This is a genomic window from Meridianimarinicoccus sp. MJW13 (assembly GCF_014901205.1).
In the GTDB taxonomy this organism is placed as follows: Bacteria; Pseudomonadota; Alphaproteobacteria; order Rhodobacterales; family Rhodobacteraceae; genus Meridianimarinicoccus.
The window spans coordinates 229,821-286,119 of sequence record NZ_JACNMU010000003.1 but is presented as its reverse complement, the minus strand read 5'-3'; the positions used below and the strand labels follow the sequence as shown (position 1 = coordinate 286,119).

55 protein-coding genes and 1 pseudogene (2 of these 56 only partly in view) are annotated in these 56,299 nt (G+C 64.9%); 45 read left to right on the top strand and 11 right to left on the bottom strand.

All coding sequences use genetic code 11. From position 1 onward, the window contains the following. The 7 genes from H8B03_RS07010 to H8B03_RS06980 form a co-directional block, all read left to right on the top strand. Positions 1-415: the 3' end of a phage terminase large subunit family protein gene (locus tag H8B03_RS07010; protein ID WP_193141011.1), read on the top strand. It extends 1,589 nt beyond the left edge of the window; the window shows 415 of its 2,004 coding nt (coding positions 1,590-2,004); its start codon lies off the left edge, out of view; it ends in the stop codon at positions 413-415. Between the two features lie 2 nt (positions 416-417). Beyond that, positions 418-627, top strand: coding sequence for a phage head-tail joining protein (locus tag H8B03_RS07005; RefSeq protein WP_193141010.1), 210 nt, complete (start codon positions 418-420; stop codon positions 625-627). Then, on the top strand, positions 627-2,183 hold the full coding sequence (locus H8B03_RS07000) for a phage portal protein (protein WP_193141009.1): 1,557 nt from the start codon (positions 627-629) through the stop codon (positions 2,181-2,183). Before H8B03_RS07005 ends, H8B03_RS07000 begins: the two co-directional genes overlap by 1 nt. 4 nt (positions 2,184-2,187) lie before the next feature. Continuing rightward, positions 2,188-4,245: a prohead protease/major capsid protein fusion protein gene (locus H8B03_RS06995; RefSeq protein WP_193141008.1), complete on the top strand. Its 2,058-nt coding sequence runs from the start codon at positions 2,188-2,190 to the stop codon at positions 4,243-4,245. A gap of 77 nt (positions 4,246-4,322) precedes the next feature. Beyond that, on the top strand, positions 4,323-4,658 hold the full coding sequence (locus H8B03_RS06990; RefSeq protein WP_193141007.1) for a DUF2190 family protein: 336 nt from the start codon (positions 4,323-4,325) through the stop codon (positions 4,656-4,658). Beyond that, positions 4,658-4,969 (top strand): hypothetical protein, encoded by a 312-nt coding sequence (locus tag H8B03_RS06985; RefSeq protein ID WP_193141006.1) that lies wholly within the window; start codon positions 4,658-4,660, stop codon positions 4,967-4,969. Before H8B03_RS06990 ends, H8B03_RS06985 begins: the two co-directional genes overlap by 1 nt. Positions 4,970-4,974: 5 nt before the next feature. Beyond that, on the top strand, positions 4,975-5,607 hold the full coding sequence (locus H8B03_RS06980) for a DUF6441 family protein (protein ID WP_193141005.1): 633 nt from the start codon (positions 4,975-4,977) through the stop codon (positions 5,605-5,607). Between the two features lie 19 nt (positions 5,608-5,626). Here the strand turns inward: H8B03_RS06980 and H8B03_RS06975 are convergent, their stop codons facing one another. Together H8B03_RS06975 and H8B03_RS06970 are read right to left on the bottom strand one after the other, a co-directional pair. Continuing rightward, positions 5,627-6,562: a carbon-nitrogen hydrolase family protein gene (locus tag H8B03_RS06975; RefSeq protein ID WP_193141004.1), complete on the bottom strand. Its 936-nt coding sequence runs from the start codon at positions 6,560-6,562 to the stop codon at positions 5,627-5,629. A 161-nt stretch (positions 6,563-6,723) separates the two neighbouring features. Further along, positions 6,724-7,536: a class I SAM-dependent methyltransferase gene (locus H8B03_RS06970; protein ID WP_193141003.1), complete on the bottom strand. Its 813-nt coding sequence runs from the start codon at positions 7,534-7,536 to the stop codon at positions 6,724-6,726. A gap of 401 nt (positions 7,537-7,937) precedes the next feature. Between H8B03_RS06970 and H8B03_RS06965 the strand changes: the two genes are divergently transcribed. From H8B03_RS06965 to H8B03_RS06900, 14 genes are all read left to right on the top strand, one after another. Continuing rightward, the gene (locus H8B03_RS06965; RefSeq protein ID WP_193141002.1) at positions 7,938-8,357 is read left to right on the top strand and encodes an acyl-CoA transferase; all 420 of its coding nucleotides are present in this window, start codon (positions 7,938-7,940) and stop codon (positions 8,355-8,357) included. Positions 8,358-8,381: 24 nt separating this feature from the next. Further along, positions 8,382-9,323, top strand: coding sequence for a phage tail tube protein (locus H8B03_RS06960; RefSeq protein WP_193141001.1), 942 nt, complete (start codon positions 8,382-8,384; stop codon positions 9,321-9,323). A 2-nt stretch (positions 9,324-9,325) separates the two neighbouring features. After that, on the top strand, positions 9,326-9,781 hold the full coding sequence (locus tag H8B03_RS06955; protein ID WP_193141000.1) for a hypothetical protein: 456 nt from the start codon (positions 9,326-9,328) through the stop codon (positions 9,779-9,781). Between the two features lie 68 nt (positions 9,782-9,849). After that, the gene (locus tag H8B03_RS06950; RefSeq protein ID WP_226925800.1) at positions 9,850-10,020 is read left to right on the top strand and encodes a hypothetical protein; all 171 of its coding nucleotides are present in this window, start codon (positions 9,850-9,852) and stop codon (positions 10,018-10,020) included. Further along, the gene (locus H8B03_RS06945; RefSeq protein ID WP_193140999.1) at positions 10,001-12,418 is read left to right on the top strand and encodes a phage tail tape measure C-terminal domain-containing protein; all 2,418 of its coding nucleotides are present in this window, start codon (positions 10,001-10,003) and stop codon (positions 12,416-12,418) included. The genes H8B03_RS06950 and H8B03_RS06945 overlap by 20 nt, the downstream gene beginning before the upstream one ends. Before the next feature lie 61 nt (positions 12,419-12,479). After that, entirely contained in the window at positions 12,480-13,106 is a 627-nt protein-coding gene (locus tag H8B03_RS06940) for a DUF2460 domain-containing protein (RefSeq protein ID WP_193140998.1), read from the top strand. Next, positions 13,103-13,453: a hypothetical protein gene (locus tag H8B03_RS06935; protein ID WP_193140997.1), complete on the top strand. Its 351-nt coding sequence runs from the start codon at positions 13,103-13,105 to the stop codon at positions 13,451-13,453. The genes H8B03_RS06940 and H8B03_RS06935 overlap by 4 nt, the downstream gene beginning before the upstream one ends. Positions 13,454-13,583: 130 nt before the next feature. After that, positions 13,584-14,240 (top strand): lysozyme, encoded by a 657-nt coding sequence (locus H8B03_RS06930; RefSeq protein ID WP_193140996.1) that lies wholly within the window; start codon positions 13,584-13,586, stop codon positions 14,238-14,240. 3 nt (positions 14,241-14,243) lie between these two features. Further along, positions 14,244-14,474 carry a hypothetical protein gene (locus H8B03_RS06925; protein ID WP_193140995.1) on the top strand — a complete coding sequence of 77 codons (231 nt, stop codon included), beginning with the start codon at positions 14,244-14,246 and terminating at the stop codon, positions 14,472-14,474. Between the two features lie 86 nt (positions 14,475-14,560). Continuing rightward, on the top strand, positions 14,561-14,791 hold the full coding sequence (locus tag H8B03_RS06920) for a hypothetical protein (protein WP_193140994.1): 231 nt from the start codon (positions 14,561-14,563) through the stop codon (positions 14,789-14,791). Positions 14,792-14,917: 126 nt separating this feature from the next. Continuing rightward, complete coding sequence (locus H8B03_RS06915; protein ID WP_193140993.1) at positions 14,918-15,802, top strand: DUF2163 domain-containing protein; 885 nt, start codon at positions 14,918-14,920, stop codon at positions 15,800-15,802. After that, positions 15,799-16,230: an NlpC/P60 family protein gene (locus tag H8B03_RS06910; RefSeq protein WP_193140992.1), complete on the top strand. Its 432-nt coding sequence runs from the start codon at positions 15,799-15,801 to the stop codon at positions 16,228-16,230. Before H8B03_RS06915 ends, H8B03_RS06910 begins: the two co-directional genes overlap by 4 nt. A gap of 9 nt (positions 16,231-16,239) precedes the next feature. Continuing rightward, positions 16,240-20,205 (top strand): glycoside hydrolase TIM-barrel-like domain-containing protein, encoded by a 3,966-nt coding sequence (locus H8B03_RS06905; RefSeq protein WP_193140991.1) that lies wholly within the window; start codon positions 16,240-16,242, stop codon positions 20,203-20,205. Positions 20,206-20,215: 10 nt separating this feature from the next. Further along, positions 20,216-21,292 (top strand): DUF2793 domain-containing protein, encoded by a 1,077-nt coding sequence (locus tag H8B03_RS06900; protein WP_193140990.1) that lies wholly within the window; start codon positions 20,216-20,218, stop codon positions 21,290-21,292. A gap of 127 nt (positions 21,293-21,419) precedes the next feature. On the opposite strand, the gene H8B03_RS06895 is transcribed toward H8B03_RS06900, so the two are convergent. Further along, complete coding sequence (locus H8B03_RS06895) at positions 21,420-22,445, bottom strand: AraC family transcriptional regulator (protein WP_226925759.1); 1,026 nt, start codon at positions 22,443-22,445, stop codon at positions 21,420-21,422. Positions 22,446-22,620: 175 nt separating this feature from the next. Between H8B03_RS06895 and H8B03_RS06890 the strand changes: the two genes are divergently transcribed. The 8 genes from H8B03_RS06890 to H8B03_RS06860 all read left to right on the top strand — a co-directional run bounded on the left by H8B03_RS06890 (position 22,621) and on the right by H8B03_RS06860 (position 31,301). Further along, entirely contained in the window at positions 22,621-24,177 is a 1,557-nt protein-coding gene (locus H8B03_RS06890; RefSeq protein ID WP_193140989.1) for an amidohydrolase family protein, read from the top strand. A 47-nt stretch (positions 24,178-24,224) separates the two neighbouring features. After that, positions 24,225-25,856 (top strand): hydrolase, encoded by a 1,632-nt coding sequence (locus H8B03_RS06885; RefSeq protein WP_193140988.1) that lies wholly within the window; start codon positions 24,225-24,227, stop codon positions 25,854-25,856. 31 nt (positions 25,857-25,887) lie between these two features. After that, complete coding sequence (locus H8B03_RS19110; protein WP_264299180.1) at positions 25,888-26,022, top strand: hypothetical protein; 135 nt, start codon at positions 25,888-25,890, stop codon at positions 26,020-26,022. After that, positions 26,019-27,014 (top strand): class A beta-lactamase, encoded by a 996-nt coding sequence (gene bla / locus H8B03_RS06880; RefSeq protein ID WP_193140987.1) that lies wholly within the window; start codon positions 26,019-26,021, stop codon positions 27,012-27,014. The genes H8B03_RS19110 and bla overlap by 4 nt, the downstream gene beginning before the upstream one ends. 164 nt (positions 27,015-27,178) lie before the next feature. Further along, the gene (locus H8B03_RS06875) at positions 27,179-28,531 is read left to right on the top strand and encodes an amidohydrolase family protein (RefSeq protein ID WP_193140986.1); all 1,353 of its coding nucleotides are present in this window, start codon (positions 27,179-27,181) and stop codon (positions 28,529-28,531) included. 57 nt (positions 28,532-28,588) lie between these two features. After that, positions 28,589-29,275 (top strand): ABC transporter ATP-binding protein, encoded by a 687-nt coding sequence (locus tag H8B03_RS06870; protein WP_226925758.1) that lies wholly within the window; start codon positions 28,589-28,591, stop codon positions 29,273-29,275. Beyond that, positions 29,275-30,624 carry an FtsX-like permease family protein gene (locus H8B03_RS06865; protein WP_226925757.1) on the top strand — a complete coding sequence of 450 codons (1,350 nt, stop codon included), beginning with the start codon at positions 29,275-29,277 and terminating at the stop codon, positions 30,622-30,624. The genes H8B03_RS06870 and H8B03_RS06865 overlap by 1 nt, the downstream gene beginning before the upstream one ends. 20 nt (positions 30,625-30,644) lie before the next feature. Beyond that, positions 30,645-31,301, top strand: a complete 657-nt coding sequence (locus H8B03_RS06860) for a DUF3299 domain-containing protein (protein WP_193140985.1) — start codon at positions 30,645-30,647, stop codon at positions 31,299-31,301. A 538-nt stretch (positions 31,302-31,839) separates the two neighbouring features. Here H8B03_RS06860 and H8B03_RS06855 read toward each other — a convergent pair. The 5 genes from H8B03_RS06855 to H8B03_RS06835 all read right to left on the bottom strand — a co-directional run bounded on the left by H8B03_RS06855 (position 31,840) and on the right by H8B03_RS06835 (position 39,138). Next, positions 31,840-33,312 carry a class I SAM-dependent DNA methyltransferase gene (locus H8B03_RS06855; protein ID WP_193140984.1) on the bottom strand — a complete coding sequence of 491 codons (1,473 nt, stop codon included), beginning with the start codon at positions 33,310-33,312 and terminating at the stop codon, positions 31,840-31,842. Next, positions 33,312-34,316 carry a DUF932 domain-containing protein gene (locus H8B03_RS06850; protein ID WP_193140983.1) on the bottom strand — a complete coding sequence of 335 codons (1,005 nt, stop codon included), beginning with the start codon at positions 34,314-34,316 and terminating at the stop codon, positions 33,312-33,314. Before H8B03_RS06850 ends, H8B03_RS06855 begins: the two co-directional genes overlap by 1 nt. Further along, positions 34,306-35,910 carry a restriction endonuclease subunit S gene (locus tag H8B03_RS06845; RefSeq protein WP_193140982.1) on the bottom strand — a complete coding sequence of 535 codons (1,605 nt, stop codon included), beginning with the start codon at positions 35,908-35,910 and terminating at the stop codon, positions 34,306-34,308. The genes H8B03_RS06850 and H8B03_RS06845 overlap by 11 nt, the downstream gene beginning before the upstream one ends. Beyond that, complete coding sequence (locus H8B03_RS06840; RefSeq protein ID WP_193140981.1) at positions 35,907-38,657, bottom strand: DEAD/DEAH box helicase family protein; 2,751 nt, start codon at positions 38,655-38,657, stop codon at positions 35,907-35,909. Before H8B03_RS06840 ends, H8B03_RS06845 begins: the two co-directional genes overlap by 4 nt. A gap of 106 nt (positions 38,658-38,763) precedes the next feature. Then, positions 38,764-39,138: a hypothetical protein gene (locus tag H8B03_RS06835; protein WP_193140980.1), complete on the bottom strand. Its 375-nt coding sequence runs from the start codon at positions 39,136-39,138 to the stop codon at positions 38,764-38,766. Between the two features lie 224 nt (positions 39,139-39,362). Between H8B03_RS06835 and H8B03_RS06830 the strand changes: the two genes are divergently transcribed. Beyond that, positions 39,363-40,541, top strand: a complete 1,179-nt coding sequence (locus tag H8B03_RS06830) for an IS110 family transposase (RefSeq protein WP_193140979.1) — start codon at positions 39,363-39,365, stop codon at positions 40,539-40,541. A gap of 8 nt (positions 40,542-40,549) precedes the next feature. Here H8B03_RS06830 and H8B03_RS06825 read toward each other — a convergent pair whose 3' ends face one another. Continuing rightward, positions 40,550-41,860, bottom strand: a complete 1,311-nt coding sequence (locus tag H8B03_RS06825; RefSeq protein WP_193140978.1) for a recombinase family protein — start codon at positions 41,858-41,860, stop codon at positions 40,550-40,552. A gap of 101 nt (positions 41,861-41,961) precedes the next feature. Beyond that, positions 41,962-42,393: pseudogene (locus H8B03_RS06820) on the bottom strand (DUF2924 domain-containing protein); the annotation flags it as partial. Positions 42,394-42,722: 329 nt separating this feature from the next. On the opposite strand from H8B03_RS06820, the gene H8B03_RS06815 reads away from it, so the two are divergent. From H8B03_RS06815 to H8B03_RS06770, 10 genes are all read left to right on the top strand, one after another. Next, complete coding sequence (locus H8B03_RS06815) at positions 42,723-44,873, top strand: hypothetical protein (RefSeq protein ID WP_193140977.1); 2,151 nt, start codon at positions 42,723-42,725, stop codon at positions 44,871-44,873. 78 nt (positions 44,874-44,951) lie between these two features. Then, complete coding sequence (locus H8B03_RS06810) at positions 44,952-45,191, top strand: hypothetical protein (RefSeq protein WP_193140976.1); 240 nt, start codon at positions 44,952-44,954, stop codon at positions 45,189-45,191. Between the two features lie 181 nt (positions 45,192-45,372). Then, entirely contained in the window at positions 45,373-45,993 is a 621-nt protein-coding gene (locus H8B03_RS06805; protein WP_193140975.1) for a sigma-70 family RNA polymerase sigma factor, read from the top strand. 77 nt (positions 45,994-46,070) lie between these two features. Continuing rightward, positions 46,071-46,265 (top strand): hypothetical protein, encoded by a 195-nt coding sequence (locus tag H8B03_RS06800; protein WP_193140974.1) that lies wholly within the window; start codon positions 46,071-46,073, stop codon positions 46,263-46,265. Next, complete coding sequence (locus tag H8B03_RS06795) at positions 46,258-46,488, top strand: AlpA family transcriptional regulator (protein ID WP_193140973.1); 231 nt, start codon at positions 46,258-46,260, stop codon at positions 46,486-46,488. Before H8B03_RS06800 ends, H8B03_RS06795 begins: the two co-directional genes overlap by 8 nt. Beyond that, a complete protein-coding gene (locus H8B03_RS06790; protein ID WP_193140972.1) occupies positions 46,485-48,797 on the top strand; it encodes a phage/plasmid primase, P4 family in 2,313 nt (770 codons plus the stop codon). Before H8B03_RS06795 ends, H8B03_RS06790 begins: the two co-directional genes overlap by 4 nt. Positions 48,798-49,094: 297 nt before the next feature. Continuing rightward, positions 49,095-50,348, top strand: coding sequence for a site-specific DNA-methyltransferase (locus tag H8B03_RS06785; protein ID WP_226925756.1), 1,254 nt, complete (start codon positions 49,095-49,097; stop codon positions 50,346-50,348). Between the two features lie 147 nt (positions 50,349-50,495). Next, the gene (locus H8B03_RS06780; RefSeq protein WP_193140971.1) at positions 50,496-50,996 is read left to right on the top strand and encodes a phage terminase small subunit P27 family; all 501 of its coding nucleotides are present in this window, start codon (positions 50,496-50,498) and stop codon (positions 50,994-50,996) included. Further along, the gene (locus tag H8B03_RS06775) at positions 50,993-51,526 is read left to right on the top strand and encodes a phage terminase small subunit P27 family (protein WP_193140970.1); all 534 of its coding nucleotides are present in this window, start codon (positions 50,993-50,995) and stop codon (positions 51,524-51,526) included. The genes H8B03_RS06780 and H8B03_RS06775 overlap by 4 nt, the downstream gene beginning before the upstream one ends. An 82-nt stretch (positions 51,527-51,608) precedes the next feature. Next, a complete protein-coding gene (locus tag H8B03_RS06770) occupies positions 51,609-52,292 on the top strand; it encodes a recombinase family protein (RefSeq protein ID WP_226925755.1) in 684 nt (227 codons plus the stop codon). Between the two features lie 25 nt (positions 52,293-52,317). Here H8B03_RS06770 and H8B03_RS06765 read toward each other — a convergent pair whose 3' ends face one another. Then, positions 52,318-52,779 (bottom strand): thiol-disulfide oxidoreductase DCC family protein, encoded by a 462-nt coding sequence (locus H8B03_RS06765; protein WP_193140968.1) that lies wholly within the window; start codon positions 52,777-52,779, stop codon positions 52,318-52,320. A gap of 355 nt (positions 52,780-53,134) precedes the next feature. Here H8B03_RS06765 and H8B03_RS06760 point away from each other — a divergent pair, with 355 nt between their 5' ends. The 5 genes from H8B03_RS06760 to H8B03_RS06740 all read left to right on the top strand — a co-directional run. Next, the gene (locus H8B03_RS06760) at positions 53,135-53,335 is read left to right on the top strand and encodes a hypothetical protein (RefSeq protein ID WP_226925754.1); all 201 of its coding nucleotides are present in this window, start codon (positions 53,135-53,137) and stop codon (positions 53,333-53,335) included. 19 nt (positions 53,336-53,354) lie between these two features. After that, positions 53,355-53,642 (top strand): DUF6127 family protein, encoded by a 288-nt coding sequence (locus H8B03_RS06755; RefSeq protein ID WP_193140967.1) that lies wholly within the window; start codon positions 53,355-53,357, stop codon positions 53,640-53,642. Positions 53,643-53,716: 74 nt separating this feature from the next. Beyond that, the gene (locus H8B03_RS06750) at positions 53,717-54,391 is read left to right on the top strand and encodes a D-Ala-D-Ala carboxypeptidase family metallohydrolase (protein ID WP_193140966.1); all 675 of its coding nucleotides are present in this window, start codon (positions 53,717-53,719) and stop codon (positions 54,389-54,391) included. Next, entirely contained in the window at positions 54,388-54,645 is a 258-nt protein-coding gene (locus H8B03_RS06745; protein ID WP_193140965.1) for a hypothetical protein, read from the top strand. The genes H8B03_RS06750 and H8B03_RS06745 overlap by 4 nt, the downstream gene beginning before the upstream one ends. A gap of 284 nt (positions 54,646-54,929) precedes the next feature. After that, positions 54,930-56,299, top strand: partial view of a B12-binding domain-containing radical SAM protein gene (locus H8B03_RS06740; protein ID WP_193140964.1) — the 5' portion only. It continues 220 nt past the right edge of the window; 1,370 of the gene's 1,590 nt are visible here — the first part of the coding sequence; it begins with the start codon at positions 54,930-54,932; its stop codon lies off the right edge, out of view.

Genomic DNA, 56,299 nt, shown 5'->3' with positions numbered 1-56,299 from the left:
AGCCGAGACCTACCGCTTCCTGCGGCTGGGGCGGCCGACCGATGAGGAGATGGCCGACGGTGCCGCATTCCCGCCCGGCTCGGTGCACCTGCCGCACTGGGTCGAGAACGAATGGCTGAAGCAGTTCGTGGCCGAGCAGCTGGTGACGGTGCGCACGAAACGCGGCTTCGCCCGGCTGGAATGGCAGAAGCTCCGCGAGCGCAACGAGGCGCTGGATTGCCGGGTCTATGCCCGCGCCGCCGCCTGGATCGCGGGCGCGGATCGCTGGCCCGATGAGAAATGGCGCGACCTCGAGGATCAGCTCGGGGCCGCGCCCACCGACACCGATCCCGCCGGGCAGATCAACCGGCCGGGACAGGCCCCGCAGGGCAAGCGCCGCTCCGACTGGCTCGGGCGGCGCGGAGGATGGTTCTGAACATGACGGACTGGACGGAAACCGAACTCTCGGCGCTGCGCAGGGCCTATGCCAGCGGCACGACCCGGGTGAGCTATGACGGCAAGTCCGTCGACTACGGTTCGGCTGACGACTTGCTGGCGCGCATCCGCACCATCGAGCGCGCCATCGCAGGCACCACCCGGCCGCTGCCCGTGGCCGGGCTCGCGGGCTTCAGCCGCGGGGATCGCTGATGTCGGCGACCTGGTTCGATCACGCCATCGCCATTGTGGCGCCGCGCATGGCTGCGCGCCGCGTGATGGCGCGTCAGGCCTTCGAGACCCTGACGCGGGGCTATGACGGGGCCGCGCGCGGGCGACGGACCGAGGGCTGGCGCGCGCCGGGATCCTCCGCCGACACCGAGATCGGCGTGGCCGGGGCGCTCCTGCGCGACCGGATGCGGGATCTGGTGCGCAACAACCCGCATGCGGCCAAGGCCGTGGCGGTGCTGGTGAACAACATCATCGGCGCGGGCATCATGCCGCGCGCCGCCAGTGGGGACGACACGCTCGACCGCAAGGTCGACGCACTCTTCGAACGCTGGACGGCGGACTGCGACGCCGATGGCCAGCTCGACTTCTACGGCCTGCAGACGCTGATCTGCCGCGAGATGGTCGAGGCGGGCGAGGTACTGGTGCGGCGCCGCCTGCGGCGGGCGAGCGACGGCCTGCCGGTGCCGCTGCAACTGCAGGTGCTGGAGGCAGACTTCCTCGACGGCACCAAATCCGGCGCGCTCGGCGCGGGACGCCTTGTGCAGGGGATCGAGTTCGATCCGGTCGGCAAGCGTCGCGCCTATTGGCTGCACGCCGAGCACCCGGGCGACGCCTACGGGGCCTTGCAGAACGGTCTGCAGAGCCGCCCGGTCCCGGCGACCGAGATCGCCCATGTCTACGAGAAGCAGCGCACGCAGGCCCGCGGCGTTCCCTGGGGTGCGCCGGTGATCCGCAGCTTGCGCGATCTCGACGACTACGAGGTCGCCGAGCTGGTCCGCAAGAAGACCGAGGCCTGCGTCACCGCCATCGTGTTCGGCGACGACGAGGCGCAGCAGGGTATCGCGCCCTCGGTAGTCGACGCCGATGGCAACCGGGTCGAGCAGTTCGAACCGGGGCTGATCGCCTATGCGCGCGGCGGCAAGGACATCCGGTTCAACCAGCCCTCGGCCACAGGCGGCTACGGCGAATACAAGCGGGCGAGCCTGCACACGATCTCGGCCGGGTTCCGCGTGCCTTACGAGCTGCTGACCGGCGATCTCAGCCAGGTCAACTATTCCTCGATCCGGGCGGGGCTCGTGGAGTTCCGCCGCCAGATCGACGCGGTGCAGTGGCAGCTGTTCATCCCGATGTTCTGCGCACCGGTCTGGCGCTGGTTCACGGAAGCCGCATGGGCGGCGGGCCAGATCCCGTCGCCGACCGTGCCGGTCGAATGGTCGCCGCCGAAGTTCGAGGCGGTCGATCCGCAGAAGGACGCGATGGCGAACCTGCTGTCGATCCGGTCCGGCACCATGACGCTGGCCGAGGTGATCGCCCGGCAGGGCCGGAACCCCGACGCCGTGCTGGCCGAGATCGCGGCCACGAACGCCAAGCTCGACGCGCTGGGGCTGGTCCTCGACAGCGACCCGCGGCGCGTCACGAAAACCGGCAGCGCGCAGACCGGCGATCCGGCGACCGATCCCGCCGCCGACGCACCGGATACCGACGACTCCTCCGCCGACGCGGAAACCGACCCGGCGCAGGCCGACCAACAGGACTGACCCAATGGACACGATGATCGAACTGCCGGCCATGCGCCGGTCGGCGGAGCTTGCGCCGAACACGGCCGATGCCGACAGCCGCACCGTAGAGGTGGTCTGGTCGGCCGGGGCCCGCGTCCGCCGCGCCACCTTCTTCGGCGAGCCCTATGACGAGGAACTGAGCCTCGACCCCGCCCATGTCCGGCTCGACCGGCTGAACGCGGGCGCGCCGTTCCTGAAGGTGCACGAGCTCGACACGCTCGATGCTGTGATCGGCTCGGTCGTTCCGGGCTCGGCCCGGATCGAGAACGGCCGGGGCATCGCCTTGGTGCGGATCAGCGAGCGTGCCGATGTCGAGCCGATCTGGCGTGACATCCAGGCCGGACACATCCGGGCGGTCTCCATCGGCTACCAGGTCCACCGCTTCGAGGTCTCGAAACCCGAGGCCGCCCGCGAACTCTGGCGCGCGGTCGACTGGACCCCCTTCGAGGTCTCCGCCGTCGCGGTCGGCGCCGATCCCGCTGCGGGCTTCCGCGCCCAGCATCCCCTTCACGACTGCGTCCTCCACCGCCGGGACGCCCCTTCCACCACGAAAGGACCGATCCCGATGACGGACAAGACCGAAACCCCGGCGCTCGACGCCGCGACCCCCGCCACCACCCAGCTGACCGAGCCGGTCGAAACCGAGGACACCACCATGACCGAGCCCAAACCGGCTGCGCCCGACCCGAAGGTCGCGGCCAGCGAGACGCGCAGCCAGCCGAAGCCGCAGGCAACTCCCGCGCCCGACACCGAGGCGGTCGCCACCCGCGCCCGCGAAGCCGAGCGCGATCGCGTCTCCACCATCTACGATCTGGCCGGGCGGCTGAACCTGGAACGCGGCTTCGCCGAGGACCTGGTGAAGCGCGGCGTCAGCGTCGACGAGTCCCGCCGCCTGATCCTCGACCAGGTCGCCGCGAAGTCGGACGAGACCCGGACTTTCCCGCATGTCTCCGTCCCCCTCGGCGGCCGGGACGAGCGGATCACCCGCCGCGATGCTGTGGCGAACGCGCTCCTGCACCGCTACAGCCCGACGCTGTTCCAGCTGGAGGACGCCGCGCGCCAGTATCGCGGCATGACCCTTCTGGAGCTTGCCCGCGAAAGCCTCGGCAATGCCGGCGTCAACACGCGCGGCCTCTCGCGCGACGAGGTGGCGACGCGGGCCCTGCATTCGACTTCGGACTTCCCCGAGATCCTCTCGGCGGTCACCAACAAGACCCTGCGCCAGGCCTATGAGGCCTATCCCCGCACCTTCATGCTGTTCTGCCGCCAGGTGCTCGCCACCGACTTCAAGGCGATGCATCGGGTGCAGCTCGGCGAAGCGCCGCAACTGCTGGAGGTGGGCGAGAGCGGCGAGTTCAAGCGCGGGACGCTCGGCGAGAGCAAGGAGAGCTACAAGGTCAAGACCTATGGCCGGGTGGTTGCGATCACCCGCCAGACACTGATCAACGACGATCTCGACGCCTTCACCCGGATCCCGGCGATGTACGGCAATTCCATCGCCCAGCTGGAGTCGGACGTGGTCTGGGGCATCATCACCGCCAACCCGGCCATGGCCGACGGCAACGCGCTGTTCCACACCACGCACAAGAACCTCGCGGGCACCGGCGCGGCGCTCGACGTGAGCAGCGTGGGTGCGGCCCGCGCGGCGATGGCCAAGCAGACGGGGCTCGACAAGAAGACGGTGTTGAACGTCCGCCCCGCTTTCCTGATCGTGCCCGCATCGCTGGAACTGAAGGCCGAGCAGCTGGTTGCCCAGAACCTCGTGCCCGCCGCGACCTCCAGCGTGGTGCCGCAGTCGATCCGCACGCTCGCGCCGATCAGCGAGCCGCGGCTCGACGCCGCCAGCGAGACCGCCTGGTACCTGGCGGCCAGCCCGAACCAGATCGACACCATCGAGTACGCCTATCTCGAGGGCCAGCAGGGCGCCTACATCGAGACGCGCAACGGCTTCGACGTCGATGGCGTCGAGATCAAGTGCCGCCTCGACTTCGGCGCCAAGGCGATCGACTGGCGCGGTCTCTACAAGAACCCGGGCGCGTAACCCGCACCCCATGCTGAACCCTGACATGCGGGCGGTCCAATCGGGCCGCCCTTCGTCTTTCCACGAGGATCCCGATCATGAAAAACTACGTCCAGCCCGGCAACACCATCACCCTGACCGCGCCCTATGCCGTCGCCTCCGGCGATGGCCTGCTCGTCGGCTCCATCTTCGGCATCGCGGCCGGGGACGCCGCCCTCGGCGAGAGCGTCGAGACCGCGCTCGTCGGCGTCTTCGACATCACCAAGGTCGGCTCGCAGGCGTGGACCGTCGGCGCCAAGGTCTATTGGGATGACACCAACAAGCGCTGCACGACGGTTGCCACCGACAACACCCTCATCGGCGCGGCCGTCGCGGCCGTGGCCAGCGGCGCGGGCGACACCATCGGCCGGGTGCGCCTGAACGCGACGTTCTGATGAGCGCCTTCGCCGCCGCCGTGGGCGCGCTCTTCGCCGATCCGAGCATTGGCCGGGACGCGATCTACATCGCCGACGGCGGCGCGCCCGTTCTGGTGCGTGCCGTCGCCCGGCGTGCCGATGCCGTCACCGACTTCGGCGATGCGCGGCTCTGGTCCGAAACCACCCTGATCGACCTGCGCGTGGCCGAGGTGGCGAACCCACGCCCCGGCGACCGCATCGAGATCGACGGCGAGGCCTTCCTCATCCAGGGCGAGCCTGTCCGCGACCGCGAGCGGCTGGTCTGGACCGTCGATCTGCGCCCGGCGTGACCGCGATGGAACTGAAGCTCGACATCGATCCCGACATCGTCGCGATGATGCAAGCGGAGGTGGCGGCGGGCGAACGCGCGGTGACGGCCGCCATGCGTGAGGCCGGGACCGGGCTGAAGGCCGCGTGGCGCTTGCAGGTCACCGGCGCAGGGCTTGGCACACGCCTCGCCAACACGATCCGCAGCCAGACGTTTCCGAAGTCTGGCGAGAGCCTCGACGCTGCCGCGCTGGTCTGGTCGCAAGCGCCGGTCATCGTCGGTGCCCACGACACCGGCCCGCTGATCCGCTCCAAGAACGGGTTCTGGCTGGCCATCCCGCTACCCGCCGCAGGGAAATCCCTGCGCGGCGGCCGGATCACCCCAGGCGAATGGGAACGGCGACGCGGGCTGCGCCTGCGCTTCGTCTATCGCCGCACCGGCCCGAGCCTGCTGGTGGCGGAGGGGCGACTGAACACGAAGGGTCAGGCGGTGGTGTCGCGCTCGAAGACCGGGCGCGGCAAGGTCACCGCGCCGATCTTCCTGCTTGTGCCGCAGGTGAAACTGCCGAAGCGGCTGGACCTCGCGCGGGATGCAGACCGGGCGCTGGAAAGCGTGCCGGGGCTGATCGTGGCGAGTTGGGTCGACGCGAAGCTGTCGTAAGCGGTGTCTTGGATTACCGTCAGGTGAAGAGTGCGGGAACCTGTACTTCGCGGTTCACATGCAGCGAGAAGACATCCGGTCGAGCATAGTGACCGCTCGCATCGAACTTGCGGCGGGATGCCCTCGCATTGGCGATGTCGATCTCGGCAAAGAGGATGCCTTTCTCCTTGCGCATCGGCCCCGCGACTATGCCGCCAAACGGGGCGTAGACAACGGCGTCGCCCTGGTTCACCCATTCGTCCTTGTTCGGGAACAACTCGTCGCGATACGGGATGTCATCGGGAATGTCCGCCGCTTCCAGCGCCGTGGCACACCCGATCACCCAGCATCCGCCTTCGCGCGCGATGTGCTGCATCGTTGCCAGCCACGTGTCCCCGCTGTCCCAAGTCGGCGCCACGTAGATTTCGATGTTCTGGGCATAGAGGGCATAGCGTGCGAGCGGCATGTAGTTTTCCCAGCAGATAAGGGTTCCCACACGTCCGACCGCTGTTTCGACAACGTTCAAGCCTGACCCATCTCCGAAGCCCCAGATCATGCGTTCGGGGTTGGTGGGCATCAGCTTTCGGTGATTGTTCACGATGCGGCCGTCTGCGTCGATGATCGCACAGCTGTTGAACAGGGTGCTGCCGCTGACCGCGCCGTCAATTTCCTGATAACCGACGACGACGACGACCCCATGCTCCCTTGCTGCCTCTTGCAGGGGAGCGAGCCCATTTCTGCTGCGATCCACTGAATTGGACTGCGAGAGGGCGTAAAGCGCATCCGTCTTGGCCATGCCCGCGCCGGGCGCAAGTCGCCAGACGAACGTCGGATATCCGGGAAGCCAGGTCTCGGGAAAGACGACAAGGCGCGCGCCTTTGGGCGCGGCTTGCGCGATCAGGTCGACCGCGCGTTCCATCGACGCATTCAGGTTCAGATAGACGGGTGGTTCCTGGACGACGGCAACTTTCATCATTTGCTTGGGCTTTCGAGGAAGGCCTTCCGACCTTGTGAGACGTGAGAGCATCAGGAATGGGCAGCAGGGCCACGAACATTCGCAGTCGGGAGACGCGCCGACGTTATGCGCGACAAGTCTACACGCCGACGATCCTTCACATTGTCAGGCGCGCGAACCGCTCAGTGGATGGCCGTCACGACGTGAGCCCGAATGCGCCCGGACGCGGCGCCAGAGCCGAACTTTCTTGCGACAGCTTCGGCTGCGCTATCGACCACAGCATCGAGGCGCCCTGCGTCGCGGGCTTCGATTTCGCCGCGCAACGGCGTGCCCTTGCAGATGCCGATTGCGGGGCCTTGCGGGGACAGGGCGTCGCTTCGTTTGTCGAGGGTCTCGATTGTGACATCGTCAAAGCCAGCCTTGAGGAGGTCTTCGCGGATGACGGCGATGTCGTGGTAACCATGAGGTGTCCGCGAGAAGAACTTGGGCGGATCTTCCGGGAATGCCTCCGCCACCGCCTGAACCACGGTGGCTGCGATCTCGTTCGCTTCCAGCACATCCCACACGCTGAAGATCAGCGCACCGCCCGGACGAAGCACGCGATGCGCCTCTGCAAAGCCGGCGACACGATCCGGAAAGAACATGACGCCGAACTGGCAGAGGACGACATCGACGCTGGCATCGCCCACCGGAAGCGCAAGCGCATCGGCTTGCGCCCATCGGATGCGCCCGTCATTTGGCTGGCGCGTCTGCGCATAGTCGATCATCGCCTGATTGAGGTCTGTCGCGATGTAGCGGGCAGTCGTGGCGAGCAGCGGCGCAAGCGTCCGCGTGACAACCCCAGTCCCGGCCGCAGTTTCCAGAATATCCTCGGGAGCGCGGGCCGCGACACGCCCGGCAAGATCGTCGGCGTATGGCTGGAAGATCAGGGGGACGAGGAAAGTATCGTATGTTTCCGGGATGGCACCCGAAAACAGGACGTCGGTCGTTGACATGATGATATCCAAAGGCGCGGACAAGATGCGCCAAGAATTGTATTCTAGCATGTCTACCCGGCTTGCGGTGGAAATAAGCGAGTGGGTGAATACGACGGCCTCCAGTACCACCTGAACGCCCTCGCGACCGCCCGTTCCGAGCAAGGCGCCGCTACCAGCCACCTGTGACCGGCCGCATCGGCACCGCGAATCGCGGCGGCTTCATCCAGATGCGGCTGCACTTCGCCAGGCCACCGCAGGCGATCCACTGGCGCGGGACTCGTCGTACGGGAAAACCAACAGCGCTAACGAGTGCATCTGTGCAAGGCCAGGTTCTACAGATCCCGCCGATAGAATGCACAGCTGTGCGCCGCGTTCATGTCGCGGTGGTCTGATGTCCGTTGCCGGTATTGAAACAACAGATGCCAACGCCCCGAGAAACCATCCTCGCCGCGCTTCATGCGCGGCTCTCGGCGCTGCCCGCCACCGCCCTGCGCGGAGAGGTGCTGCCCGAGCGTGTCCCGGCCGAAGGACTGCTGATCCTGCGCGACGGCGAGCCGGGCGAGCCGGAGGTGACTCTGTCACCGCTCACGTACCACTACCAGCACCGCGCCGAGATCGAGGCGGTCGTGCAGGGCGCCGACCGTGATGCGGCCTTCGACACGCTGTGCGCCAGCATCGCTACGGCAATCGCGGCCAACCGCACGCTGGGCGGGCTCTGCGACTGGGTCGAGGCGGAGGCGCCGCGCCCGGTCGATCTGCCGGTCGAGGGCGCGGCGAGCCTGAAGGCCGCCGTGATCCCGGTCGTGCTGCACTATTCCACGGCCGACCAACTGGCCTGACCCCGACAACCCGAGGAGAACACCATGGCACGAGCCCAGGGGGCGCGGGCGCTGATGGCGCTTGCGTTCGAGACGACCTACGGAACGCCGCCCGCCAGCGGCTTCACCCGCATGCCCTTCGCCAGCACCTCGCTCGGTGCGGAGCAGCCGCTGCTGAACTCTGAACTCCTTGGCTACGGCCGCGATCCGCTGGCGCCGATCAAGGACGCGGTGACGGCGGACGGCGATGTCGTGGTGCCGCTCGACGCCGAAGCCTTCGGTTTCTGGCTGAAGGCGGCCTTCGGCACGCCCACGACCACGGGAGCAGAAGCGCCCTACACCCACGAGTTCCAGTCGGGGTCCTGGACGCTGCCCAGCATGTCGATCGAGACCGGCATGCCGGAGGTGCCCCGCTATGCGATGTATTCCGGCTGCGTCCTCGACCAGATCACCTGGCAGATGCAGCGCTCGGGGCTCCTGACCGCCACAGCTCGGCTGGTGGCGCAGGGCGAGACCGTGGGGACGACGACCAGCGCGGGGACGCCTGTCGCGCTGGAGCTGAAGCGCTTCGGGCACTTTAACGGGGCGATCAGCCGAAATGGCACGGCGCTCGGCAACGTCGTCTCGGCCGAGATCACCTACGCCAACAACCTCGACCGGATCGAGACCATCCGCTCGGACGGCCGCATCGACGGGGCCGACCCGTCCATCGCGGCGCTGACCGGTCGGATCGAGGTCCGCTTCGCCGACCAGACGCTGGTAAGCCAAGCGATCAATGGCGAGGCTTGCGAGATGGAATTCGCCTATGTCCTGCCCTCGGGCGAGAGCTTCACCTTCACGGTGCACGCCGTCTACCTGCCGCGCCCGCGCATCGAGATTTCCGGGCCGCAGGGCGTTCAGGCCACTTTCGACTGGCAGGCCGCGCGGGACAGCGTCGTCGGCCGGATGTGCACCGCAACCCTGATCAACGACATAGAGGTTTATTGAGGATGCTGACGCTCGACCTGACGAATGAACCGCGCTGGCTCGACCTGGCACCCGGCGTGCGGGTGCAGCTCCGCCCGCTGACCACGGCGCTGATGGTGTCAACGCGCAGCGACCCGGCCGTGGAGGCCGTGCCCGAGGACGCCTCCGACGAGGAACGCGCGGTGGCCTTCGCCAAGGCGCTGGCCCGCCGCGCCGTGCTCGCCTGGGACGGCATCGGCGACGCCGACGGCAACCCCATCGATCCGAGCCCCGAGGCCATCGACGCGCTGCTCGATGTCTGGCCGATCTTCGAGGCCTTCCAGCTGACCTTCGTCTCGAAGGGCCTGCTGCTGGAACAGGAAAAAAACGCCTCCGCGCTCTCGCCGAATGGTCCTTCGGCGGGGGCGAACGCTACTGCCAAGCCTGCGCACCCTACGAGGGCCGCGAGCAAGCCTGCCCGGATTGCCCGGCGCGGCTGAACCGTCCGGATACACCGGAGGGTTGGCAGGTCTGGGACCTGGTCGGCCGCCTCGGAGGCCAGCTGCGTGTGCTGCCCGGCACGGTGATCGGCTGGGACATGTCGGCGGCACTGGCGCTCGGTGACGCCCTCGGCGTGCCGCCGCTCGCCATGGCCGAACTGCTGCCTGTTATCGAAGCGGTGATGGTCACCAAACTCAACGAACAGATGGATCACTCCCATGGCGGAAAAACGGGTTAGCGTCCGCCTCGCAGCCGTGGGCGGACGGCAGGTGCGCGCCGAACTGGAAGGCGTGGGCGAAGCCGGATCGCGCGGCTTCGGACGGCTCAGCCGCGAGATGGAGGCGGCGAACGCGCGCCTTGCGGCCTTCTCGCGGCGGGTCCGGGTCGCGGCGGCCGCCGCCGTGGCAGCCGCAGCAGCCGCTGGCGTGGCGATGGTCCGCTCCGGCCTGCAGACGGTCGATGCGCAGGCCAAGCTCGCGCAATCCCTCGGGACCACCGTCGCCTCGATCCAGACGCTGGAGCGTGCGGGCGAGCTGGCGGGCGTGTCCATGTCCGGCATCGAGCAGGCCACGAAGGATCTGACGCGCCGTCTGAGCCAGGCAGCCGCAGGGACCGGCCCCGCCGCCGACGCGCTCGACAGGCTGGGGCTGTCCGCCACTGACCTGATCGCCTTGCCGCTGGACCAGCGCGTCGGCGCAATCAACGCGGCGATCGAGAGCTTCGTGCCTGCCGCCGAACGCGCGGCGGTCGCGGGCCAGCTCTTCGGCGAGGAAGGCTCCATCGCGATGTCGCGGATCGACACCGCGACGCTGCGCCAGGCGACCGAGGACGTGCTCGCTTTCGGTGTCGTCGTATCCGAGCAGGATGCCGACCAGATCGAGCGCACGAACGATGCCATCTCCCGGCTCGGGCTAATCTGGCGCGGGCTGTCGAACCAGCTCGCGGTCGCGGCGGCTCCGGCGCTGGAGACCGTCGCCGACGCCATGGCGGCGGTCGCCAGCCGCACCGGCCCGCTGGGCATCGCGATCCGCGGTCTCTTCGACAACATCGGCCGCCTGACCACCTATGCCGCCACCTTCGCGGCCTTCCTTGCGGGACGCTGGGTCGCCGGCATGGTGGCTGCAGCGCTCTCCGTCCGTGGTCTCGCCACAGCGCTTGTTGTGCTGCGCGGCGCGCTGATCCGTACCGGCATTGGGGCGCTGATCGTCGGCGCGGGCGAGCTCGTCTATCAGTTCACCCGCTTGGTCTCCGGCGCGGGTGGGTTCGGCGAGGCGATGTCGCTGCTGAAGGACCTCGCGGTCGAGGTCTGGGAGCGGATCAGGATGGGCGCCGCTGCAGCGGGTGCGGCCGCCACGGCGATGTTCTTCGACCTCAAGGCCGACGCCGCATCGGGCATGCAGAGCGCCATAGCGAGCGTGGTGGGCTTCGGCAACACCGCCGCGAACACCTTCGAGGGCGCCTACGAGGCGATCAAGGCGATCTGGGGCCTGCTGCCCGCCGCCATCGGCGATCTCGCGTTCCAGGCGGCCAACAGCCTGGTCGACGGCGTCGAGGCGATGTTGAACGGCGTGGTTTCGCGCATCAACGGTTTCATCGGCGGCATCAACCAGGGGCTGGAAGCCCTCGGGTCGGAGCGGCGCATCTCGCTGGTGCCCGACCTCGACCTCGGCGAGATTGAGAACCGCTTCGAGGGCGCGGCGACGGCGGCGACCACCGCAGCTCAGACGGCCTTCGACCGGGCCTTCGAGGACAATCCGCTCACCGCGCCCGATCTCGGCCTGACCGAGGCGGCGAACCGCGCGCTTGAGTCCGCGAACATCTATCGCGGGGCCGCGCGCGATCTGGCCGAGGGCGCCCGCGCTCCACTGGAAAGCTGGCAGGCGCTGCGCGATGCGGTGCGCGGCACCGACGAGGCCAGTGCCGATGCGCTGACCGAGGCCACTGGTGCTGCCGAGCGGCTGGAGACGGCGCTTGGCGATGCCGACCGCGCCGCGACCGGTGCAGGCGCGGCGGCCGGAGCTGCTGCTGCCGCAGCAGAACCCGCGACCGAGGCTGCCGTCACCGGCTGGCAGGCGGTCACGGCGGCGCTTTCGGACTACGCCAGCAAGGCGCGCGAGATCGGCGGCGACATCGGCCAGAGTCTCGTCGGCGCCTTCCAGTCGGCCGAGAACGCGGTCGGCGATTTCGTTCGGACCGGCAAGCTGAACTTCCGCGATCTCGTCACCTCGCTGCTGGCCGATCTCGCCCAGCTCGCGGCGCGGCGATTTATCCTCGGGCCGATCGCCAATGCTCTTTCGGGCGTGTTCGCCGGTGCGGGCGGGATCATCGCCAACGTCCTGCATGCGGGCGGGATGGTCGGATCGGCCGGCCCCTCGCGCTTGGTTCCGGCCATGGCCTTCGCCGCCGCGCCCCGGATGCATGGCGGCGGCATGGCGGGCCTCCGCCACGACGAGGTGCCCGCGATCCTGCAACGCGGGGAACGCGTGCTGTCGCGGAAAGAGGCGCAGAGCTACGGCGCGGGCGGCGGCGTCAACGTCACCATTATGGCGCGTGACGCCGAGAGCTTCCGGCAGTCCCGCACACAGGTCGCCGCCGACATCGCTCGGGCGGTCTCGCTCGGGCGGAGGGGCATGTGAGTGCGACCCCGCAAGTGGGAACCGGTTGCGGGGGCCAGAGCACGAACCAAGGAGAAACTTCATGGCGTTCCACGAGGTCCGGTTTCCCGACAACATCAGCCGCGGGGCGCGGGGCGGGCCGGAGCGGCGCACGCAGATCGTCGAACTCGCCTCGGGCGACGAGGAACGCAACGCCAGCTGGGCGAACTCGCGCCGTCGCTACGATGTCGCCTACGGCATCCGCCGCGCCGACGATCTGGCGGCGGTGGTCGCCTTCTTCGAGGCCCGGAACGGTCGCCTCCATGGCTTCCGCTTCAAGGACTGGGGCGACCACAAGTCCTGCCTGCCTTCGGGCACGCCGTCGCCCACCGACCAGGCGATCGGCACCGGCGATGGCGCGACGACCGCCTTCCAGCTGGTGAAGCGCTACGCCTCGGGCGCGCAATCCTGGACGCGCGCCATCGCGAAGCCGGTGGCGGGCAGCGTGCGCATCGCGCTGTCGGGCGTCGAGCAGCCCTCCGGCTGGTCGGTCGACACCACGACCGGCGTCGTCACCTTCAGCGCCGCGCCGGGCGCTGGCGTCGCGATCACCGCCGGGTTCGAGTTCGACGTGCCGGTCCGCTTCGACGCCGACGCGCTCGACGTGACGCTCGACCTCGAGCGGCTCGGCTCGATCACTTCCATTCCACTTCTGGAGATCCGGCGATGAACGACGAGACCGGCTTCATCGCATCCGTCCTGCGGGATCTGGCAACGTCCACGGTGGTTATCCTCGCTGCCTGGGGCGCGCTGGGCGGCGCCACAAACGCGCTGACCACGAGGATGCGCCTGCGCGACGCGATCCGGCACATCCTGCTCGGCGGGCTGATCGCGGCCGGGATGGGCAGCCTCTCAATGGCCGTGATCACCGCCTGGCTCAGCCTTCCGCCCGAGGCGATCCCTGCGGGCGGGGCGGCGGGCTCGGCGGCCTATCTCGTGGGCGTCTTCGGGCCGGCCTTCATCGAGATGCTGCTCGCCCGCCTGCGCCGCGCCAACGAAGGCGGCGACGATGAATGAGCTTCTCCGCCTCGCGCGCTCTCTTCGCTGCGACCCTGCCGATCCCCGGCAGGCCTTCCGCCACCGCTTGGCGGTAGGCCTTGTCGTCGCGGCGCTGATCCTGATCCTCTCGCTTCTTCGGTAATATCCCATGCGCATGACCGACCGGGGCCTGCTGGCCCTCGTCCGGCACGAGGGAATCGTGCCCGGACCCTATCTCGATGTGAAACAGGTCTGGACCTTCGGCATCGGCCACACGGCCGCGGCCGGGCCGCCCGATCCGGCCAGCATGCTGCGAGGCATGCCCGCTGATCTGGACGCCGGGATCCGAGAAGCGTTCCGGATCTTCCGCGCCGATCTTGCGCGCTACGAGGCTGCCGTCCTGCGCGCCGTGAAGGTTCCGCTGGCGGCGCATGAGTTCGATGCACTGGTCAGCTTCCACTACAACACCGGCGGCATCGCCAAGGCTGCACTGACCCGGCACCTCAATGCCGGCAATCGCGTTGCAGCCGCCGACGCGTTTCAGAACTGGCGGCGACCGGCCTCGATCATCCCGCGCCGGGAAGCCGAGCGCGACCTGTTCCGACATGGCCGCTATCCCGGCGGCACGATCCCGGTCTGGTCCGTGGACCGCACGGGGCGCGTGGACTTCTCGCGGCCGATCCGTCGCCTGACCGAGGATGAGGCTCTGGCCTTGGCTCGCGGGCCGTCGCCGACGCTGCCGGTCCTCGATCCTGCGCCCGACGCGCCGACCGGCTGGCTCGTTCGGCTGGCCGCTTTCTTCTCCACTCTGATCCGGAGGGCCTGACCCATGCGCTACGTCCGACCCAACTCGCTCACCTGGTGGGCGGGGTTGCTCGCCATGCTCACCGGCATCGCGTCGCTCGCGCTGCCCGCCACCGGGCCGTTCGGGGAACTGTCCCGCCTCGTCGCGATGCTTGCCGGCTCGGGCGACGCCTCGCCGGCGGGGCTCATGTTCCTCGGTCTGGGCCTGATCGGCCTGCGCGACCGGATCGAGCGCGGGTTCCGCGGCGATGCTTGAGTTCCTCGCAGGTCTGGTCGTTGGCGGCTGCCTTGGCGTGCTGATCGTCGCCCTCTGCGTCGCCGCCGCGCACGGGGAGCGGGACGATGGCTGAGTTCCTGATCTGGCTGGTCGTGGCTCTGGGCGCGGTCGGAGGTGTCGTCCTCGGCCGGGTCTGGGGGCGTGTGGAAGGCGAACGCGCTGGCAAACGGGAGGCGGAACGCGATGCCATGGAAGACAAGAACAACCGTGTCGAGCGCGGGCGCGACGCGGTTCGCGATGGCCGCGGCGCTGGCGATCCTGCTGACCGGCTGCGCCGCAACGATGGGAACTGGTGACGCCGGCTGTGCCTCCTATGCCGAGGCGAGGCTCGCCCGGCCGGCTGCCGATACCGTCGCGGAGGCTCCGCCGGTCTGGGCGGACTGGATCGCCGATCTCGATGACCGAATGACGGGAACCTGCCGATGAAATCCCTCTTGCCCGCCCTGCAAGCCCATCTCGACGACGGCACGACCACGCTCGCCTGGTGCTGGCGGATCACCCGCGCCGACGGTGCGAGTTTCGGCTTCACCGACCACGACCGGACGCTCGCCTTCGACGGGACGGACTTCGAGCCCGAGAGCGGGCTGACGGCCTCCGAGGTGCGCTCCGGGTCGGACCTGTCCGTCGATGCGCAAGATGCCGAGGGCGTGCTGACCTCGGACCGCATAACCGAGACCGACATCCTCGACGGCCGCTGGGACAACGCGGAGGTCGAGGTCTGGCGGGTGAACTGGGCCGACCCGGGCCAGCGCGTCCTGATGCGGCGCGGCGCCATCGGTCAGATCCGGCGCGGGCGGCTCGCCTTCGTCGCCGAGGTCCGCTCGCTCGCGCATGTGCTCGGCCAGACGGTCGGGCGGACCTTCCAGGCAACCTGTGACGCCGCGCTCGGCGATGCGCGCTGCGGCGTCGATCTCGAGAACCCGGCGTTCAAAGGCGCGGGCGCCGTGATCGATCTTCTGCGCGACCGGGCCTTCACCGCGTCCGGGCTCGGCGGCTTCGCCTCTGGCTGGTTCACCTTCGGCACGTTGGACTGGACGAGTGGCGCGAACGCGGGACGGCGCACCGAGGTGCTGGGCCATGACCTCACGGATGGCATCGCCGTGCTGACGCTGCTCGAGGCGCCGGTGCGCGCGATCGCCGAGGGTGACGGCTTCACCATTCGCGCGGGCTGCGACAAGCGGATGGAGACCTGCGGGGCGAAGTTCACGAACACCGCCAACTTCCGCGGGTTCCCGCACATCCCCGGCCAGGACGCCGTGCTCCGCTACGCCACGAAGGACGGCGGCCACGAAGGGTCCGTGCTGTGAACGCCGATCCGAAGCGCGTCATCGCCATCGCACGCTCCTGGCTCGGCACGCCGTATCACGACCAGGCGAGCCTGCGCGGTGTCGGCTGCGACTGCCTCGGGCTGGCCCGGGGCGTCTGGCGCGAGGTGGTGGGGCCGGAACCGTTCCCGATCCCGCCTTACAGCCGCGACTGGGGCGAGACCGGGCCGCGCGAGGTTCTGGCCGAGGGCGCGCGGCGCATGATGATCGAGGCGCCTCCCGTAGAGTCCGGCCCGGGCGCGCTGGTCCTCTTCCGCATGAAGCCCCGGGCCATCGCCAAGCATGTCGGGATATTGACGAGCCCCGACTCCTTCCTCCACGCCTACGAGCGGCTCGGCGTGATCGAGGAACCGCTCACCTCATCCTGGCGGCGGCGCATCGCCTTCGCCTTCCTGTTCCCGCAACGCTGAGACCCCGACATGGCAACGCTTGTTCTCGGCGCGGCCGGCGCCGCCATTGGCGGGTCGATCGGCGGCGCGATCCTCGGCGTGAGCGCCGCGACCATCGGCGGCTTCGTGGGCTCCACCATCGGCTCGGTGGTCGACAGCTGGATCGTGTCCTCGCTCGCGCCGACCCAGCGGATCGAGGGGCCGCGGCTCGACAGCCTTCGGATCACGTCCTCCACCGAGGGCGCCGTCATCCCACGAGTCTACGGGCGCATGCGCATGGGCGGCAACATCATCTGGGCAACCGATTTCCGCGAAGAGACGAAGACCACCACGCAGGGCGGCGGCAAGGGCGGCGGGGGCGGAAAGGTGAAGACGACCGAGTATCTGTACTATGCGAGCTTCGCCGTCGCCTTGTGCGAGGGCCCGATCACCGGCATCGGCCGCATCTGGGCCGACGGCAAGCCGATGGACCTCTCCGGCGTCACCTGGCGCTGGTATCCCGGCGACGAGGCGCAGACGGCGGACCCATTCATCGCGGCGAATATGGGCGCGGCCAGCACGCCCGCCCATCGCGGCACGGCCTATGTGGTCTTCGAGGAGCTGGCGCTCTCGACCTATGGCAACCGGCTGCCGCAGCTCTCGTTCGAGGTATTCCGCCCGCTCGCCGATCCCGACACCGCCGAGGGGCTGACCCGCGCCGTCACCATGATCCCGGCCTCCGGCGAGTTCACTTATGCGACGCAGGCCATCCGCAAGACCGATGGCGGCGCGACGGTGCCCGAGAACCTGAACGCTCTGGCCGACTCCACGGACATGGTGGAGGCGCTGGACCGGCTGCAGGCGATGGCGCCTGCGATCGAGAGCGTAAGCCTCGTGGTGGCGTGGTTCGGCGACGATCTGCGCGCGGGATCGTGCAAGGTGCGACCGGGCGTCGAGGTGTCGGCCAAATCGACCACGCCCGCCAGCTGGTCGGTGAACGGCGTCAGCCGCGCCAATGCCTTCCTCGTCAGCCGCGACGACCTGGACCGCCCCGTCTATGGCGGCACGCCGTCCGACTTCGCCGTCGTGCAGGCGATCCAGGAGATGAAGGCGCGCGGGCTCCGGGTCACCTTCTACCCGTTCATCCTGATGGACGTGCCGCCCGGTAACAGCCTGCCGAACCCGTATTCCGACAACGCCGCGGAGACCGGTCAGCCCGCATTCCCCTGGCGGGGCCGGATCACCTGTTCGCCTGCGGCGGGGTTCGCAGGGACCGTGGACAAGACCGCCACGGCGGGCGCGCAGGTCGCGGCGCTGTTCGGCGCGGCCACGCCTGCCAGCTTCAGCGTTTCGGGTCAGTCGGTTTCGTGGACCGGCGCGCCCGGCGACTGGGGTCTTCGGCGCATGGTGCTGCACTACGCCCATCTCTGTGCGGCGGCGGGCGGCGTGGACGCCTTCCTGATCGGCACCGAGATGCCGGGGCTGACCACGATCCGCTCGGGCGCCAGCACCTATCCCACCGTGCAGGCGTATCGGGATCTGCTCGCGGATGTGCGCTCGATTCTCGGGTCGGGGACCAAGATCGGCTATGCGGCCGACTGGTCGGAGTATTTCGGGCACCAGCCGGGCGACGGCAGCGGTGATGTGTTCTTCCACCTCGACCCGCTCTGGGCCGATGCGAACACCGACTTCATCGGCATCGACAATTACATGCCGCTCTCGGACTGGCGGGACGGCTTCGAGCATGCGGACGCGGCCGAGGGCTGGCCCGCGATCCATGACCGGACCTACCTGCAGGGGAACATCGCGGGCGGCGAAGGCTTCGACTGGTTCTACGCCAGCGCGGCCGACCGCTCCGCGCAGGTCCGTACCCCGATCGCCGATGGCGCCGCCAGCAAGCCGTGGGTGTTCCGCTACAAGGATCTGCGCGCCTGGTGGTCGAACGCGCATTACGACCGCCCGGGTGGGGTGGAGAGCGCGACCCCGACAGCATGGGCGCCGCAGTCGAAGCCGATCTGGTTCACCGAGCTCGGCTGTCCGGCCATCGACCGGGGCACCAACCAGCCCAACGTCTTCTTCGACCCGAAGTCGTCGGAGAGCTTCACGCCGCACTTCTCGCGCGGTTGGCGCGATGACGCGATCCAGCGCGCCTATCTCGAGGCGACATATCTCTGGTGGGGCGAGGCCGCGAACAACCCGGTCTCGTCAGTATACGGCGGCCGCATGGTGCACGTCCCCGAATGCGCTGCCTGGACATGGGACGCGCGGCCGTATCCGTTCTTTCCGGCGCTGACCGACGTCTGGACCGACGGCGCGAACTGGCGGCTCGGCCACTGGCTGACCGGGCGGCTCGGGGCGGTGTCGCTCGCGGCTCTGGTCCGGCACCTCTGTCTGCGCGCTGGTCTGCCCGAAGCCCGCATCGACGTCACCGGTCTCTGGGGCGCTGTCGAGGGCTACGCCATCACGGCGCTGGAAAGCCCGCGCGCCTCGATCACCACGCTGTCGCGCCACTTCGGCTTCGACGCGGTGGAGACCGAGGGCGTGATCCGCTTCGTGATGCGCGGGCGGGCGTCGGTCGCCACCCTCGCGCCCGACGATCTGGTTGCGGCCCGCGAGGGCGACGTGCTGGAGCTGACGCGCGGCCAGGAGACGGAACTGCCGCAGGCGCTGAAATGGCAGGTCGCCCGCGCCGACGAGGATTACGACGCGGCCCTCGTCGAGGCGCGGCGCATCACCGTGGACACGACCCGGATCGCCTCCGAGTCCTTTCCGATGGCCGTGCCGCCCGAGGAGGCCGAGCGGCGCTGCCGCCGCGCCCTGATGGAGGCGTGGGTGGGGCGCGAGACGGCGGCGTTCCGTCTGCCGCCCTCGCGGCTCGCGCTCGATCCTGCCGACGCGATCCGGCTCCAGCACGATGGGCGGCTGGTCGATCTGCGGCTGATCTCCATCGCCGATGCCGAGGCGCGCGGCATCGAGGCGGTGCGCCAGAACCGCGCGACCTATGATCTGCCGCCTGGCGATCCCCGCGCGGCGTCACTGACGCGGGCGGTTGTGTTCGGCGCGCCGGATGCGGTGCTGATGGACCTGCCGCAGCTGACCGAGGACCAGCCCGCGCATCGGCCGATGGTCGCCGCGCATGCGGTTCCCTGGCCGGGCGAGATGGCGGTGTTCCGCAGCCCCTCGACCGATGGCTTCGAGCTGCTGACGATATTTGGCGGCCGGGCCCGGATCGGGACACTGGTCTCGGACTTCTTCGCGGGGCCCACCTCGCGCTTTGACCTCGGCAATGCGCTTGTGGTCGATCTGCTGACCGGCACGCTGGAGAGCGTCACTGACCTGACCCTCTTCGGCGGGGCGAACGCGCTGGCCATCGAGAGCGCGCCCGGCGTCTGGGAGATCGTGCAGGCGGGCGCGGCCGAGTTGCTCGCGCCCGGCCGGTATCGGCTGACCCGGCTCTTACGCGGCCAGCGCGGGACCGAGGGCGCCATGGGCAACCCCGTGCCGGCGGGCGCGCGAGTCGTCATGCTGGACACTGCGCTGGCGTCACTGCCCATCGCGGAGGCCGATCTCGGCATCCCGTGGAACTGGCGCATCGGCCCCGCAAGCCGCCTGGTCAGCCACGAGACCTATGTCGCGCAGGCCTTCACGCCCGAGGGCGTCGGACTGCGGCCGTTCTCCGTCGCCCATGTCGAACAGCCGTGGCGCACGCCCCGCACGCCCGGCGATCTGACCATCAGCTGGACGCGGAGGTCGCGTGCACTCTCGGCAGACAGTTGGGGCGGGCTTGAGGTGCCGCTGGCCGAGGAGCTCGAGGCCTACGAGGTCGAGATCCTCGACGGCCCTGCTGTGAAGCGGGTGCTGAGCACAGCCACCACCAGCGCGGTCTACACCGCCGCCCAGCAGACCGCCGACTGGGGTGCGCCGCACGGCCCCGGCGACACGCTCACCATCCGCATTCACCAGCTCTCCGCCCTCGTGGGGCGGGGCGCGTCCAAGACCGCCACGCTGATACTCTGAAGGCCATACCATGTCCGATGCCACGACCCATCTGCTGCTGCCCTACATCCTGGCGGCGCAGGCTCAGAAGCACGTCACCCACAACGAGGCGCTGCGGATCCTCGACGGGCTCGTCCAGCTCTCGGTGCTCGACAGGGATCTGACCGCGCCGCCCGCCAGCCCCACCGATGGCGACCGCTACATCGTCGGCTCGGGCGCGACGGGCGACTGGGCGGGGTGGGATCTGAACATCGCGCTTTGGACCGATGGCGCTTGGCTGCGCCTGCCGCCACGAACGGGCTGGCGGGCTTGGGTCGAGGACGAGGGTCTGCTGCTGGTCTACGACGGGTCTGGCTGGGTCGGGACAACCCCGGCATCGCTGAAGAACCTCGCGCTGCTCGGGCTGGGCACGACGGCCGACGCAGCAAACCCGTTCTCGGCCAAGCTCAACGCCGCGCTCTGGACGGCGAAGACCGTTGCCGAGGGCGGCACGGGCGATCTGTTCTACACCATGAACAAGGAGGTGGCGGGCGACGACCTCGGGCTGACGTTACAGACCGGCTTCGTGACAAAGGCGCTGGTCGGGCTCTTCGGCTCCGACCGCTTCCGCCTCGCGGTGTCCGCCGACGGCAGCACCTTCTTCGACGGGCTCAGCGTCGACAACGCGAACGGCATCGTCGATCAGCCCCGGCTGCCGCGTTTCAAGGCATACACGAACTACGACAACTATGTCGGCGTCGGCACCTGGACGAAGATCGGCCTCAACAACACCGACACCAACGATCAGGGGGCGTTCGACGCCGCGAACAACCACTTCGTGGCGCCAGTCGACGGCACCTACCTGTTCGGCGCGACGCTTATGTACAAAGTCAACGCCAGCACTACCGCGCGCATGCGCGGCCGCCTCGTTGTGAACGGCACGACGGAAATCCGCGGCTCCCTTGGCGAAATCTCCGCCACCCATGTCACGCTCGCCACCGCCATCTGGCTGCAGACGATGGTACCGCTCACCGCGGGCGATACCGTCGAACTGCAGGGGTATTTCCGGGTCGCGGACGGCTATTTCGCCGCCGACCACACGTCCTTATGGGGCGCGAAGATCGGGTGAGCGGCAGAGGGAGGATCCAATGACACCACCCCGATCCAAGGGCTACGTCCGCATGTCCGCCGCCGAGTTCGAGGCCACCCGGGATAACACCGTCGAAGGCGCAGAAATTACACCACGTGCTCGGATACTAACTACGGGCTGCCGCAGACTCGGCTCGAAAACCTGTCGGCGTCTTGCCCGTCCATCGCCTGAATGCCCTGTCGAGGGCAGCCGGGCCGGAATGGCCTACCAGAAGGGCGATTTGCGAGACGGGTAGCGTTGTGTTCGACAGGAGGTCTTCGCTGACGCTCTGGCGCACGTCGTCTTTCATCTGGCTGAAGGAAGTGCCCTTTGCCTGTATGATGCGCTGTACACGACGTGGATGCAGGCCACAGATTGCGGCAAATGACTCAAGAGCCAGATTCTGGTGAGCGATGTTATCCGCAAGCACGCTGCGAAAATAGGAAAGGGTTGATTCGCTGGCGCTGGCGTTGTCCGTGCCGAATTCCCCTCGTGTAGCTTCCACCAGGTCCCAATCCAGCGAGAATGGCGCCCATAGCCATTGCGACGGAAATGAAATCCGCAAACCGTTGATCCCGGATGTGATAAGCGCCTGTTTCGGCAGAAACTCCGGCGGAAGACCTGCGGTGGTCGGCACAGTGACAAGGATGTCATTGGGGTCAAAAGTGTCACCGATACCCTGTCTGATCACGGTCACGTAAAAGGCGACGCCGACTGCATCCAACTGTCTTGATGGCTTCGACACATTGATCGTGCGCTGGATCTCCAAGCTTGCAACGTCGGGTGAAACGAATACGCAATATCGTACATTATCAACTTGCTTCGACACTTCCACCACCACCCGGGAGAGGAAATCTCCCAAGGTGAGCGCACCGCTCGCCGCCTCCCGGAGCCCGGGCGTCCCCTTCCTGGCGGTTTCGATCGCCACCGTTGCGCCGAAATACGGGTCGCCGAGAGTTTCGGCCATGTCCTCCATGGCAGCATAACAGGCGCTCGCCTCAACCAGCATGGCGGGGTCGCTCAGCGCGCCGAGAGGAATCTTGTTCCGAGCAAGGACAGCTTCGATATCGCCGCCCCGCAAGGTGAATGCCTTGGCGAGCGGGAACAGAACCAACATCGCTCGCGTGAATTTCGGGGCAGATGGCTTACTCATCCGGAATCTTCCCTCAGCTTTCAGGGGTTAACCCCAGACGACCGAATTGTGCCACCGCTGGCATGAGAAGCAAACACCTGACCTCACGGGCATGGTAGTTTTCAGGCCAAACATGAAGCGATTCTGGCGACCTACGCGCGGAGCTCATGACCTTTGCAAGCGCAGGAGCCTGAAAATGCTACGAACTAGGATCTTGGGCGCCACCACGATGGTGGCTCTGCTGTTGTCGTCCACGGCCGTGCTGGCGAATGACATCGTCATCACTGGCGGGCGGGTGATCGACCCCGAAACTGGTCTCGATGCAATCCGCAACGTCGCCATCGAGGGCGACAAGATCGTGGCGATCAGCGAGTTCCCCCTGGAAGGCGACGTGGTGATCGACGCGACGGGCCATGTCGTGTCGCCGGGCTTCATCGACCTGCATTCTCATGGCAACAACATCGGCGACTACCGGATGCAGGTCATCCAGGGCGTCACCACGGCGCTGGAGCTTGAATCCGGCCTTGTGCCGATCGGCGACTGGTATGACGGGCAGGCGAAGAAGAACCTGCCGATGAACTACGGCGCCTCCGCAGGCTGGATCCACAGCCGGATCGCGACCTTCAGCGAAACCGATCCATTGGCCACGGTGGAGTTTTTTACGGATGCGCAGGGCCGCACCGACTGGAAACTGGACATCGCCAGCGCGGAGCAGTCCGAACGCATCCTGTCGCTGGTCGAAGAGGGCCTGAAGGACGGTGCGCTCGGCATCGGCGTCAATGCCGGCTATGCGCCGGGGTATGGCCATAAAGAGTATTACGCGCTCGCCGAACTGGCCAAGAAATACAACGTCCCGACCTTTACCCATGTGCGTTATGCCAGCAACACCGAGCCGCAGAGCTCGTTCGAGGCGATCCAGGAGCTGATCAGCCTCGCCGCCATCACGGGCGCGCACATGCACCTATGCCATATCAATTCGACCTCGCTATCGGACATCAAGGCCACGATGGCGCTGGTGGAAAAGGCGCAGGCCCAGGGAATCAACGTCACGACCGAAGCCTATCCCTTTGGCGCGGCCAGCACGGTGGTCGGCGCGGCCATGTTCAGCGGCTCGGATTGGCGTGACCGGATGGACTCGACGGCCAACAATTTCCAGCTTGGCGCGGATCGGATGACCGAGGACGAGTTGGCCGACTATCAGGCCAACAAGCCGGGAACTTTCATCGTCTGGCATTTCCTGGACGAGGCCAATCCTGAAGCTCTTTCGCTGCTGGATATTTCGGTGACCAATCCCGCGACAGCGATCGCCTCGGATTCCGTGTTCTGGTCCTATTTCGACGAGAACGGCAAAATTCTGAACTACGACGGTGACGCGTGGCCGCTGCCCGAGGGTGTCTTCAGTCACCCGCGGTCAACCGCGTCCTATACCAAGATCCTGCGCTCCTATGTGCGCGAACGCGGGCTGCTGTCGCTGAACGAAGCGATCCGCAAGATGTCACTGCTGCCGGCGCAGACGCTGGAAGAGAGCGTGCCGCAGATGCGCACCAAGGGCCGACTTCAGGTGGGCATGGACGCGGATATCGTTGTCTTCGATCCCGCCACGGTCGCCGACCTGGCGACCTTTGAAAACGCCAATCAGCTCACTGTCGGCGTGCAAACCGTGATCGTGAACGGCGGCTTCTCGGTGCGTGATGGGGAGCTGGTACTGGATGCCCCGAATGGCAGGGCGATCCGTAATGCGGTCGTTAAATGAAACTCTTCCAAACGGATAGAGAATAGACCGTGAATGAGGAATACTCCATGAAAGCCACAACCTCCCTTTTTGTTACAACCTTTATTGTCGGGCTGCTGACCGTTTCGGCAGCCTTCGCGCAAGACTTTGATCTGGTGATCAACAACGGCCGGGTCATGGACCCCGAAACGCTGTTCGACGACATCGCCAATGTCGGCATCAAGGACGGGCGCATCGTCGCGATCAGCAGTGACCCGCTGACGGGTGCCGAGACCATTGATGCAACCGGCCAGATCGTGGCGCCGGGCTTCATCGACACGCACTTCCACTTTCAGATGCCGATCGGCTATTCCCTCGGGCTGCGCGACGGGTTGACCAGCAGCATGGATTTCGAGCTGGGCTGCGCGGGATCCTATATCGGGGACTGGTACGAAGCCCGTGCTGGCGTGACCGGGCCCAACTATGGCTGCGCGGTCAGCCATGAGTTGGCCCGCGCGATGTTTATCGACGGGTTCGACGACGCAGACGTCCTGAAACAAGGCCCCCTGGCCGCCCTGGAAGCCCGGAAGAACACGGGCTGGAGCGCGACGCGCCCGACCCTGGACCAGGGCAACGCGATCCTCGAAGAGATCGACAAGGGCCTGCAAGCTGGCGCCGTCGGCATCGGCAGCACCGTGGGCTACATGCGATCTGGCGTCTCTGCGCGCGAGATGTTCGAGGTGCAGAAGGTCGGCGCCCGTTATGGCCGCGCGACCGGCGCACATACGCGTTATACGCTCGGCACCGACACATCCGAGGTTAACGGCGCGCAGGAACTCGTCACAAACGCAATAGCGCTTGGCGCGCCTGCGATCGTTCTGCACTTCAACAACCCCGGCTGGCGCGTGACGCACGAAATGATCACAGGGCTGCAGGAAAGGGGCTTTAACATCTGGGGCGAAGTTTATCCCTACGCCGCGGGTTCCACCACGATCAATGCGGAGTTTCTGGTGCCGGAGGTCTGGCTCGATCAGTTTGGCAATCGCTATGAAGATACGATGCTGGATCCGGTGACGGGTGAGTACTACACCCTGGACACTTACACGGCGACCATCGCATCCGAACCCACCAGGCCGATCGTCGTGTTCAAGATGCCCGAAGAAGACCAGGCGAAGTGGCTGACGCTGAAAGGCGTGACCATGGCCAGCGATGCGACTGCTGCCACGCCGTACGACGCCCCGTGGGATTACCCGTTTGACCAGCTGGGCGGCACCCACCCCCGCACGGCTGGCGCCCGTGGTGCGACGATCCGGCTCGGCCGGGAAAACAACATCCCGATGATGCAGCTGATGTCTATCCTCAGCTACACCGCCGCCAAGCATCTTGGCGATACCGGTCTGAAGTTCATGCAAGAGCGTGGCCGCATCCAGACCGGCATGGTTGCCGATATCGTGGTGTTTGACCCCGTACTCTTCACGGACAATTCGACCTACGAAAACGGCGCCATCCCGTCGACGGGCATGAAAGCCGTGATCGTCAACGGTCAGGTCACCGTGCGGGACGATGTGCTGCTTCCTGTTTTCGCCGGTCAGCCGATCCGGTTCGACCCGGAGGACAAGCCGCGCTTCGAGCCGATCTCGGAAGCGGCGTGGAATGCCCAATTCTCGACCGGGATGCCTGGTGACTTTACGGGTGCCTTCCCCGTGGATGGTGGCAACTGATCGCGACGCAATCTGGCAAGGAGGCGGGATCATGTGGTTTTTGGTCTCCGCCTTCTTGGCAGCCATCCGCGCAGGTGTGGCTGGCGCGACGCCGCCCATCGCGCTTTTTCAACAACACCGGGACATTCCCGAAACGCACTTCAAGAAAAGCAGAAACCGAACATGAAACACCATAATCTTATCATGGCTTGCGCGGTTTCCGTAGCGGCCACCTTCGGCCCGGCATATGGTCAGACAACGGAAGGACAGTCCGTTGGAGCGGCAATCGAGCGGGTCGTGACCGGACTTGCCGGGCGCATAGGCTTTGCCGCCCAGGAAATCGGCGGTGACGAGGTCATCGCGTTCAATGGCGATGAGTCCTTCGCTATGGCCAGCACGTACAAGGTGGCGATCGCTGCTGCCGTGCTGGATCGCGTGGACAAGGGGGAACTCAGTCTCGACCAACTGGTCGAAGTCCCGCCCGACATGTACGTCACCGGCGTAGTTGCGCTTGCCGAGACATTCCCCCACCCCGGGATCCAGCTCTCGGTGGCGAACCTGATCGAGGTGATGATCACGGAAAGCGACAATACTGCGACCGACGTCTCCATGGGGCTGGCAGGCGGACCCGCGGCGGTGACCGAGTACCTGCGCAGGCTCGGGATCACCGATTTCAGGGTCGATCGGACTACCCGCCAGATTCTCATGGATTTCTACGGCTTGCCGGGGGTCACTCCAGACGATATCGCCGAGGCTATCAGAAACAACCCGGCACTGGTGCAGGCGCAGGTTGATCCCAATCCGGACTTCGAGGCGGATCCCCGTGACCACGCAACGCCCCTTGCGATGCTCCAACTGCTGCGTGCCATCGATGGAGGCACGGCGATAAGCCCGGAAAGCCGCGAGTTTCTGCTGGGAGTCATGTCGCGCACGCGCAGCGGCCCTGGCCGTCTCAAGGGACTGATACCGATGGGAACGCCCGTCGCGCACAAGACCGGAACCGCAGGCGGAATTGCCAACGACGTTGGTTTCATCACGCTCCCCGACGGTCGACGGTTTGCCATCGCCGTGTACACGAACAGCAACGAGACATCCGTTTCGGACAGGGATCGGGCAATTGCCGAGATCGCCCGCATGCTGTTCGACTACTTCTACTTGGCTCCGGTGGCCAAGCAATAGGCGTTCAAATTTAGCCGGGGCGCACCTTTGCCGGTGCGCCCAAAACGCAGACCAAGGGGCTGATCGCCGACACACGACACGGAAGCGCCCGGTGCAGCGGAGATCCTGCACGAAGGAGAACGGAATTTTTTAGCGCCCTCTGCAACGCTGATAGGAGCAACCAAATGAAAAGACTGAACCCAAAGACCATGACCGCGGCGCTTGCCGTGGCCGTCAGTGTCGGTCTGTCGGCGGCTGCTCAGGACGCCTCGGGGCCGATCCTGTTCACGAATGTCAACGTCTTTGACGGCGTGAACGAAGCCCTGATCATGAATGCCAGTGTCGTGGTTACGGACAACCTGATCACCGCAGTCTCGGCCGAACCGCTTGCTGTTGCAGGGGGCACGGTCATCGACGGTGGTGGTCGTACCATGATCCCGGGCATGATTGACGTCCACTGGCACACCTACTTCGCGAACTTGACGGTTGGGCAGCTGCTGAACTCCACTGATATGGGTGACATTACGATTGCCGGATTGCTGGGCAACGAACAGGTGCTGATGCGCGGCTTCACCACCGTCCGCGACATCGGGGGCAACCCGTTCGCAGTGAAGAAAGCCATCGATGCCGGGAAATTCCCCGGTCCCCGCATGTTGGTGGCCGGACCGCCGCTGGGTCAAACCGGCGGCCACTTTGATCTGTATGCCTATAACGACGTGCCGCGCGATCCATCGGCCCCGCTGCCCTACCTGGAGCGGAACGGGGTGGTCGCGATTGCAGACGGGGTTCCGGATGTGACGCGCAAGGCGCGTGAAATCCTGCGGATGGGCGCCCACCAAATCAAGATCGCGGGCGGTGGCGGCGTGACCTCGATCTATGACCCGCTGGACGTCACCCAGTACTCGCTTGAAGAGATGCAGGCGATCGTCGGTGTTGCGGACAACTGGAACACCTATGTCGCCGCGCACATCTTTACCGACAAGGCCATCCAGAGGGCGATCAGGGCCGGGGTCAAGACGATCGAGCACGGCAATCTCATCATGGAGGAAGAGACCCTCCAGATGATGAAGGACAATGGCGTCTGGCTGAGCGCGCAACCGCTCATCGACGACGAGGACAGGCTGGTGTTCGACAATCCCACCAGCACCGCGAAGTGGATCGAAGCCACCGACGGAACCGGCAGGAATTACGAGGCGGCCAAGGCGATGGGCGTCAAGATCGCCTTCGGCACCGACATGCTGTTCGATCCTGCGGCCGCGGCGAGGCAGGGCAAGATGGTGACCAAGCTGATCAACTGGTTCACGCCCTATGAGGCGCTGAAGATGGTGACATCCGACAACGCGGAACTGCTGATGCTGAGCGGTCCGCGTCACCCGTACCAGGAAGGCCCGCTCGGCGTGATCGCTGAGGGCGCCTATGCCGACCTGATCCTCGTCGACGGAAATCCGCTGGAGAACCTCGACCTTGTCGGGGACGCCGAGGCCAACTTCGACCTGATCATGAAGGACGGCGTCATCTACAAGAACACGCTTCAGTGAAAACGGCCGCCCGGCACGAAAGCTCGGCGGGCGGCTTCATGGCTCGGAGACCGATAGTTGCACCCATTGCGGATTGAACGGCTTGTCTACCGATGGCCGGGCGCGGAGCGCAGCACGCTGGAGATTGGCGCGCTGTCTCTCGCGTCCGGCGAGAGCCTGTTCTTGTATGGGCCGAGCGGCTGCGGAAAATCGACCTTGCTGTCCGCGATCGCAGGCGTGGTCGATGTGCCGAAGGGGAGCATCCGCGTAGCGGATCAGGATATTGGCGCCCTGCGCGGTGGTGCGCGGGACCGGTTCCGGGTGGATCAGGTCGGCATGATCTTTCAGGTGTTCAATCTTGTTCCATGGCTGAGTGCCCTCGAGAACGTCCTTCTTCCCTGCACATTCTCGCAGCGTCGCTGCAAGCGTGCGGGCGACGATCCTGCGGGAACGGCCCGCCGACTGCTTGACGAATTGGGTCTGTCCGATCCGTCGCTGGCATCCAAGCCGGCCAGCGAGCTCAGCGTGGGCCAGCAACAACGGGTTGCCGCTGCGCGTGCGCTGATCGGCAAGCCGGACCTGATCCTGGCGGACGAGCCGACCTCGGCGCTGGATGAGGCGGCAAAGGCGGCCTTCGTCGACCTGCTGGCGCGGGAATGCGCCGAAGCGGGCGCCGCTCTGCTCTTCGTCAGTCACGACCGCAGCCTGGAGCATCATTTCGACCGTGGCGTTGACTTCCTCGCCCTCAACGGGGGCGCCGCCTGATGCTGAGGTTCAGCCTGCGCAGCCTGTGGAACCGCCGGTTCGTCGCCGGCCTGACCGTGCTGGCCATCGGCCTCAGCGTCGCGCTGATCCTGGGGGTCGAGCGGCTGAGGGACGGCGCGCGCGACAGCTTCGCCAACTCCGCGTCGGGGATCGACCTGATCGTGGCGCCGCGCGGCAATTCCGTCCAGATCCTGATGGCCACCGTTTTCGGCGTCGGCGGCACCGGGACCGGCATGACCTGGGACAGCTTCGAGTGGCTCGAGGATCGGCCCGAGGTGGCCTGGGCGGTCCCGATCCAGATGGGCGACAATCATCGCGGCTATCCGGTGATCGGGACGGATGCATCCTATTTCGAGCATTTCCGGCACTCTGGCGGTAAGCCGCTCTCTCTTGCCGCTGGCTCGTTCTATACCGGCGATGCGGCGGACGCGGCCGTGATCGGGGCCGAAGTCGCGGCGCGGCTCGGCTATGCTCCCGGTGCGGTGATCGTCAACGCCCATGGCTCAGGCGAGGTCTCATTCGACCTGCACGACGACGCGCCCTTCACCATCTCGGGCGTGCTCGCGCCGACCGGCACCGCCGTCGACCGGATGGTCTTCGTCACGCTCGAAGGCTTCGACACCCTGCATGCGCAGGAAGACGCGCCGCTGGCCGACCCCCTGGACCCGGCCGCGATGCCCGCCGACGATCATGGCGAGGATGGTGCGCACGACGACCATGACGCGCATGACGCGCACGACGACCATGAAGATCATGGCGACCACGAAGGCACGGAGGCCGGACACGGTCACGAACCGGACCGGATCAATGCCGTCTACGTCGGGCTGATCGATCGGACGAATGTCCTCGGTCTGCAGCGGGCCGTCAACGAACGCCCCTCCGACGCGTTGAGCGCAGTCCTCCCGGCTGTCGCGCTCGCCGAGCTCTGGGGGATCACCGGGACGGCCGAGCGCGCGATGCGACTGATGGCGTGGGCCGTGGCTTTGGCGGGAATGATCGGCATGGTGGTCATGCTCTCTGCGACTCTCGACACCCGACGGCGTGAATTCGCGATCCTGCGGTCTGTTGGCGCCACGCCCGGCCGTATCTTTGCGCTGATCGTCACCGAAGCCGCCGTCCTCACCGCTGCGGGGCTGGTGCTGGGCCTTGTTCTGCTTACGGTGGCCACGTTCGTGACCGACCCGATCCTGTCCGCCCGTTTCGGTCTGCGATTGGGCTTGAATGTCTTCGGAGCGCGCGAACTGACCACCCTTTTCCTCATCTTCTGCGCAGGGCTTCTTGCCTCGCTTGTCCCGGCAGTCCGGGTCTATCGCATGACGCTGGCCGACGGGCTGTCGGTTCGGCTATGACAATTCAAAGGTAATTCTCCATGACCATGTTCGCCCGCCTCGTCTTGATATTCTTGCTTGCCGTTCCTCCGGGTCTCGTACAAGCGGCTGATCCTCAGGAAATCTCGTGGGCTACGCTTGCACCTCCGGCCACCGTGATCGAGAACCCGTTCGAGACCCTCACCGACGACCAGATGGACGGCCTTCGTCAGATCCTGCGGTTCGAGGCACGGGCCGAGCGGAGCGATGACGTCGAAGCTCGCGCCGAAGCGCAAATGCTACGCGAACAAATGGCTAAGGACGGCCTCGATGTCGACGGATTGTTCGCGGCGCGTCTGGCGATCATGGAAAAACGCGAAGCGGCGGCCTCCGCTGTGAACGAGGCACTTGTCGGCAAGAACATCCGGATGCCTGGATATGTGCTGCCCCTCGAATTCAAGGACCGCAAGGCTGTCGAGTTCCTGCTTGTGCCCACCATCGGCGCCTGCATCCACACCCCGCCGCCGCCCGCCAACCAGGTCGTCCATGTGGTCTATCCCGAGGGCATCGAGGTGAACGGACTTTTCACCCCCGTTTGGATCACCGGGACCATGGTCGCCCAGAGTTCGGTTCAGGACGTTGGGTATGTCGACGGACAGGCCCCGGTCTCCGTCAGCTATTCAATGCAGCCGGTGCTGGTCGAGGTGTACGGCGGATGAACGCCGATGCTTGGGACTGATCGGTATCACGGCATGGCGGACCACACGTGGCGGCGAAAGCGTCACCCCCAAGATGCCTCGGATTGAGATGGATCGGAGGCTGCCCTCCCAAGAAGGCGTCATGCGGTGCGAGACGAGTACGTCCGAAACACCCGTTGCCTGAGGGCATGCCTTATAAAAGCACATAACATCAATAGCTTAAGGGTCGGAGAAGGTTCGACGTCAGGCCCGTCCCCTCCGCCACTTGCCCTTGCGAAACGTGTCTCCCGATCCGGCTGCGGCCGGATTTTCTCGTTGTTTTCGAGGGTTATACGGGAGGGGCTGTTCACCGGACATACTGGGAACGGCCCAAAATCCGTTCTCTATGGGCCGATATTCTCCGGATCTCATGACTGCGCCGATTTGGTGAATAGCCTGTAACCATCTGTAAATAAGATGTTTTGCGAGGCTCAAGCTGAGCACTCCGATTCCGGTCGCTCGCGGCCAGATGGAACTGATGTCCAACGGTCTCCGAGCCATGTGGCTCGTAACACAGCTGTCAATCAGCAGAAACTGCTTCAAAGTTCGCTAGAGCAGACCGAAGGTTCTCCATGATTTCCTCCGCCAGCACCTCTGGCTCCGGAAGGTTTTCCAGGTCTGTCATTGACGCGTCGCGTAGCCAGAAGAGATCGAGGCTCGCCTTGTCGCGTGCCAGCAGTTCTTCCCTGTCAAAGGCGCGCCAGCGTCCATCTGGGCATTCTTCGCTCCACGTGGGACTGCGTTCGTGACGGTTTTCAGGACTGTAGCAAGACACAAATTCCTTGAGATGCGAATACGTTAGGGGCTTCTGTTTCAACGTATGATGCACGTTGGTGCGGTAATCGTAGTACCAGACCTTGGAGGTCTGCGGATCGGGGCTGGCTGCCCGGTTGTCGAAGAAGATCACATTCGCTTTCACGCCCTGCGCATAGAAGATGCCAGTAGGCAGACGAAGGATGGTATGCAGGTCGGTAGTTTGCAGCAATTTCCGCCGAATGGTTTCTCCCGCGCCGCCCTCGAACAGAACATTGTCGGGTACGACCACCGCGGCCCGTCCGGTTGTCTTCAGCATGGTTCGTATATGTTGGACGAAATTCAGCTGCTTGTTCGACGTGGTCGCCCAGAAATCCTGGCGATTGTATGTCAGGTCGTCCGTTTCCTGTTCGCCTTCGGCATTGGTGAAGCTCATCGAGCTCTTCTTGCCGAACGGCGGATTCGCCAGAACATAGTCGAAGGTCTCGGGAGGCGGAGAAATCAGGGCGTCAGCGGGTGATACCAACGTGTCGCCAGTCATTTCGCCGATCCCATGCAGGAACATGTTCATCAGGCAGAGGCGCCGCGTCCCGGCGACAATCTCGTTGCCGAAGAAAGTCGAGTGCTTCAGGAAAGCCTTCTGGTCCTTGTCGAGCGCAGGGTTGTCCGGGTCTGTCAGGAATTCGTGGGCGGCAAGGAAAAAACCACCGGTGCCACAGGCCGGATCGGCGATGGTCTTGCCGGGCTCTGGGCGGACGCATTCGACCATTGCGCGGATCAGAGCGCGCGGCGTGAAATACTGGCCAGCGCCAGATTTCGTATCCTCGGCGTTGCGCTCCAGAAGCCCCTCATAGATGTCGCCTTTGACGTCTGCACCCAGCATGACCCACTTGGTGCCGTCCACCATGTCGATCAGGCGGAAGAGTTTGGCGGGGTCTGTGATCTTGTTCTGTGCCTTGGTGAAGATCTGGCCAAGCATGCCTTTCTGCTCGCCCAACTTGCGTAGCAGCATGACGTAGTGCGCTTCCAGTTCTGCCCCCCGGCGCGAAGTCAGGCTGGTCCAGTCGAATCCTTCCGGAATGCCCACATCGCGGCTGTAGGGGGGCTTGGCGTATTCATCGGCCATCTTGAGGAAGATGAGGTAGGTCAGCTGCTCGAGATAGTCGCCATAACCGACGCCGTCGTCACGCAGCGTGGTGCAAAAACTCCAAACTTTGGAGACGATTGGGGCAGTATTCATCAGGCATTCCCCGCCTTATTGAATTTCAGGAACGCGGCCATCAGGCTGGGTACTTTCTCGGTGCCTTCCAATTGCATTTCGACTGATCTTTGGTTGCTCGTAATCCAAGTGAGGAGTTGCGCAACATCATACGCCGTTCGTACCGGGTAGTTGTCACCGGGAACCTGACAATGCTGACCAACACGGTAAGCACGCAGCGGCCATTTTTCTTTCTTCCCGGTGGGCGGAGCCACGGCTCCATCGTAGCCGCTCTCAAGAATCCACCAGAGCCGAGCACAGTTTTCTACCGTCCAGCCCCCCTTAACCCGCAGCCACTCCTCGCACCAAGCCTGCGCTGTTGCCTTGTCCGTCTTGCGCTTCTTCCAAGTACTCAATGCGGTCACCATGTCCGGGGTCGTAGAAAGTCGGTCTTGGATGAAGTCGCGCACCAATTCTGTGCGGGACAGGTCGACGCGATGGATGGAGCGCATCCGATCTTCCTCGGTTGTGAACATGCCATTTAGACAAATCATTCTGCGCCATCGAAGAACCACGTGGAAGGCCGTGGAACGGTCGACCGAATTCGTCACCTCGATCTCTGGCCGGTAGCGATCTGGCTGAAGAAGATCCTGAGCAAAATCGTATGCCTGATTCACCAATGGGACGGAGATGCGCACCCGTTCGCCGTATTCCGTCATGGTGATTTCCGCGCCGGCGTCTTTGAGCCCGGCGTTCGAGAGGTTTTCGGTAAGCCAAGAACCCAGCACGCGATGTTGCAGCAAATCGTACTGGTCCGACACGACCGCGACCGGGCGTTCATGCGCATCGCCATCGAAGGGCATCCGCCAGATGCTGCGCAAGCGCGGATTGTCGTTCGGGTGCGTCCCAAAAGGGCGCAGGGCGAAGTCCGGCAGGGCGCCACGCAGGTCCGAGGCCGCGACAGTCTTGCGCGTGAAGGTGCTGGACAGGGGCAGCCCTTTCCAATGCGACACGCCATAGATGTCATTGAGGGCGTCAAAGGCCATGCTGTGCCTCCTTCTGCTTTTTGGAGACGCGCTTGCGGCGTGCTTTTGGGGTCTTCGCGCGGTCGGTCTTGATGCGGGCCAGCAGGGCGGAGGCGGGTTCGTCCTCCGGGTCCTGGGGGACGAGTTGGCCGGAGAAGGCTTTTTTCAGGATGGATTGGCGGAGCGCGTCTGCACGGGTGAGGGCTGAGTCGACCTCGGCCTCGAGCCGCGCGGCGGCTTCAAGCTGAGCGTCGAGGAGTTGGACGATTTCGGCTTGTTCTGCGGGGGAGCAGATCGGGACAGGCGTCGCTTTGATGTCGCCTCCGGAAACACCTGATTGACCAGCCGTCGTTCGGATGCGGCGTTCGATATAGGCACGGCTTTGGCCGCAGTTCGTTGCGGCCTCAAGGTATGCCGGATTCAGGATGTCGGACCTGATCTCGCAGCGAATGAGCTTGTCGGGATAGACGTGACTGCCATCACCCCGATACATAGCCGAAACGCCAACGTAATCGCGCGACCCGTTGTAGCGCGTGAACACAAGATCCCCATAAGAAAGACAGTAATTCTCGAAACTGCCGTCCGGATCGGTGATGCGCCGAAAGTCCTCCAAGTCGAAGGCCATAGGTCGGACGGCACTGATCCGGAAAATCTTGAACGGGCCTTTTTCGTCAGGCTTGGCCGAAATGCCGTTTCGGATGGCCCAAGCCAGTGCTTCAAACGGTAGGTAGACCCAGCCTTTGGGCAAATCCCGAAGGTCCGAGTAGTCGAATTTGGTTGGCCATGCTGGCCGCTTCGGCTTCGCGGGTTTCTTGCCCTTCTCGCCATCCGCATGCCATTTGGCGAGGGCCTCCTGCCAGGCGTCGAGGGCGGTTTTGTAGCGGGTGTCGCGTTCGGATTGGATGCGGGCAAGGAGGGTTTCGGGGGCTTCCAGTTTGTCCGCGTTCTGCGCGCGCCAGTTGGCGGTGAGGCGGCCTTCGAAGGCGGATTTCAGCAGGGACTGACGGTAGAGGCCGAGGGTGGCGCGCGCCGTTTGCAGGCTCTCGACCCCCTTGTCGATCTCGTCGAACATTGCCTCGATCTTCTCCACGATGCGGCGTTGTTCGTTGGTGGGAGGGACGACAACAGGTAACTTGCCGAAGCGCGCATGTGTCAGGTTCAAGCCACTATCATTGATCCCTGTCTTCATCGCGTCGATACGCTGTTGCGTTTCATGAAGGCGAATGAAGCGCGAAAGAAACTGCGGGTCGAGCAGTTCCGGATGTGGCCGAAAGCGGTACATCTTTCCAGACATCATCAGCCGCGACCGGGTTTTCTTGACAAGGCATGCGACACCGCATCGGTTGCGTGGTCCTGCACATGTCATAAGGACGTCGCCTGGCTTGATTTCGATCTGAGGGCGAGGGTCGAGCTTTTCAGGCAGTGCCTTGTTTTCGTGAGACCAAAACTCGCCGTGCTGAATCGCTGTTGTTTTGACAACACCCCATTCGTTGTCTTCTGCTGGACGGCGTTCGCATTGCGGGCTCCACCCCTGTTGGAAGGGTTTGCCGGTTTCTTGTAACTCTACAAGATCCGCAATTTCAGCGGTTATCCATGAACTTGGCAAATCCGTCATGCTGAGAGCGCCTCATTCATCTCGGTCATGACCTCGTCCATGCCGTCGCCAAAGAGCGCATACATCTGCCCCATCCCGCCCTTGCCGTCGAAGGGGGCCATTTCCAGATCGTCGCGCTCGATGGTGAAGGAGGTGGCGAGGTGGTCGCGGATCATGCGCAGCCAGTCCATCTGCTCCTCGGTGAACTTCTCGCCCGCACCCGAATGGCGGTTCAGCACCCAGTTCTGGAAGTTGCGCCGCACCCGTTCGGAATGGCGGGTGAGGGTTTCATCCAGCCCCGTGACCCGGCGGATCAGCGCCACCAGCGCAGTCAGGTCGCTGGCCGGGTTGCTGCCCTTGTAGTCATCAAGATGCGCATAGGCGCGCCAGACGGTGAGCGGGGCGAGGCGCGGGCGATCCTCGGTCAGTTTCTTCAAAACGTCCTTGATCATCGCGTAGGTGACATCTGACCGGCGGGCGGGGGTGTTGAAGTAGATGGTTAGCGCCTCGATTTCATCGCGGTTCTCGGTCAGGTAGTCCTCGAACTCTTCCGCGATCTTCTTCGCATTTTCCGCCACATCGCCCGCCCATTCGGCGCGCAAAAGCGTGTCGAGGTTGTCATGGTCGATGGTCTGTTCGTTGTCGCGGCGGATCGTGTCCATCAGATTGATCAGCGGGCCGGTGAAGACGTTGGCGGCGTGTTTGATCCGTTCCTCGCGTGCGGCCTTCATGGCGGCATCGTCGGGCTCGGGGTGGCCCGCGGCCTTGGCGTCGACCTCCACCTTGTCGGGGTCGACGGCGTCGAAGAGGTCGCGCACAATAGTGGTGAGAGCTTTGCCTGCCTCGCCGGTGATCTTTTCCTGATCCTCGGTCCCCAACTTGTTGTCGAGGCGGGACAGGCGAGCGGCAAGCGAGCTGACGGTTTCCTCGGACCGGTCGCCCATCATCAGCCCCATAGCGAGGTCCTTGAAGGGTATCGAGGGTTTGGTGTCGAGCGGCTGGCTGGCTGTCTTGAGTGACTTGGTGACGCCGACGGCATCGACGATGACATAGTGCGTCTTGGCCTGAGCGGAGGGGGAGACCTTTTTCAGGTCGTCAGGTTTCATAACACGGGTGCCGCGGCCCTTCATCTGCTCGAAGTAATTCTTCGATTTCACGTCGCGCATGAAGATCAAGCATTCGAGCGGTTTGACGTCGGTGCCCGTCGCAATCATGTCCACTGTCACGGCAATTCGCGGGTAATAATCGTTGCGGAAGGCCGAGAGCGAGGATTTCGGGTTCTTCGCACCGTTGGTGATCTTGCGACAGAAATCGTTGCTTTCGCCGAATTCCTGCCGGACCGTCTGGATGATGTCGTCAGCGTGGCTGTCGGTCTTGGCGAAGATCAGGGTTTTTGGCAGTTCCTTGCGTCCGGGGAAGATAGTTTGCCATTTGTCGTGGAAAGCGCGGATCACGGTGCGGATCTGGTCGGGGTTTACGACGGATCGGTCGAGCTGGGTGGCGGCGTAGGCCTGTTCGTCGTCTTGCGTTTCCCATCGCCGCGCGCGGGTTTCGCGTTCGCGCTTTTCGACCAGCTGCTCGGCTTTAAGCGTCTCGCCACCTTGGGTGATTTCGGTTTCGATCAGGAAGATTTCATTGCCGACGTTGACCTTGTCGGCGACGGCCTTTTCGTGGGTGTATTCGCTGACGACGTTCTTCTGGAAGAACCCATAGGTGCGGTTGTCGGGCGTCGCGGTCAGGCCGATCAGGTAGGCGTCGTAATACTCGATGACCTGGCGCCAGAGGTTGTAGATGGAGCGGTGGCATTCATCGATCACGACGACGTCGAAGTATTCCGGTGGCAGCTTGGCGTTGTAGACCACTGGCAACGGTTTCTTGCGGCGCCATTTCTGCTCGGCTGGGTTTTCGTCCTCTGCGCCTTCGTTCAGTTCCTCACCCTTGAGCGTAGCGTACATGCGCTGAATTGTGGAGATTATGACCTGGCAGTCGCCGGCAATCGAGGGCGAGGAGAGGCGCTGGACATTGTGGAGCTCGGTGAACTTGCGATTGTCGTCGTTGGGGATGAAGGCCATGAATTCCTGTTCGGCTTGCTCACCGAGGTTCTTGGTGTCGACAAGGAACAGGATACGGCGCGCGCCTACGTGTTTGAGTAGCCGGTAGACCTGCGTGATCGCCGTGAAAGTCTTGCCGGACCCCGTGGCCATCTGGACGAGGGCGCGGGGTTTGTCGGACTTGAGCGAGGTTTCGAGGTTCGTGATCGCCTTGATCTGGCAGTCACGTAGACCGTCCGGGTTGAGATCTGGCAGCGCTGCGATACCTGTGCGCAGGCTCTTCGGGGCTTGCCACCAGGCCTTAAGGGTTTCGGGGCGATGGAAGTTGAAGACCTCTCGCGATCGCGGGCTTGGGTCACGCGCGTTTGTGAAGCGCGTGACTTGACCGGTGCTTTCGTAGAGGAACGGCAGCGGTTCTGCGTTGGATACCCATTTCAGCTTGGCGTTGGCGTATCCTTCGGATTGTTCCTCGACCGAGGTCAGGCGGACGCCCCAGTTGTCAGGTTTCGCCTCGACAACGCCGACAGCCTGCCTGTCAGCGAAAAGAACGTAGTCGGCCGGTCCGATGTCGGTTTGATACTCACGGACGGCCACTCCCAAGCCAGCATTGAAGTCCAGCGCATCCTTGTCTTGAACATGCCAACCGGACGCCCGCAGGCGTTCGTCGATCCGGTCCCGAGCGAATTGCTCAGGCGTTTGGTTGACATCAGGTGACACGCGATAGGGCCTGAGATTTTTTCTCTTTTTTCAGTAATGAAGGTCGGCACTTAGAATTGCAATTCCCAGAAATGCCCCGGCTCGACATGACTAGAGTACTTGTGAACTACTTCCATTGATCCTTCCAAACCACCGGAAAAGGCTCCAACATCCGTGCGAGCGTCAATTCCGGCCCCTGCGTGCCTTCTAGGATTACCTCAACGATGTCTGGATCAAGCAGCGTCAGGCGCAGTACCCGGGTCATGTAGGACGGCGCGATCCCCTCGCATTCCGCCAGTTCTGCAATGGTCGTGAACGCGCCCGACTCCAGCATGCGCTTCCATCGGAACGCTCGTGCCAGCGCCTTGATCAGCGTATTGTCGGACCTGGGCTGCTGCGATGCGCCCTCCGGCAGTTGCATCTTCTTTCGCCCGCCGCGCTTCACGAGGCGGAACGGGATGTGCAGCGTCACGGTGTCCGGGATCGGTGTCCTGCTGGTCATGCGGCCTTACCCCTTTTTATAGCGTCATCGACGGTGCGAAGCTGTTGGTACGCAGGTGGCGAGGGCATGGTTGTCATGCTGGCTGTCCTTGATGGCTCAGGTCGCTGTGCCACCCTCGCTGCCGCCCCTGAATGACCGCTGATTACGCGATGCCCTTGATGGCTTTGTAAGGCGATGCAGGCGCGACGGGGTATGCGCGGAGCAGGCACTGGAGAGGGTGGGAGATGGCGATATGCATTGGAATTGACGCAGCCAAGGTCGTGCATTGGGCGGTTGGTATCGACGGCGCAGGTGGGGTTGTTCTCGACCGCGCGGTCGAGAACAACCCGGCGGCAATTGATGCGTTCATATCTGATCTGCGGGCCCTGAAGGGGGACGTCGTGATCGGGATCGACGTGGTCGGTTCGTTTGCGCGCTTCATCGAGGCAAGCCTTCTGGCCGAAGGATTTGCCCTGGTTCACACCCCGGGCATTGCCGTGAACCGCGCAGGCCAGGGCTTTGCCGGAGGTGAGCGCAAGTCCGATCCTCGCGATGCCCGTACCATCGCGGAGCTGGTGCGCACACGTGATCTTCGCCCGGTTCTGGCTGATGACGACACCCGCGTCGCGCTGCGCCTCAAGGTGGGGCGCAGGCGCGATCTGATGCAGGACCAGGTGCGCCGCATCGCCCGAATTCGCGGGCTCTTGTGCGGCATTCACCCCGGCCTGGAACAGGCGTTCGACCTGTGCTGCAAGGGGCCTCTGGCGCTGCTCACCCGCTATGTGACGCCGGCCGAGATCCGGCGCGCAGGGCAGGCGCGGATCGTGGCGCATCTGAAGAAAACTCCGCACCTGCATGGCGGCGCGACTCTGGCCCGGCGTGCCTTGGACTGCGCCGGGACGCAAACCATCATCGTTCCTGGCGAAGCGGCCACAGCCGAGTTGATCCGCGAGCTGGCAGCGGAAGCCCTGGAGGCCCGACAAAAGATCGCCCGTATCGAAAAAGACCTCGAAGGCATTCTCAGCGACCACCCTGACGCCGCCCTCATCCGTTCGTTGCCGGGGATGGGGGTGGTGCTGACGGCAGAATTTCTGGCCGCGATCGGCAACATCGGGCGCTTCTCCTCGGCGGACGCGCTTGCCGCGGCGGCTGGACTGGCGCCAGTCCAACGCCAATCGGGCAAACGTGCGGGCTGGCGGCGCGCCTATGGCGGTGACAAGGTGCTCAAGAGGGTTTTCTACCAAAGCGCGTTCTGCGCCGTGACCCAAAAAGACCCGCTGTCCAAAGCCTTCTACGACCGCAAGCGTCGCGAGGGAAAACACCACACCCAAGCCCTCATCGCCCTCGCACGCCGACGCGTCAATGTGCTGTGGACCATGCTGCAAAGGCGCGAGGTGTTCGATCCGAAGCGAAATGCTGCTTGACTTACCCATTACGCAGCCGCCTCGATGCCGCCTGCAAGCATCTCGCGTGCAAGGCCACTGAGGCCGTCGACGCGTAGCCGGACATTGAGCCCGTCCGTGCCGATGTCCACGCGCTCGACCAACAACGACGCGATGCGGGCCTGCTCGGCGGGGAAGAGTTCGTCCCAGAGCGGATCAAGGCGGATCAGCGCGTCATGGGCGTCGGCCTCGGTGATCTCGTCATCCTGCGTGCGTGCCGCTTTCCATGTTCCGGCCACGATTTCGGGTTGGCGGAACACGGCGCGGAGTTGGTCGATGACGGCGGCCTCGATTTCACCTGCTGGGACGCGCCCTACGGGACAGGACCCTGCACCGTGTTTCAAGACCGTCTGGCTGACATAGTACCGATAGAGCTTGCCGCCCTTGCGCGTGTGCGTCGGCGAGAAGGCCGCGCCATCGGGGCCATACAGAAGACCTTTCAGCAGCGCAGGCGTCTCGGCGCGGGTGCGGGCGGCACGTTTTCGGGGGCTCTCCTGGAGGATTGTATGGACCCGGTCCCAGACATCCCTGTCGATGATGGCATCGTGCTCGCCGGGATAGCTTTCGCCCTTGTGGACCGCTTCGCCGATGTAGGCGCGGTTGTTCAGCATCCGGTAGAGGTATTTCCTGTCGATCCGGTTTCCTTTCGGGGTGCGGATGTCGCGCGCCGCCAGGTCCCGCGCCAGTTCCGTGCCCGAGCCGATCTCGAGGAACCGGTCGAAGATCCAGCGGACATGCTCCGCGCGATCATCGTCGATCTGCAGCTTCCGGTTCTCGACGCGGTAGCCGTAGGGCGGCACCCCGCCCATCCACATGCCCTTCATCCGGCTGGCACGGACCTTGTCGCGGATGCGTTCCGCCGTGACCTCGCGCTCGAACTGGGCGAAGGACAGCAGGATGTTCAGCGTCAGCCGCCCCATGGAGGTGGTGGTGTTGAAGCTCTGCGTGACCGAGACGAAGGTCACGCCGTTGCGGTCGAACACCTCGACCAGCCTGGAAAAATCCATCAGCGCGCGCGACAGGCGGTCGATCTTGTAGACGACGACCACGTCGACCAGCCCGTCCTCGACATCCGCGAGCAGGCGTTGCAGGGCGGGGCGCTCCAGCGTGCCGCCGGAGATGCCGCCGTCATCGTAGAGATCGCGGACCAGCACCCAGCCCTCGGAGCGCTGGCTGGCGACATAGGCCTCGCAGGCCTCCCGCTGGGCATCGAGGGAGTTGAACTCCTGCTCGAGACCTTCCTCGGAGGATTTCCGGGTGTAGACGGCGCAGCGCAGTTTCCGGACGACGGGTTTGGTCATGTGCCCCTCCGATGAATTTTCTGCCGGCCCGATACTTGCGCAGCCTGCGTACGGCTCTGCGAAGGCGCCACTGGAGCCTCCGCTGGCCTGCGGCCACCGCGCCTTAACCCAAAGAACACCCAGCCGTTCCAGCGCGTGCCGGTGATGGCGCGGGCAATGGCCGACAGCGATTTGTAAGGGCGACCCTGCCAGTCGAAACCGTCAGCAGTGACGGTGACGAGATGCTCGACGCCCTGCCATTCACGGATCAGCCGTGTTCCGACGATAGGTTTCAGGTCAGCGCGGATGCGGCTCTTCTTGCGGTCGCCACCGTCCAGCTGTTCACCGAGGGCTTCCAGCCGCTTCACCGTCGCCGGTTTCAACCCGCCATAGGCCAACTCCTGGATGCGATAGGCCAGGCGGCTTTCGAGGTAGCGGCGGTTGAACGGCGGCGGTTCGCTGTCGAACAACTCGCGCCATTGCTGCTTCAGGTCCGGCGTCGCGGTGGTCTTCAGCGCGGCCAGGCGGGCGGGAATGGGGTCGTGTCTGGTCATGGGGTTCTCCGGTGCGTTGGAGGTGCATGACGCCATGGGTCGGGCGGAGAGTGTAGGGACCTTTCTCCATGCGGGGCAGAGTGTTTGCTTGACTGGCATGCTCTCAGGCGCACGAGCCCCATCGCCAGAAGCCGGCACAATGCGGCGCGGCGTTCGATGGGTGTCATTCGATCCGGGGGCAGGGGGTTCGATCCGGCCATGGGGTTCTCCAACATGTTCTGAAGAGGAAAAGCCGGTCGGTTCGCCGGATTGGGACATCCGGGGTGGGAATTCCTGACTTGAGGCAATCTGCGGTCGATCGTGCAATCGCCCCGGATAAAGGAGCCAAAATGGCAAAACCAAGAATTGTCGGCGCGCCCCAACTCTCGCGCCTCCTCAACGAGGCCCCGCCGGATCAGATGCTGGGGTTTCTGCGCGCGAAGCAGATCTCGGACCTCATCGCAGCAGACGCCCTGATGTATGGTCCGGATGCAGGGGGCCAGCGCGAGCATCTGGCGAAGCTCCCGATCGACGATCTGCATGCGATCGAACGCCAGGCTGTTCGGATCGTCCAGGTGGCCGGGACACGCGCGGATGCGCTGCAGCTCAGACTCGCCGAAAGCCGTCAATTCGATTGTCTCGACGCGTTGTCGGAGCAGCCAGGCGCTCTCATGCGGGCGCTCTGGTCCTATCACATGATGCCGGAGCTCTTCGTCGCCACGGAGCGGGCAATGCAGGTCCGGAGCTTTCGGGACAATGACCGTGTGTTCGAGGGCTATGAGGTTCAGTCGCCCCGTCCCCTTGATCTCGATGGGTTTGACGAGGAGGCCTTCGCATCGGAAATAGCCGCCCGGCTCGCTCTTGCGCATGGATGTCGGGCGGACGCTGTCGAACTTCCCCAGCGCGCGGCCTCGCCGCGCCAGATCATGATTGCCGTGACGGCTGCCGGCGCGCGGGCGAGCCCGAAGACCTTCGAGCCGGACCGTTCGATCGGGATGGTTCAATACAGACCTGCAAACGAGTTGATCCTCGTCTACTTGCCCGACGTTGGCCGGATCGAGGTCTGCGGCCGACAATGGGCTGATCGCAAGATTGTCGCGACATCCTTCGCCCGGGAGATACTGGGCGAGGATCTGTCAAAGCGCCCATTGCGACAGAGAAGTTACGACCTTTCGATGTTCCGGGGAAAGTTGAAAGTGGACGTGCCCCAACATTTGCAGGACCGGATCCGGTCGGCAGAGGTCACCGAGGTGCGCATCGCACTGGGCAGCTATGATCGAAAGATCACGCTGACCGTCACACCGGGTGAAGACATCGAGGCGCTTCGCCGGGACGTTCTCGGGTCACTTCAGGATCGCCATGGCCGCGGCTTTGTCTGCGACGTGGAGCTTTTCCTGCGTGTCCAGGTTCATGGCGGTCATGCGCGGAATCTTCGGTTCCGGATCACCAATCACAACAGCTCGACACTTCAGTCCCAGACCGACCCGGACTTGCGGGCCGTCGGATTTGAACTGCTCGAAGCCTGGGGGGTCGTCAGAACGACCCGGAACGTCAACACCGAGGAACGCAGGGAACTTCTCCCGATCCTGCTGCGACTGCTCGATCATCCCGAGGATGAGATCTCCGGTCCCGAGCTCACGGAGATCAAGGCAGATGTTGCGCAACTGACGCAAACAGGTTTCCTTGGCCGTCAGCAGATCATCGAAACCATTGTCATTGACGATGAGGACATGGGCCCTCTGGACGCGACTGTCCTTCCGGACCTCAACAGGAGAACGGCCGACCTGTCCCTGCACGACGGGGATGTCGATCGGACATTGGCGCTCGACGAAGTCTCCCGATGGTCGATCCGGCGGGAATTCGTTGTTCAGACCCTCCTGGACGCGTTGAAGGATGTCGAGATTTCCGGGCGCGCCGAGGCCCTTGAGGCACGCGTTCAGTATCTTGGAAAGGCAAGCCTGGAGGGCGCGGAGCGACCGATATTCCTCGCCTCCAGGCTTTCGGACACCCGGGCGCTTCGGACGGTCCAGGACATTGTCCGGGCGGCGCCTGATCTGTCTGGTGGCATCGTGCTGGTGCCGGGTGCAAAGCCTCTGAACCATCTCGGGACGCATGTGGTCGTCAGCCTCGACAGCCTGTTGGAGCAAGGTGCGCTGACCCGGATGTCCCTCGTGAATGCCTGGCGGGCCCGTCATGCAGGCGCCATTGCCGGCGTGGAAGTTTCCTTCGAGCGGCTAGGCGATGACAAGGCCGAGCTTTTCCTGCCGGAACGCCCGGTATGGACGATCATTGGCGCGAAGCGGGTCCGGATCGTCGAGCGGCTTTTCCAGGCCCATCGTAACGGCGAGAAGATGGTCAAGACCAGGGATCTGCTCGACTATTCCGGGGCATCCCAGCTCGGCGCGGCGTTCGGGGCGGAGTGGAAAACCCATATACAGGGAACCTACATCACCCGGCCTTGCCAGTCCCACTGGGCCCTTGCCATCCAGGTCCCATCTTGACCCCATCTTGATGGGCCGGCTCGCCCATCTTGAAACCGGTGCGCCATACGAATCTCCGTAACATCGACGGAGGCCGACATGGCACGCAATCACCAGATTACCACCCACAAGAGCACCCCGATCCAGCGCCGGCAGCCGCGGTCGCCTGGTCTGGACTGGACCTGCAGCTGCTGCGGCAGTCTGCTGGGCCGGATCCATGGGCAAGATGTTCACGTCCGGTTCGAACGCCGGCACGAGTACGTGGCAAGCCTGCCTGCGGCGGCGACCTGCAAGAAGTGCGGCACGCTCAACAGGGCCAAGGCCAGCACGGCGGCCTGACTGCGTTCCACCTTCCAGACAGTTCCCAGAGGCGCACGACGCCCGAACCAAGGCCCGATGAGAGGCGCGAGATGCCCGGCCCCAGCCCAGGCATCTCTTGCATTCAAACTGGTCCGCGCTTCACGCGCAGCTCGTTCGGTCCGTAACCCGGCATTCCAACCGCGATCCCTTCAACGCCATCATGACCTCGGACGTCGCGACGGCCGGGTTTCGCGACCCGGGTCATCTGTGCGGATGGTTGCATGATCGCCGCGAGGCGCCCGACGCGAAGAACACCGTTCTGCGTGTCCTTCTTGCCATGGCCACCGGGGAGGGACCCCGCAGCACCCTGGCGGTGGAGCTTCTGATCCTCGCGCTCTGGCCCGGCCTGACGACGATCCGACGGCGGCTTCGCCCGATTTCCGGGGCTGACATCCAGACATTGGAAGCCGACCTTGTCGGGCGGCTGTCGCTCGGTATCCGCGGAGCCCGGGTGGATCGCGTGCAGCGCGTCGCGGCAACGCTTCTGCGCAACACCGACCGTGATCTGCGCCGCGACCTCATCCTTGAGCAGGCCGCGAGACTGCGGGCCGCGGAACTCGGGGCCGTGGCGCATGGCCTTGAAGCGTCGGTCGCGCAGGAAGATGACCGTCTCGTCGCCCGGATGATGATGACGCTCGGTGAGGATGGCGCGCTTCTGGCCGCGGTTCACCTGTGCGGCTGGAGCCAGAAAGACGCCGCCGAATGTCTTGGCATCAGCCATGACGCGGCGCGCAAGAGATGCCAGCGCGCAATCGCACGGCTGAAGACAATGTCCGGGTGAGATGTCCCATTCTGCGGAGCACAGCGGCTTTTCCCTGTTGAGCGCGCAGTCTGGCGCGCGAAAGCAGGAGCGGATCAATGGATATCCGGATCATCGAGGATGACTTCGAACGCGTGCCCGGGCTCTATGGCGCCTGGGATCTGGGGATGCTGCTGGAGGAAGGCCGCTGCTACCTGATCGAGGATGGCGGGCGCACCGACGACGGCCAGCCCCTCTACATGGTGTTTTACCGGCAGGTGCCTTCCGGGAATGTGGGAGGGACAGATGACTGAAGCAACGCAGGTCTATCTCAGGCAACGAGATCTCGAAGCGCGCTGGAGCCTCAGTGGCCGCACGCTGGAACGGTGGCGGGCGGAGAACTGCGGACCCCCCTGGTACGTGATCGGCAATTCGATCCGTTACCGCCTGGCCGACGTCGAGGCCTTCGAACGGCATCAGCGGCATGGGGCGTGTGCGCAGCGGCTGTCCAGCCTGCCGGAAGGAGGTCCGCAATGACCGCCCTGCCAACAAACCCGTCGCTTCTGGAAGCGGCGCTGTCCCATGCCGGTCGCGGCTGGCATGTGTTCCCGCTGCGACGCGGGACGAAGGGCCGTGATGCGACCGGTGCCTCAACCCATCTTCTGAGCGAGGGTCACAACGGCGCATCGAGCGACCCCGAGGTCGTTCGCACCTGGTGGACCCGTTGGCCGGACGCCAACATTGGCCTTCATCTTGCGGCTTCGGGTCTGGTGGTGGTCGACGCGGATACCTACAAGCCCGGCTGCGAATGGCAGGCCTTCATCCGGGGGCGGGATCTTCCGTCGACGCTGGTGCAGGACAGTGCCCGTGGCGGCAAGCACTATATTTTCCGGGCGCCGCCCGGCGTCAGCTATCCGGGCACCCTCTGTCCGGGTGTGGATATCAAGCACAAGGGTTACATTCTGCTCGAACCCTCGACCTTTGAAGGCGGGATGTATCGGTTCGAAACCCAGCACGCTCCGGCAGATGGTCCAGAGTGGCTCCCGACAAAGACCGATCATGGCGCGGGACCGGCGTTGGGGCGGGGCACAGTCGCGTCGATCCTGACCCCGGGAATTGATGTTTCCGATCGGGCCTCCACCGCCGAGGTTGAAGACTTGCTGACCTGGATCGACCCTGACGCGGACGGCTACGATGCGTGGATCGAAGTTCTGCAGGCCCTGCATGACAACTTCGATGGCCGCGACGAAGGCCTTGCCATTGCCGAGGCCTGGTCATCGCGCGGTGCCAGCTTCAGGCCCGGAGAGACGGCCGCCAAGTGGCAAGGCTTCACATCCGGCGGCGGCGTGACGGTTCGCTCGATCGCGCATCGTGCCGGTCAGAACGGCGCGGATCTTGCCGGTATTGCCCGGCGCCATGGTGCTGGCCAGCCGTCGCGCGCGCCGCAATGCGGGGTTGCGGAGGATCCGCCGGACCTGTCGCACGACCATCTTGCGCTCGACCTCGGCCGCCGCAGCTGGGACAACAACGCCCGGCATGTTGCCCCCTGGGGGACCTGGCTGTTCTGGACCGGTACCTGCTGGCAGCGGGACGGTACGCTGGACCACTTGTCCCGCACGCGCGCCTTTTTGCGGATGCGGGCCTCGGAACTGGGAGACTGGGCGCATCGCAGGGCCCGCGTGTCGGGTGGCCATGGACACGATCGGGAGGCGCGCAAGTTGGAAACCTGGGCGCGAGAGCAGGCAAGGACACTCAGGAGCAGTGCCACCATTGCGGCGGTCTCCAGCCTCGCCCGGGCCAATCCAGCGTCAGCGGCAACCCACGAGATGTTTGACGCGGATCGATACCTCATCGGCACACCCGGCGGCACCGTCGACCTGCGCACCGGCGCGTTGCGGCCTGCTTGCCGTGAGGACATGATCAGTCGGCTGACAACCTGTGCACCGGCGGATCCAGGCGTCTCGCCAGGGCTCTGGCTGCGCTTCCTGTCAGATGTGTTCGATGGGGACAAAGCAACGATCGGGTTCCTGCAAAGGGCCGCAGGCTATGCGCTCACCGGATCGACCGAGGAACACAAGCTGCTGTTTCTTCACGGGTCCGGCCGCAACGGCAAGTCTGTGTTCCTCAACACCCTGCTTGATATCTGGGGCGCTTATGGACGCCGGGTCGCCGCCACGACGTTCCTGAATGCGCAGACCGAGCGGCATCCGACCGATATCGCGGGTCTGCACGGCGCGCGGCTGGCCATCGCGTCCGAGTTGCCGCGCGGCAAGACCTGGGATGAGGCCACGATCAAGGACCTGACCGGCGGCGACCGGATGACGGCGCGCTTCATGCGCCAGGATTTCTTCGACTTTGATCCGCAGATGACGCTGATGATTGCGGGCAATACCCAGCCGTCGTTCCGCGGCGTGGATGAGGCAATCCGCAGCCGGGTGGTCCTGGTGCCCTTCGCGGTGACCATCCCGGCCGAACGCCGTGACCGCGGCCTGCCAGACAAGCTGAGGGCAGAAAGTCCGGCGATCCTGCGCTGGTGCATCGACGGCGCGCTGGCCTGGCAGGAGGGCGGGCTCGATGTGCCGCCCTCCATTGCAGCAGCATCGACGGCGTATTTCGATGAGGAAGACACGCTGGGTCAGTTCCTGCAGGACGAGACCCAACCCGATCCACACGCATTTGTCGCCGCGGAGGACCTGGTATTGCGCTTCAACCAGTGGATCGATGCCCAGGGCCTCGGTGCCTGGACCCAGCGCAGCCTCATCAAGGAAATGCGGCAAAGGGGGTTTGCGGACGCGCGTAGCAGCAGCCAGAGGGGGCTGCGCGGGCTTCGCCTGAAGCGCTGGTGACAAAAGTGACAAAAGACAGACTATCGGGCGTATAGGGAAAACTCCCGTCTTTTTCCTATACGTGGGATAATGGAAAAACTGTCACTTTTGTCATTGGTGTGGTTTGGCCGGGTGAAATGGCGAAACCGGTGCTCCAATGGTGGGCGTGCCTGCGCCAGGCCCCTTTTGCGGGTCTCATCGGCTTGTCTTGATCTGTCGGGAATTGTCGGTAACTGTCTGGGTTATATACGCTTTCCTGGATTGCTATACTGCCATTGAAGCGCCCCGATGCGGGCGGACAATTCCAAGGCGGGGGTCATGATGGCAGCAAAAGCGGACAAGCGGGCGCGTGAGATACGCCAGTGCGCGGTCGCCGATCTGATCCCCTACGCCAACAACGCGCGGACGCATTCGGAGGCGCAGGTGGCCTTGATTGCCGGCTCGATCCGGGCGTTCGGGTTCAACAATCCGGTGCTGGTGGATGGCGACAACGGCATCATCGCCGGCCACGGCCGGGTGCTGGCGGCGCGCAAGCTGGGGCTGGACACGGTGCCGGTGATCGAACTGGCGCATCTGGGCGCGGCGGCGCGGCGGGCCTATATCCTGGCCGACAACCGGCTGGCGGAACAGGCGGGCTGGGACCGGGAGCTGCTGGCGCTGGAACTGGGGGAGGTGTCCGACCTGGGCGTCGACCTCGGCGCGCTGGGGTTCGAGGGCCCCGAGCTGGACGCGCTGCTGGGGCATGGTGCCGCCGATCCGGTAGAAGAGCAGACCCCCGAGCCACCCGCGCAGCCGGTCTCGCGCGCCGGTGATCTGTGGTGCCTCGGGGCGCACCGGCTGCTGTGCGGCGATGCCACGGATCCGGAGGCCGTGGCGCGCCTGCTCAACGGGATCGCGCCGCACCTGATGGTCACCGATCCGCCCTACGGTGTGGACTATGATCCGGCCTGGCGCAACGCGGCGGGCGCGTCGCAGACGCGGCGCACCGGCAAGGTGCGGAACGACGACCGGGCCGACTGGCGTGCCGCCTGGGCGCTGTTTCCCGGCGACGTCGCCTATGTCTGGCACGGGGCGCTGCATGCGGGCACCGTGGCCGAGAGCCTGGTCGCCGAGGGCTTCGACATCCGCGCGCAGATCATCTGGGCCAAGGAGCGGCTGGTGCTGAGCCGCGGCCATTACCACTGGCAGCACGAGCCCTGTTTCTACGCGGTGCGCGGCACCGGGCATTGGTCCGGCGACCGCACGCAATCGACGCTCTGGGCGATCCCCAGCCGCGACCAGGACGCCGAGACGGTACATGGCACCCAGAAGCCGGTGGACTGCATGCGCCGCCCGATGCTGAACAATTCCAGCCCGGGGCAGGCGGTCTACGAGCCCTTCTGCGGCTCGGGCACCACCCTGATCGCGGCCGAAACCACCGCCCGCACCTGCCATGCCATGGAGTTGGACCCGGCCTATACGGATGTTGCCGTGCAGCGCTGGCAGGCCTTCACCGGCAGGGTGGCCACCCTGGAGGACAGCGGGCACAGCTTCGATGAAACGGCGTTGGCGCGACGGCAGGCGGCGGCATGAGCGATAGCCTGCGCGACACCTGTGCCCCGGGGGGGTGGGTTCATCTTCCGGGGGATCGGGCCGACAACCGCCCCTCCCGCCCTGTGCAGACGCGGCCACAATTCGAACCGGGGGTCGCGGCGTGACTGACATCGATGGAGGCCGGTGATGGCGCCGCGCGGACCCAGGACGAAACCCACGAAGCTGAAGGTGCTGGCTGGCACGGCGCGCAAGCATCGCCTGAACCCGGATGAACCGCGGCCCGAGGTTGCACGCCCCGATGTGCCGGACCACCTGACCGCGGCTGCCCGCCAGGAATGGGACCGGGTGGTCGTGAAGGTGGTCGATCTTGGCCTGATGAGCGACCTCGACCGGGCGGCGCTGGCCGCCTATTGCCAGGCCTATGGCCGCTGGGTCGCGGCAGAACGTGCGCTGGCCCGCGTGGCGGCCAAAGACGCGCTCACCGAAGGGCTGATGCTGCGCACCAAGACCGGCAATGCCATCCAGAACCCGCTGGTGGGGGCGGCGAACAAGGCGATGGCGGACATGGTGCGCTATGCCACCGAGTTCGGGCTGACCCCCTCGGCGCGGACGCGCGTGAGCGCCGATGCCAGCGTGGATGACAATGATCCCTTCGCCATCTTCGACAGCCCCCGGGCATCCCGGTGAGAGGCCGCAAACCCATACCCCGGGCCGCGACCCTGGCCGCCACGCCCCTGGAGGCCCTGCCGCGCTGTCCGGCGCATCTGAGCGCTGCGGCGCGCCGGGAATGGCGCCGTCTCGCCACGCCGCTGCATGAGGCCGGACTGCTGACCCTGGCGGACCGGGCGGCGCTGGCGGCCTATTGCCAGGCCTATGGACGCTGGGTGGAGGCCGAGCAGAAACTGGCCACCACCCCGATGCTGCTGAAGGCCCCGAGCGGCTACGTGCAGCAATCGCCCTGGCTGGCGGTGTCGAACAAGCAGATGGAACTGATGGGCCGCTACATGACCGAACTGGGCCTGACCCCGGCGGCGCGCAGCCGGGTGCCCCGGATGGAGCCGGGCACCGCGGCCGAAGCGGTGACACAAATCCGCCTGCTGGCGGTCTACCGGGACGCAGACGGCATCCTGCGTGAAGAGCCCATGTACGACGCTCGTGAGCCTGAGACCCCGCAGCCGGGGCAGACCATCACCTATGAACTCGACGCAGATCTCTGAAATCCCTACGCATTCGGAGCGTTCCGAGCCATGACCAAAGCTGCGCAACGAAGGTTTGGCAGGTGTGGACATGGGGCAGGTGATGTCGAAAAGGCTGGTGGCCTACGAGCGGGTCTCGACGGCGCGTCAGGGAACATCCGGGCTGGGACTGGAAGCCCAACGCGCCGCCATTGACGGCTTCGCAGCCGGGCAGGGCGCTCAGGTCTTGGCCCGCTTCACCGAGGTCGAAAGCGGGCGACGAAACGACCGCCCGGAACTGGACAAGGCCCTGCAGCTGGCCCGGGTCACCGGCGCAACGCTGGTCATCGCCAGGCTCGACCGGCTGTCGCGCAACGCCGCCTTCCTGCTGACCCTGCAAGGCAGCGGGGTGCGCTTCCTGGCCGTCGACATGCCCGAGGCCAACGATCTGACGGTCGGCATCATGGCCCTCGTCGCACAGCAGGAGCGCGAGGCGATCTCCCGCCGCACGAAAGAGGCGCTCGCCGCCGCGAAGGCCCGCGGGGTCAGGCTTGGCAATCCCAATGGCGCCGCGGCCTTGCGGCGGGCCGGCAAGGGCGGCGCGCACCTGCGGGCAACCGTCAGGGCCAATGCAGACACCTTCGCCGAAGGACTGGCCGAGGTGGTCAATGACATCAGGGCGCAGGGCCACACCTCCCTGCGGGCCATGGCCAGGGAACTGAACCGACGCGGCATCCGGACACGACGTGGCGGGCATTGGCATGCCTCGACCGTGCGAAATCTGGTGAAGCGGATCGAACGGCATTGAATAAACTGGAACCAGGAACCGGCATTCAGGTCGTGAGCCGGCGCTTCAGTTCAGGGTCAGGCAAGGCGCACATGTCGGAACGGCCGAACCGATAGCGATTGCGGGCAATCCGGCGATAGATCCACGCGCGGCCATGGCGGGGAACCACACGCATCACCGAGGCAAGATGCCCAAGACCACCCGTGCATTCGCCGATCCGGATGATCGCCTCCATTCCCGACCAGGCCCGACCGTTGTCCAGGAACAGCCAGGTCTCCGGATCGTCGGGCTCCAGACCGTAGTGCCGGACCAGAGCCGTTCCGGTCGAAGACTGGACCGGGCAGATCCGAAAATCTCCGGAGCGATCCAGCCGGACGATGGTGCGAGCCCCCCAGGAACAAAGGGCACACGCGCCATCCATGACTGCGATCGGCCCGCCATCATCGAAGTCCGGTATGTCGGGGTCTTCCCGGTAGGAATATGCCTTTTGCTTTCGAAGGTCGGCCATTGGTGTCTCCCAACATGTTCGGCCGAAGAATGCCTCGATTTCCAGCCCAGGGAAACCGCATGCAGGGCTATCAACCGGCGGGAGCACCTTCGTCGACGGACTCAGCGTCGACAATGCCACCGGCATCGTCGATCAGCCCCGGCTGCCGCGCTTCAAGGCGTACTACAACTACGACAACTACGTCGGCGGGACATGGGCGAAGATCGGCCTCAACAGCACCGACTACAATGATCAGGGCTGTTTCGATGCCGGGACCAACCTGTTCACAGCACCCGTCGATGGCACCTACCTCTTCGGCGCGACGCTGCTCTACAAGGTCAACGCCAGTGCCACGGCGAGGATGCGCGGGCGGCTCGTGCTGGACGGCACGACGGAAATCCGCTGCTCCCTCGGCGAAATCTCCGCCACCCACGTCTCGCTCGCCACTGCCATCTGGCTGCAGACCATGATGCCTCTGACTGCGGGCGATACCGTTGAGCTGCAGGGCTATTTCCGGGTCGCGGACGGATATTTCGCGGCCGATCACACGTCCTTCTGGGGCTGCAAGGTCGGCTGAGCTGCGCAAGGAGGATCCGATGACACCACCCAGATCCGAGGGCTTCGTGCGAATGCCCGACGCTGAGTTCGAGGCGATCCTGACGCGGGCGGCCGAGGTAGGTGCCAAGCGCGCACTCGCCGATGTCGGCCTCGATGGCAGTGAGGCCGCACTCGATATCCGGGACCTGCGATCCTTGCTTGACTGCATCCGTCTGGTGCGGCGCACCGCGATGCAGACAGCCGTCCGCATGATCACCACAGGCGTGATGCTGGCGCTGCTGGCCGGGATCGCGATCAAACTCAAGATATTTGGCGGTGGCCCGTAGCCGCTCACCATCCCCATTCATTGGCTCAACCACACCCGCCCTCGAGGCGGGTTTCTTGTTTCTGGAGGACTCCCATGACCACAACCTTATACGACCATTGGCGCGACGTGCCAAAAGGTGCCTGGCGCTGGACCAACTTCTCGCCCGCCGAAATTGCCTGCCGCGGCACCGGCAAGCTGCTGATCAACGAACCCGCGCTCGACAAGCTGCAGGCCCTGCGCGACCGGCTGGGCAAGCCGCTGATCGTTCGCTCCGCCTATCGCAGCCCCGAGCACAACCGTGCCGTCGGGGGCGCCACCCGCTCGAAGCACCTCGACGGCGCCGCCTTCGACATCGCCATGGCAAACCATGACCCCGCCGCGTTCGAAGCGGCGGCGCGCGAGGTCGGATTCCTCGGCTTCGGCTTTTACCCGCGATCGGGGTTCATTCATGTGGACGTCGGCCCGGCGCGCCAGTGGGGCGAGCGGTTCCCGTTCCGGGCGACTGCATTTGCAGCTGAAACGCCGCCCGCCCGCGAAGTGCTGGCCGACAGCCGCACAATGAAGGGGGGTGGTGCGGCAGGCGTGGCGACGCTGGGTGCAGCCGGTGTCGAGGTGGCCCAGCAGGTGCTGGCGGAGACGCAGTCTGCCATCCTGCCGCTGGTGCCGTACCTCGACACGCTCCGCTGGTTGTTCATCGTGGTGGCGCTCGGCGGGATCGCGATCACGATCTACGCGCGTCTCGATGACTGGAAGCGGGGGCGGCGATGATCACCAGCATTCTCGGCGGCATCACGATCACCCCAATGGCGAGGACCGCTCTGCGCTACGCCGCTATCGCCCTCGCGATCGTTCTGTTCCTGCTGTCGATCCGCCGCTCGGGTGAGCGTGTCGGTCGCCTGGAGGAACGCCTCGAAGCTAGGGAGAAGACCAATGAAATTCAACGCCGTATGCTGGAGGCGGCGGCTCGCCGCCCTCGTGATCGGGGCGAGCTGGTTGACCGGCTGCGCGACGGCGGGTTTTGAAGCGAACGGCTTGGCGGCATGTCCGCCGGTCGTGGAATACAGCAGGGAGTTACAGGCGCGGGCGGCCGAAGAATTGGCGATGCTGCCCGAGAGCTCGGCGGTCGCGGGGATGCTGAGTGACTACGTGGTGATGCGGGAGCAGGCCCACGCGTGCGTGAGACCGGCGTTTGGCTTGCCAACGAAATCGGGTCGAGCAGCCCACCTTTTCCGACGTGTCCTAGAAGTATGCACCATCGCAGTTTTCTGTTAATAGTTGACGAGCGAGCTTTCGTTGAGGACACAGTATGCCCCGTATCTTACTTGTTTATCCAAGATTCTCGGCCAACCGATTCATGGGGCACTACGACACGCCGGCGGACTTGGTCGGAGCTAAGGCACCAATCCCTCCCCTCGGTCTGCTTACTGTTGCGGCTTTGCTGCCGAAGGATTGGCCGGTTCGTTTTATCGACAGAACTGTGAGAGACTTTTCTGATTCAGATTTGGAGTGGGCCGATCTTGTTTTCACTGGTGGTATGCTCACTCAGCAGCGCGATGCGATCAATCTAATTGAATTCTGTCAATCAAAGGGGAAGAGAGTGGTTGTCGGCGGGCCGGATGCATCTGCTAGCCCCCATTTATATAGTGCAGCAGACTATCTCGTGATAGGAGAGGCCGAAGGCGTGATGTCCGATTTGGTTGCTGCAATCGACGCCGGTGAGCCGAACGGACGCTTTGAGGCCGAGACATCTTCTGTAGATATGACGCAGAGCCCCCTGCCGCGGTTCGATCTTCTCGATCTCGATGCCTATATGGAGGTGAGCATTCAAGTGTCGCGCGGCTGCCCGTTCACGTGCGAATTCTGTGATGTCATCGAAATGTTTGGCAGGGTTCCACGGGTCAAAAGCCTTGAGCAGCTTGTGAATGAACTTCATGCTCTTCTTCATGCTGGCTATCGAGGCATAATTTACATCGTTGACGACAATTTCATAGGCAACAAGAAGGCGGTGCGCGCGATACTGCCAGGGATTGCTGACTGGCAAAAGCAGCATGGCTATCCATTTCAGTTCTACACATCGGCTACGATCAACATTGCGGACGATGCTTCGCTTTTGGAGATGCTGCGCGAAGCAAGGATTTTTAGCGTCTTTATCGGATTTGAAAGCCCGGATGACCAAGTGCTGATGCAAACCCGAAAAAAACAGAACATGCATCGTGACTTTGCCAAAAATATCGCACGCCTCGGTGAATACGGAATATTCGTGACCGGTGGCTTCATTATCGGATTCGATGAAGAAACTGACAAGACGGCTGACGCCATGCTCGAAATGATTAGAGAGAGTGGCGTGGCGATAGCGCTTGTTCACATGCTTTATGCTCTGCCGAGAACTCAGTTGTCGCGCCGCCTGGCAAAAGAGAAGAGGCTCTCCAAGGCAGATCAGCTCGGTGTTGCCCGAGTGGGCGGTGGAGCCATGGTGGGCCTCAACTTCGAAACCATTCGACCTCGGGAGGAGATACTACGAGATTTTCGAAAGGTTATTTCGGAACTATATGACATTGACAACTATTGTCGGCGAATGTTGCTGACTGCCCGATTGTTGCACAACCGAACGTTGCTGGGCACCTCGGATAGGCGCGCTGTGATCAAGGATTTGCGGCGTTGGGGCAGGCTCGTCTG

Excerpts from the sequence above, each read along its gene's own strand:
- H8B03_RS07005 (WP_193141010.1), top strand. The coding sequence starts at position 418 with ATGACGGACTGGACGGAAACCGAACTCTCGGCGCTGCGCAGGGCCTAT.
- H8B03_RS07000 (WP_193141009.1), top strand. The coding sequence starts at position 627 with ATGTCGGCGACCTGGTTCGATCACGCCATCGCCATTGTGGCGCCGCGC.
- H8B03_RS06995 (WP_193141008.1), top strand. The coding sequence starts at position 2,188 with ATGGACACGATGATCGAACTGCCGGCCATGCGCCGGTCGGCGGAGCTT.
- H8B03_RS06990 (WP_193141007.1), top strand. The coding sequence starts at position 4,323 with ATGAAAAACTACGTCCAGCCCGGCAACACCATCACCCTGACCGCGCCC.
- H8B03_RS06985 (WP_193141006.1), top strand. The coding sequence starts at position 4,658 with ATGAGCGCCTTCGCCGCCGCCGTGGGCGCGCTCTTCGCCGATCCGAGC.
- H8B03_RS06980 (WP_193141005.1), top strand. The coding sequence starts at position 4,975 with ATGGAACTGAAGCTCGACATCGATCCCGACATCGTCGCGATGATGCAA.
- H8B03_RS06975 (WP_193141004.1), bottom strand. The coding sequence starts at position 6,562 with ATGATGAAAGTTGCCGTCGTCCAGGAACCACCCGTCTATCTGAACCTG.
- H8B03_RS06970 (WP_193141003.1), bottom strand. The coding sequence starts at position 7,536 with ATGTCAACGACCGACGTCCTGTTTTCGGGTGCCATCCCGGAAACATAC.
- H8B03_RS06965 (WP_193141002.1), top strand. The coding sequence starts at position 7,938 with ATGCCAACGCCCCGAGAAACCATCCTCGCCGCGCTTCATGCGCGGCTC.
- H8B03_RS06960 (WP_193141001.1), top strand. The coding sequence starts at position 8,382 with ATGGCACGAGCCCAGGGGGCGCGGGCGCTGATGGCGCTTGCGTTCGAG.
- H8B03_RS06955 (WP_193141000.1), top strand. The coding sequence starts at position 9,326 with ATGCTGACGCTCGACCTGACGAATGAACCGCGCTGGCTCGACCTGGCA.
- H8B03_RS06945 (WP_193140999.1), top strand. The coding sequence starts at position 10,001 with ATGGCGGAAAAACGGGTTAGCGTCCGCCTCGCAGCCGTGGGCGGACGG.
- H8B03_RS06940 (WP_193140998.1), top strand. The coding sequence starts at position 12,480 with ATGGCGTTCCACGAGGTCCGGTTTCCCGACAACATCAGCCGCGGGGCG.
- H8B03_RS06935 (WP_193140997.1), top strand. The coding sequence starts at position 13,103 with ATGAACGACGAGACCGGCTTCATCGCATCCGTCCTGCGGGATCTGGCA.
- H8B03_RS06930 (WP_193140996.1), top strand. The coding sequence starts at position 13,584 with ATGCGCATGACCGACCGGGGCCTGCTGGCCCTCGTCCGGCACGAGGGA.
- H8B03_RS06925 (WP_193140995.1), top strand. The coding sequence starts at position 14,244 with ATGCGCTACGTCCGACCCAACTCGCTCACCTGGTGGGCGGGGTTGCTC.
- H8B03_RS06920 (WP_193140994.1), top strand. The coding sequence starts at position 14,561 with ATGGCTGAGTTCCTGATCTGGCTGGTCGTGGCTCTGGGCGCGGTCGGA.
- H8B03_RS06915 (WP_193140993.1), top strand. The coding sequence starts at position 14,918 with ATGAAATCCCTCTTGCCCGCCCTGCAAGCCCATCTCGACGACGGCACG.
- H8B03_RS06905 (WP_193140991.1), top strand. The coding sequence starts at position 16,240 with ATGGCAACGCTTGTTCTCGGCGCGGCCGGCGCCGCCATTGGCGGGTCG.
- H8B03_RS06900 (WP_193140990.1), top strand. The coding sequence starts at position 20,216 with ATGTCCGATGCCACGACCCATCTGCTGCTGCCCTACATCCTGGCGGCG.
- H8B03_RS06895 (WP_226925759.1), bottom strand. The coding sequence starts at position 22,445 with ATGAGTAAGCCATCTGCCCCGAAATTCACGCGAGCGATGTTGGTTCTG.
- H8B03_RS06890 (WP_193140989.1), top strand. The coding sequence starts at position 22,621 with ATGCTACGAACTAGGATCTTGGGCGCCACCACGATGGTGGCTCTGCTG.
- H8B03_RS06885 (WP_193140988.1), top strand. The coding sequence starts at position 24,225 with ATGAAAGCCACAACCTCCCTTTTTGTTACAACCTTTATTGTCGGGCTG.
- H8B03_RS19110 (WP_264299180.1), top strand. The coding sequence starts at position 25,888 with ATGTGGTTTTTGGTCTCCGCCTTCTTGGCAGCCATCCGCGCAGGTGTG.
- bla (WP_193140987.1), top strand. The coding sequence starts at position 26,019 with ATGAAACACCATAATCTTATCATGGCTTGCGCGGTTTCCGTAGCGGCC.
- H8B03_RS06875 (WP_193140986.1), top strand. The coding sequence starts at position 27,179 with ATGAAAAGACTGAACCCAAAGACCATGACCGCGGCGCTTGCCGTGGCC.
- H8B03_RS06865 (WP_226925757.1), top strand. The coding sequence starts at position 29,275 with ATGCTGAGGTTCAGCCTGCGCAGCCTGTGGAACCGCCGGTTCGTCGCC.
- H8B03_RS06860 (WP_193140985.1), top strand. The coding sequence starts at position 30,645 with ATGACCATGTTCGCCCGCCTCGTCTTGATATTCTTGCTTGCCGTTCCT.
- H8B03_RS06855 (WP_193140984.1), bottom strand. The coding sequence starts at position 33,312 with ATGAATACTGCCCCAATCGTCTCCAAAGTTTGGAGTTTTTGCACCACG.
- H8B03_RS06850 (WP_193140983.1), bottom strand. The coding sequence starts at position 34,316 with ATGGCCTTTGACGCCCTCAATGACATCTATGGCGTGTCGCATTGGAAA.
- H8B03_RS06845 (WP_193140982.1), bottom strand. The coding sequence starts at position 35,910 with ATGACGGATTTGCCAAGTTCATGGATAACCGCTGAAATTGCGGATCTT.
- H8B03_RS06835 (WP_193140980.1), bottom strand. The coding sequence starts at position 39,138 with ATGACCAGCAGGACACCGATCCCGGACACCGTGACGCTGCACATCCCG.
- H8B03_RS06830 (WP_193140979.1), top strand. The coding sequence starts at position 39,363 with ATGGCGATATGCATTGGAATTGACGCAGCCAAGGTCGTGCATTGGGCG.
- H8B03_RS06825 (WP_193140978.1), bottom strand. The coding sequence starts at position 41,860 with ATGACCAAACCCGTCGTCCGGAAACTGCGCTGCGCCGTCTACACCCGG.
- H8B03_RS06815 (WP_193140977.1), top strand. The coding sequence starts at position 42,723 with ATGGCAAAACCAAGAATTGTCGGCGCGCCCCAACTCTCGCGCCTCCTC.
- H8B03_RS06810 (WP_193140976.1), top strand. The coding sequence starts at position 44,952 with ATGGCACGCAATCACCAGATTACCACCCACAAGAGCACCCCGATCCAG.
- H8B03_RS06805 (WP_193140975.1), top strand. The coding sequence starts at position 45,373 with ATGACCTCGGACGTCGCGACGGCCGGGTTTCGCGACCCGGGTCATCTG.
- H8B03_RS06800 (WP_193140974.1), top strand. The coding sequence starts at position 46,071 with ATGGATATCCGGATCATCGAGGATGACTTCGAACGCGTGCCCGGGCTC.
- H8B03_RS06795 (WP_193140973.1), top strand. The coding sequence starts at position 46,258 with ATGACTGAAGCAACGCAGGTCTATCTCAGGCAACGAGATCTCGAAGCG.
- H8B03_RS06790 (WP_193140972.1), top strand. The coding sequence starts at position 46,485 with ATGACCGCCCTGCCAACAAACCCGTCGCTTCTGGAAGCGGCGCTGTCC.
- H8B03_RS06785 (WP_226925756.1), top strand. The coding sequence starts at position 49,095 with ATGATGGCAGCAAAAGCGGACAAGCGGGCGCGTGAGATACGCCAGTGC.
- H8B03_RS06780 (WP_193140971.1), top strand. The coding sequence starts at position 50,496 with ATGGCGCCGCGCGGACCCAGGACGAAACCCACGAAGCTGAAGGTGCTG.
- H8B03_RS06770 (WP_226925755.1), top strand. The coding sequence starts at position 51,609 with ATGTCGAAAAGGCTGGTGGCCTACGAGCGGGTCTCGACGGCGCGTCAG.
- H8B03_RS06765 (WP_193140968.1), bottom strand. The coding sequence starts at position 52,779 with ATGGCCGACCTTCGAAAGCAAAAGGCATATTCCTACCGGGAAGACCCC.
- H8B03_RS06755 (WP_193140967.1), top strand. The coding sequence starts at position 53,355 with ATGACACCACCCAGATCCGAGGGCTTCGTGCGAATGCCCGACGCTGAG.
- H8B03_RS06750 (WP_193140966.1), top strand. The coding sequence starts at position 53,717 with ATGACCACAACCTTATACGACCATTGGCGCGACGTGCCAAAAGGTGCC.
- H8B03_RS06745 (WP_193140965.1), top strand. The coding sequence starts at position 54,388 with ATGATCACCAGCATTCTCGGCGGCATCACGATCACCCCAATGGCGAGG.